Consider the following 54,791-nt stretch of genomic DNA (forward strand, 5'->3'; position numbering starts at 1 on the left):
TACACGAGTACAACCATCACAGGCCCCACACCGCCACCGGCAAACGCCCACCCATCAGCCGCTTAACCAACCTCCCTGGGCAGTACATCTAGCTCAGGAAGTCGAGCAGCGCTGCGTTGACCGGCTCCGGGCGCTCCAGCGGCAGCAGGTGGGCGGCGTCCGGCACGTCGGGCAGTCGTACCGCGCCGGGGACCTCGGCGGCGATCCGGTCGGCGAGCCGACTGATGTCCGGCACGTCGGCCGCGCCGGCGGTGACCAGGACGGGGATCTTCAGCTCACCGAGACGACCGATCGCCGGTGGCGACAGCTCTCCCACCTCGACCGCGCCGAGCGCCAGCTCCGCGGCGAGGGCACGCTGGTCCATCTCCTGCGCGAACGCGACCAGCTCCGGGTCGACGTCCTCCGGCTGGCGTCGCGGGCCGACCACCCAGAACCGGACCTCACCGGCCGCACCGGCGACGAAGTCGTCCGGGTCGACCTCGCCGACCAGGTCGTCCCAGAGGTCGTTCGCCTCGTCGGACCACTCGTTCCCGGAGACTGCCGTGTCGAACAGCGCGAGCGCGCTCACCCGGTCGGGGTGGGCCAGCGCGGTGTCGATGGCGACCGCCCCACCGAAAGAGCAGCCGACCAGGGCGGCCCGGGGCAGGTCGAGCGCGTCCAGCAGCCCGGCCACGTCGTCGTGGTGCGTGAACGGGGCCGGGGGGAGCTCGGAGTCTCCGTAGCCGCGCAGGTCCGGAACGATCACCCGGTGCCGGGCGGCGAGCGCGGGCACCTGCCCCCGCCACATCCGCCGGTCGGCGATTCCGGCGTGCAGCAGGACGACGGGCGAACCGGTGCCGGCCTCGTCGTACGCGATGCTTGCTCCATTGACTGTGATCTTGTCCACGGACGGACCGTACGGATCGGTTGAGCGGCGCGCAAACGCGATCCTGAGACGTTGCTAACTATGGTTAGCGTTTTGCTTGCAACAGCTAGCGCGGGCGGTTAGCGTCGCTGCCATGGCCACACCCAAGGACCTTCCCGACGTCGGCGGGTTCATCCGCGATCTTCGGCGCAACGCCAAGATCTCGCTACGGCAGCTCGCCGAGCAGGCGGGGGTCAGCAACCCGTACCTCAGCCAGATCGAGCGCGGCCTGCGCAAGCCCAGCGCCGAGGTGCTCCAGCAACTGGCGAGCGCGCTACGGGTGTCCACGCCGGCGATGTACCTGCGCGCCGGTCTGCTCGACGACAAGGAAGGTCACGGGGTGCTCGCCGCCATCGCCGTGGACGCCGACCTGACGATGGCGCAGAAGCAGTCGCTCAGTCAGATCTACGAGACGTTCCGCCGGGAGAACACCCGGCTGGCCGAGGCCCAGGCCGAAGCCGAGACGGCGCAGGCTGACCAGCCCGCCGGCCAGCCCACCGACCAGCCCGCCAGCCAGGCTGCGGACCTGGCCAATGTGGCCGCCACCGGCCCCACCACCGTCGGCGGCACCCCGACCGAGGCCGTGCTCGAGTCGGTCGCCGTCACCGAGGCGGGCACCGCCCCCGCCCCGGGCAGCACCAGCATCCCCCAGAAGAAGAAGGCCGCCGAGGCGGCCGAAGAGGAGACGTCATGAGCGAGCCGAAGACCAACCGCATCCCCGCCCCGATCTACGCCGCAGCCGGCGCCGGTGAGCTGGCCATCGAGCAGTTGCGCAAGCTGCCGGCCGTGGTCGGCGTCCTCAGCACCCGGGTCGTCGCCGACCTGGGCGGCCGGGCCGTGCTGACCGGCTTCGAGCTGAAGCAGAAGGCCACCGAGACGCTGCGCACCGCCAACGAGACCGCCGACCTGGCGAAGCTGCGCGAGGCCGCCGACATCGACAAGCTGCGCGCCGCCGCGACCCGCAACGCCGCCCTGGTGGTCGCGGGCGCCCAGGTCGCCCAGGAGCGTGCGTTCGCGGCGTACGGCGCGCTGGTCGCCCGGGGCGAGCGGGTCGTCGGTGCCGGCGTGCTGGAGGCCGCCGAGACGGTCAACGCCGACATCGAGGCCACCGAGGCCGTGACGCCGGCCGCCACCCCCACGGCTGCCGCCACCCCCACCGCTGCGGCCTCCACCGACGCGCCGACCCCGGCCGACGTGGCGGAGATCGCCGAGGCCAAGCCGGCCGCCGTCAAGAAGGCCGCCCGCGCGCCGAAGGCCGCCAAGCCGGTCGAGGCCCCGTCGGCGAAGCTTCCCCGGGCCACCAAGCGGACCCGTCCGGCAGCCGAGTAGTTCACCGTGGCCGCGACCCCGGTGGCGTCCTTGTCGGACGTAGCCGGGGTCGTGGACATAAACTGGCCGGCATGGCCAACGCCGCGCCGATCTTCGCCTTCGCCGTCCGTGAAGTGATCCAGCTGATCCTGCTCGTCTTCGCGCTGATCGTTCAGGGCGTCGCCCTGGTGCACGCGATCACGCAGCGCTCCGACGCCTTCCCCGCCATCGGGACGCTGCCCAAGGGCGGCTGGATCGCCATCCTGGCGGTCTGCCTCGTGCTCACCCTGCTCGGCTTCGGTCCGATCAGCCTGTTCGGGCTGGTCGGCATCGCCGCCGGTCTGATCTACCTGCTCGATGTCCGAATCGGCCTCCGCGAACTCGGTGACGGCAAAGGGTTCTGGTGAGAGGTTTTCGCTGGCCGCCCCCACCCGACAGCGGGCCCCGCACCTGGGGTCCCGGGCCGGGTGGGCCGCGGACCGGCCGGCCGGCGCTGCCGGAGCCGGAGACCGAGCTGATCACCACCCCGCACGGCGTACGGCTGGAACGGCTGGTCACCGGCACCGGTGATCCGGTCACCGTGTTCGCACACGGGTTGGGCAACGGCATCGCCACCACCCGACCGTTCGGCAGTGGGGTGAACGGTCGCAAGGTGTTCTTCCAGTTCCGTGGGCACGGCCGTTCCGAAGCCCCGGACGGGCCGTGGGACTATCTGGACCTGGCCCGGGATCTGCGGGCAATCGCCGACCTTGGCGGCGCCAGCCGGGCGTTCGGCGCGAGTCTCGGCGCGGGTGCCCTCTGCCGACTCCTCGTGGAGAGCCCGGAGCGCTTCGACAAGCTGGTCTTCTTCCTGCCGGCGGTCCTCGACGAGCCACGCGGGCCGGCCGCCCGGGAGCGCATCACCGACCTGCTGGAGGCGGTGGAGAGCGGCGACGCGTCGGCGGTCGCCGACATCGTCACGCTGGAGTTGCCCCCGGCGGTGCGTAACACCCCGGCCGGCTGGGCCTACCTGCGACAACGGCTCGACCAACTGCTCCGCGACGGTCTCGCCGACGGTCTGGCCACGCTCACCGACCAGACACCGCTGCGCCAGATCGGTGACCTGACGGCGGTCACCGCACCGGCGCTGGTGATCGGTTGCGCGGGCGACGACCTGCACCCGGTCGAGGTCGCCGAGCGGCTCGCCGTGGCGCTTCCCCAGGCCACCCTGCACGTGTACGACCGGCCCGGCGTGCTCTGGTCGGAACGCGCCGATCTGCGGGACCGCATCTCCGGCTTCCTGAACGAGTAACCTGCCCTGTCATGGGCGTCACACAGCACGGCCGGACGCACCGGCTGGACCTTGCCGACCCGACCCTGCGCGAATGGACGTGCACGGTCCTGCACTCCGATGCCGAGCAGGGCATCGTGTTGGACCGTTCGGCGTTCTACCCGGGTGGTGGTGGCCAACCACCCGACCACGGTGTGTTGCTCTGGCAGGGCGTGCAGACCCGGATCGTCGGCACCCGCAAGGGCGACGACCCCTACCTGATTCCCGCCGAAGGTGATCCGCTGCCGCCGGTCGGCACCGAGGTCGTCGGCGCGGTGGAGGACGAGCGCCGCACCCGGCTGATGCGTACCCACTCCGGGCTGCACGTGCTCTGTGGTGTGGTGTTCCGCGACTTCGGCGCGCTCGTGACCGGCAACTCGATGGAACCGGGCGAGGCCCGGATGGACTTCAACCTCCCCGAGGTGCCCCCGGACTTCAAGAGTCGCATCGAGGAGCTGGTCAACGCCGAGGTGGCCGCCGACCGCTCGGTCGCCACCCGGGTGCTGCCGCGCACCGAGGCGCTGGCCCTGCCGGACATCATCCGTACCCAGTCCAACCTCATCCCGCCGGATGAGCAGGAGGTCCGGATCGTCGACATCGTCGGGCTGGACGTGCAGGCCGACGGCGGCACCCACGTCGCCTCCACCGCCCAGATCGGCAAGGTCCAGGTCGTGAAGGTGGAGAGCAAGGGCCGGGCCAACCGCCGGGTCCGGGTCCGACTGGTCGACTAGATCGAGTACCGAATTCGGACGTCGGTTGTCAGGTATCCCTGACAACGTCGCAGGCATGACACAACCGCTAACCGGAAAGATCGCGCTCGTCGCCGGTGCCACCCGTGGCGCCGGGCGGCAGATCGCCGTTCAGCTCGGCGCGGCCGGGGCCACTGTTTACGCCACCGGTCGCAGCTCCCGGGCCGGCCGCTCCGAGATGGATCGACCGGAGACCATCGAGGAGACCGCCGAGCTGATCACCGCGGCCGGCGGCACCGGCATCGCCGTCCAGGTCGACCACCTGGTGCCCGATCAGGTCCGCGACCTGGTCGCCCGGATCGACGCCGAGCACGGCCAACTCGACGTGCTGGTGAACGACATCTGGGGCGGCGACCCACTGGTCACCTGGGACAAGCCGGTCTGGGAGCAACCGCTCGACGCCGGCTTCCGTACCCTGCGACTGGCCGTCGACACGCACATCATCACCAGCCACTTCGCCCTGCCGCTGCTGATCCGCAAGCCCGGTGGCCTGGTGGTGGAGATGGGCGACGGCACCAAGGCGTACAACGACGAGAACTACCGGCTGTCGGTCTTCTACGACCTGGCGAAGGTCTCGGTCAACCGGCTCGCCTTCAGTCAGGCGCACGAACTGAAGCCGCACGGCTGCACGGCCGTGGCACTGACCCCCGGCTGGATCCGTTCCGAGGCGATGCTGGAGCACTTCGGCGTGACCGAGGAGAACTGGCGCGACGGGGCCGCCACCGACCCGAACTTCCTCATCTCGGAGACCCCGGCCTTCGTCGGCCGGGCGGTGGCCGCGCTCGCCGCCGACGAGGAGAAGGCCCGCTGGAACGGCAGGTCCGTCGACGCCGGCAGCCTGTCCAAGGTGTACGGCTTCACCGACCTCGACGGCAGCCAACCCGAGGGTTTCCGCTACATCACCGAGGTGGTCGACGCGGGCAAGCCGGCGGACGTGACCGGCTACCGGTAGAGCGCGGCGAGCCGCTCGGCGCTCTCGGCGAACAACCGCCGCAGCTCAGGTGGGTCGATGACCTCGACCTCGGGACCGAGGCCCAGCAGTTGGTGGTACGCCACCGGGACCGACTCGACGGGCAGCCGCGTTACGACCCACCCCTGCCCGTCGGGCTCGTCGGCGGCGGCGACCAGTTCGTCGTACACGTTGGGGGCATCGACCAGGTGCCGGAGCTGGCGCAGGCCGGCGGGGCTCAGCCGGACGGCGACCTCGGCCCGCAGCATGGTCCGCAGGAACGACCCGGCCTGCTCGCGCCAGTGCCCGGCCAGGTCGAAGCCCTCGTCGCGGTCGAAGTGTTCGTCGCCCACCTCGACCCCGGTGACCCGGTCCACCCGGTAGGTGCGCACATCGTCGCCGACGCGGCCGACCAGATACCAGACCCCGCTCTTGAGCACCAGGCCGTACGGCTGGACCTGGCGGGTCACCTCCTGGTCGCCGCGTCGGTAGCGCAGCTCCACCACAGTGTCGCCCCAGACCGCCCGGGCCAGCTCGGGCAGCCAGGGCGGTGGCGTGCTCTGCCGGAACCAGCCCGGTACGTCCAGGTGGAACCGCTGCCCGGCCCGGGCCGGCGCGTCGCGCAGTGCGGGTGGCAGCGCGGCGAGCACCTTCAGCTCGGCAGACGCGACGGCGTCGGCGAGCCCCATCTCGCCGGCCGGTCCGGGCAGCCCGGCGAGGAAGAGCGCCTCCGCCTCGTCCCGGGTCAGCCCGGTCAGCCGGGTGCGGTACCCGCCGAGCAGGCGGTAGCCGCCGGCCCGCCCTCGGTCGGCGTAGACCGGCACGCCCGCCGCGGAGAGCGCCAGAACGTCCCGATAGACGGTCCGCTCGGAGACCTCCAACTCCCGTGCCAGCTCGCCCGCTGTCATTGACCCGCGCGACTGCAACAGCAACAGCAACGAGATCAGTCGGGACGCGCGCATCCGCCCATCCTGCCCGGTGCCGCTCACCGCCCGCCGGGCGTCAGCAACCCCCGGTCGTACGCGGTGGCCACCGCGGCAGCCCGGTCGTTGACCCCGAGCTTGGCGTACAGGTGCAGCAGGTGCGTCTTGACGGTGGCCTCGCTGATGAACAGGCGGTTCGCCGCCTCCCGGTTGGAGGCGCCCCGGGCCACCAGGGTGAGCACCTCAAGCTCCCGTTGACTGAGCGGTTCCTCGGCGGGAGCGCGCAGCCGACCCATCAGCCGGCCGGCGACGCTCGGCGCCAGCACCGACTCGCCCCGGGCCGCCGCCCGGACCGCCCGAACGAGATCCTCCCGAGGTGTGTCCTTGAGCAGGTAACCGGTCGCACCTGCCTCGATCGCCGGCAGCACGTCCGCGTCCGTGTCGTAGGTGGTGAGCACCAGCACCCGGGCGGTGCTGCCGGTGCGAGCCAGCCTGCCGATGGCTGTCACCCCGTCCATTCCGGGCATCCGTAGATCCATCAGCACCACGTCCGGCTGCAGCGACGCGACCAGGGCCAACGCCTCCGAGCCGTCCGCCGCCTCGCCCACCACCTGGAAATCGGGGTCACCGGTGAACATCCCCCGCAGGCCGTCCCGCACCACCGGGTGATCGTCGACGATCAGCAGCCGAATCGGGGCGGTCAACCGGCACCTCCGGGTAGCGCGGGAACGGACGCCGAGATGGCGGTGCCGCTGCCCGGCTCGGATTCGACTGCCAACTCGCCACCGACCCTTGTCACCCGTTGCCGCATGGCGGTCAACCCGTACCCGCCGCCCGGCTCACGGGGCGCCGGCTGGTCGGCGACGTCGAAACCCGCTCCGTCGTCACGGACGTCGAGCGTGACCACGTCCGCCATGTACGACAGGGTCAGCCCGACCCGCGACGCGGCGGCGTGCCGGGCCACGTTTGACAGCGCCTCCTGGGCGGCCCGCAGCAGGGTCACCTCCACCTCCGGGTGCAGCGGGCGGGGCGTGCCGGTGGTGGCCACGTCGGCCCGTACCCCGTTCAGGGCCGACCAACGACCGCCCAGCTCGACGAGGGCGTCCGGTAGCCGGGCCGTCTCCAACGGTTCCGGGCGGACCGCCTGCACCGAGCGGCGGGCCTCGGTGAGGCTCTCCCGAGCCAGGGCGAGCGCGTTGTCGACGTGCCGGCGCCAGTCGGCCGACCGGTCGCGGCTCTGCTCGGCCGCCTCCAGTTGAGTGATGATGCCGGTCAATCCCTGCGCCAGGGTGTCGTGGATCTCCCGCGCCATTCGTTGCCGTTCGTCCAGCACGCCGGCCTCCCGGGCCTGGGTGAGCAGTTGGGCGTGCAGCCCGGCGTTCTCATTCACCGTCTCGGTGAGCTGGCGGTTGGTCTCACCGAGTTCCGCCACCAACCGCTTGCGCCTGGCGTCCTCCTGTTCGGCGATCACCGCGAACCAGCTCGCCGAGCCGGCCACCACCAGGTTGAACAGCACCAGCAACAGCCAGAGCGGCAGGTGCGACGCCACGACCGACAGACCACCGCCCTGCGACGTGGCGACCAGGGTGGCCGTGGTGACCACGCCCGCGACGCGCCAGCGCCCGGGCAGCACCGGAAAGGCGTGGATGTAGCCGATCCAGGCGAAGAAGCCGTACCACGGACTGGCGGCCACCAGGGCGGCGGCGAACGTGAGCAGCCCGGCGTAGTAGACCGCCATCGGTCTGCGCCGGCTCTGCCAGCCGGGGTGCAGGGTGACGAACCAGGCGACCCAGCCTCCGGCCGCCACGGCGACGGCGAGGGTGGGCAGCGCCCCGGGCTGGTCAGGTGCCGGTGCCACGAGGGCCAGCAGGGTGCCCAGAGTCAGCCCGCCGAAGGGGAAGACGCGGTAGAGGATTGCCTCGTGCTCTCGCCATCTGGTCAGACGGTCGTGCCCACCGCTGCTGGTCATCGCATCTCCGCTCACTCCCAGCGGAACAGTTTCGCCGCGCCGGCGCCGGCCGCCACGGCGATCACCGCCATTATTCCCAGGTGCAGCGGCTGTGGCGCAGTGCCGGTCCAGGCGTCGAGGAGTGCCTGGACCCCGGGCGGCGTGTAGTCGCCGATCCGCGCCACGACGTCGGGGAGCAGGAACCGGGGGAGGTAGACCCCGCCGAAGAACATGGTGAGCAGGAACAGTGGGACGGCCAGGGCCTGTGCCGCCTTCGTGGTTTTGGCCACGGCGGCGACCAGCAGGCCGAGCGCCAGCAGCGCCGCCGTGCCGAGGACGAACGCCAGGGTGAAGCCGAACGGGTGCCGGGGGAGTGGCACCTCGAACGCCAACCGGCCGACGACGATGAGCAGCAACGCGCTGGCCAGGATCGCGGCCAGGGCCACCACCAGTTGGGCGGCGAGCAGAGCGCCCGGGTGCGCCGGAGTGGTCGCCAGCCGACGCAGCACGCCGCGTTCCCGGTAGGTGGCCAACGCCATGGGCATCGTGTTCACCCCCACCATGGCCAGGGTGACCACCAACAGCGACGGGGCGAAGTAATTGACGAAGTTCTGCCCGTCGAAGTTCGGATCCGGCTCCCGGAGCGAGGGAATCAACCCGAGCACCACCAGGATCAGTGTGGGCAGCCCGACTATGGTGAGCAGCGTCGGTAGGTCCCGCAGGTAGAGCCGCGCCTCGACCTTCAGGATCTGGCGGAAGGCGTGCATTGTGCTTCCTCTCAGTTGGCGGGCCGGTGCCCGGTCAGCTCGACGAAGGCGTCGTCGAGGGTGGACTGCTCCAGCCGCAGGTCTGCCGCGACGATCTGGTGACGGGCGAGCACCGACGTGACGGCGTGCAGCAGCTCGCCGGTTCCGGTCACCACCACCTGGCTGCCGGTTCGCTGCACGGCGGACACCTCGGGCAGGTCGGTGAGGAGCCGGTCGTCGACCGGAGCTGAGGGCCGGAACCGGATCCGCTGCTCCGGAGCCACCGTCGACACCAGGCCCGCCGGGGTGTCCAGGGCGACCACCCGACCCCGGTCGATCACCGCGACCCGGTCGCAGAGCCGCTCGGCCTCCTCCATGAAGTGGGTGACCAGCACGATCGTCACCCCGCTGTCGCGGACCTGTTCGATGAGGCCCCAGGTGTCCCGGCGGGCCTGCGGGTCCAGCCCGGTGGTCAGCTCGTCGAGGATGGCGATCTCCGGGTTGCCGACCAGGGCCAGCGCGATGGAGAGCCGCTGCTTCTGGCCGCCGGAGAGCTTCTTGTACGCGGTGTTCCGCTTGTCGCCGAGGCCCAGCTTGTCGATCAGCTCGGCCGGGTCGGCCGGGTTGCGGTAGAACGAGGCGTACAGCTCCAGCGCCTCGGCCACCCGCAACCGGTCCGGCAGTTGGCTTTCCTGGAGTTGCACCCCGACCCGCTGGCGTAGCTGGGCCGCGTCCCGGCGGGGGTCGAGCCCGAGGACAGACACCCCGCCCCCGTCGGGGACACGCAGCCCGGCCACACACTCCACGGTGGTGGTCTTGCCGGCGCCGTTCGGGCCGAGAACGCCGAAGATCTCCCCGGCCTCCACGGCGAGCGACACGTCGTCCACCGCCACCAGGTCGCCGTACCGCTTCTTCAGGTGGGTCACCTCGATGACCGGCATCGTGTCGCCTTTCGCCGCCGCTGACTTCGTACCCCTCAAGGGTGGTCGGGGTGGCCCGCCGGCGAATCGACCGGTCAGCGACGAACCTCGGCGTCCCCGGTGGACCGCTGCCGTCCGTCAACCGGTTGATGTGCACGCGGCCGCTCGCTGCTAGCGCTCCGCCCGGCGGATCCGATCACCGCTGGTTAGGCTGCTCGATCGTGGATGCCAGCAGAATCGCCAGCCCGGTGACCGGGGTCGTCGGACGCTTCCTCGCCGGGGCGGGGCTGCTCCTGCGTGGGTTGGGCCTCTACGTCCGCAGCCCGGGGCTGATGCTGCTCGGCATCGTGCCGGCGTTGATCTCCGGCGTGCTCTTCCTGGCCGCGTTCGCCACACTGGTGTACTTCGTGGACGATCTCGCCGCGCTGGTCACCCCGTTCGCCGACGACTGGTCGAGCACCGGACGCAGCCTGGTTCGGGTGATCGCCGGGTTGGCCTTCCTGGGGGTCGGCGGCCTGCTTGGTGTGCTCACGTTCACCGCCGTCACCCTGGTCATCGGCGACCCGTTCTACGAAAAGATTTCCGAGCAGGTCGAGCAGCGGTACGGGGGCACGCCGGGCGCTGTGGACGTGCCCTTCTGGTCGTCGCTGCGCCGTAGCCTCGCCGACTCGGTACGCCTGCTGGCGCTCACGGCGTTGGTCGGCATCCCGCTCTTCGTCGCCGGCTTCATCCCGGTGGTCGGCCAGACCGTCGTCCCGGTCATCGGGGCGGCCGTGGGCGGGTGGTTCCTCGCCGTGGAGTTGGTAGGTGCACCGTTCTACCGACGGGGGATGCGGCTGCCGCAGCGCCGGACGATCCTCAAGGCCGACCGACCCACCGCGCTCGGCTTCGGAGTGGCCGTCTTCCTGTGCTTCCTGATCCCGCTCGGCGCGGTGTTGATCATGCCGGCGGCGGTCGCGGGCGCCACCCTGCTGGCCCGCCGATCGCTCGGTCAATCCATCGAGAAGGACTGACATGGAGATCACCCTGGTCGAGGGCGACATCACCGCCCAGCGGGTCGACGCCATAGTGAACGCCGCGAACTCGTCCCTGCTCGGCGGCGGTGGTGTCGACGGGGCCATCCACCGGCGCGGCGGGCCGGCGATCCTGGCCGAGTGCCGGGCGCTGCGGGCGTCCCACTACGGCGGAGGGCTGCCCACCGGCCAGGCGGTGGCGACGACGGCCGGGGAGCTGCCGGCCCGCTGGGTGATCCACACCGTCGGACCGGTCTGGTCCGGCACTGAGGACCGCTCGGCGCTGTTGCGCGACTGCTACGCCAACAGCCTGCGGGTGGCCGACGGACTGGGCGCGGCCGTTGTGGCCTTCCCGCTGATCTCCGCCGGCATCTACGGCTGGCCGGTCGACGACGCGGTCCGCCAGGCCCTGACGGTGCTGCGCCCGGCCACGCCCGCCACCGTCACCGAGGCCCGCCTGGTGCTGTTCGGGGCGGACACCTACGCCACCGCCCGTCAGGTGTTCGCGGCCGGCTGACCGTCCCGATGTCAGCCCCGCATTCCTCCTGTGCCTCGGTCAAGTGTTGAAAAGTAGGTTCCAGGGGGCACGCAAACCTACTTTTCAACACTTGATCACCGCAGGTCCGTCGTGATGCGGGGCGGTGCGGCTACGACCCGAAGATCGGGTCGGGTCGATGGCCACTGATGAACACGTCCGCTCAAGGTTGAGTGTCGATCAGGTCAGGTCGGTCAGGCAGGACCACTCGGCTGCCACCGGGCGGTAGCCAAGCCGGGTGTTGATCGCGAGCATCGGCCCGTTCGCCTCGTCGTTCGAGGTGTACGCGACGCGCACGCCGTTCGCGGCGGCCCGGTGCAGCGCTGCCGTCTTGGCGAGCCGGGCGAGGCCCCGCCCCCGGTACGCCGGGAGACTGCCGGTGAAGTCCGACCACATCCGGTCCCCGTCCCGCTTCACCAGGCTGAAGGCGGCCACCTCCCCGTCGACTTCGACAGCGGTGCTGGACTCCTTGTCCAGGCCCAGGTTGTCCCAGACGTCGTACTGCCAGCTCTCGTAGCTGATCGAGTCGACCGGTACGTCGCCAGGCTCGTCCAGCGCTGCCGCAACGTCCGCCGCGTAGAGGCGTTGCGGGTCCAGTTCCGCGATCTGGCGCAGTCGAACGCCCGGAGGCAGCTCCGGCAGCCCGGGTGCCGGGTTCAGTTCGAGCGCCGAGAAGCGCAGCTCACGACTGGGCTCGTAGCCGTGCCGGCGGGCGAACGGCAGCGCCTCCGGTTGAGCGAAGGCGCGGAGCCGGCGGACCCCCAGCGGGGCAAGGTGACCTGTCGCGGTCGTCAGCAGCGCGGTGCCGATGCCGCGCCGCCGGTGCTCCGGGTGCACGTGCAGGAGGGAGATGTCACCGAAGTCCGCCGTCGAGGTCGACGCGTTGCGTTGCGCCGTCACCCAACCGACGACCTGGGCATCGACCTCGGCCACGAAGGCGACCCAGTCCCGGCCCGGTACCGGATCGGCGATCATCTTCCGGGTCGACTCGACGCCGCGCACCTGGTACGGGAAGACGATCGCCCGCAGCGCCACCACGCCCGGAGCATCGTCCGGCTGCGCAACACGAATGCGCACGTCAGGCCCCCATCCGTACGGCCGCGAGGACGGCCTCGACCTCGACGAGTTGGTGGGAGCAGCTGAGCAGTGCGACAGGATCCGGCATGTCGGCGAGGCTAACCAAGATCGTCTGCCCGGACGACGCATTAACCGCGTGCTCCCGCACCGGCCACCGACCAGCAGGTCAGGCGGAGGCGCGGCGGATCAGCTCGGTGGGCAGCATGATCGCCTGCTCGATGGTCTCCCCGGCGGCCAGCCGGAGCAGTTGGCGGGTCATCCGGCGGCCGAGCTCCACGATCGGCTGCCGGACGGTGGTCAGCGGCGGCTCGGTGTAGGCAGCTGTCTCGATGTCGTCGAAGCCGACCACCGCCACGTCGTCGGGCACCCGCCGACCTGCCTCGCGCAGCGTCCGCAGGGCGGCGTGCGCCATCAGGTCGGAGGCGGCGAAGACGCCGTCCAGGTCGGGGTGCTCGGTGAGCAGGTGCCGCATCGCCGCCGACCCGGATTCCCTGGTGAAGTCACCGATAGCGACCATCTCGGGCAGCCCCGCGTCGGCGACAGTGCTGCGGTAGCCGCTGAGCCGTTCGATCCCGGCGACCATGTCCTGTGGCCCGGCGATGGTCGCGATCCGTCGACGACCGCTGTCGATCATGTGCCGGACGGCCGCGGTCACCCCGGCCACGTGGTCGACGTCGACGTACGGGACGGGCACGTCGCCGAGCGGCCGACCGCTGACCACCACCGGGATGCCGAGTCGGGCCAGCGTGCCGGGCAGCGGGTCGGCACCGTGCAGCGACGCGAAGAGCACGCCGTCGACGTGCCGGCCGGTGGTGTACCGCTCGACCCGGTGGTGCCCGGCCGGCGAGCCGGCGAGCATCAGCACCAGTTGCTTGTCAGCCGCCTCCAACTCCTGGCTGACGCCCCGGATGATGCCGGGGAAGACCTGGTCGTCGGAGAAAACCCGGGTGGCCGCCTCCGGCATGACCAGGGCGATCGAGTCGGTGCGCTGGGTGACCAGGCTGCGGGCCGCCAGGTTGGGGACGTACCCCAACTCGGCGACCGCCCGGGTGACCGCCTCGCGGATCGGCTCGGCGACGGTGGTGGAGCCGTTGACCACCCGGGAAACGGTGGCGCGGGACACTCCGGCCCGCGCTGCCACCGCTTCGAGCGTCGGCCGCTGCGCCGTCGTCATCGCGCTTTCCCCCCCGCTCGTCACAGCCCGTTCCGGGAGATCACCTCCTGGTACCACCGGGCGCTGGCCTTCGGTGTGCGCCGCTGGGTCAGGTAGTCGACGTGCACGATCCCGAACCGCTTGCGGTAACCCTCCGCCCACTCGAAGTTGTCCAGGAATGACCATACGAGATAACCGCGCAGGTCCACGCCCCGGGAGATCGCCTCGTGCGCCGCGCGGAGGTGCCCGTCGAGGTAGGCGATGCGATCGGCGTCGATCACCTGCGTCGGGCCGTCGGGCGAGTCGGCGCCGGGCTTGTCGGGGAACGCCGCACCGTTCTCGGTGATCAGCAGCGGCACACCGGGGTAGTCGGCGGCGATCCGCTCCAGCAGCCGGGTGAGCCCGGCCGGCTCGATCATCCAACCCATGTCGGTGAGCGGCCCGGCCGGTGGCAGGAAGTGCACAGCACCCTCGGTGCCCGGGTACGCGCCGTTGCCGCCGCCGTCGGGCCGACCGGCCACGTAGGTCGGGGCGTAGTAGTTGATGCCGAGCAGGTCGATCGGGGCGGCGATCACCTTCTCGTCGCCCTCGCGGATGAACGTCGGCTCGACGATCCGGGCCACGTGCTCGCGAACGTCGTCCGGGTAGCCGCCGGCCAGCAGCGGGTCGAGGAAGATCCGGTTGTGCAGGCCGTCGACCAGGCGGACCGCTGCGGCGTCGGCCGCGCTCTGCGGGTCTGCCGGGCGTACGTCGGCCGGGTTGACGGTGACGCCCACGCTGCGCGCGCCGGCCGCCCGCAACGCCCGCGCCGCCAGGCCGTGCCCCAACAGCAGATGGTGTACGGCGGTGAAGGCCGCCGCCGGATCCTGCTCCCCGGGAGCGTGCACGCCGTTGGCGTAACCGAGGTAGGCCGAGCACCACGGCTCGTTCAGCGTGGTCCACACGTCGATCCGGTCGCCGAGGCGGGCGTACACCGCAGTGGCGTAGGTGGCGAAGTGCTCGGCGGTGTCCCGGTTGGTCCAGCCACCCCGGTCGCCCAGGGCCTGCGGCAGGTCCCAGTGGTAGAGGGTGACGATCGGGTCGATTCCCCGGTCGAGCAGCGTGTCGGTGAGCCGGTCGTAGAAGTCCAGTCCACGGGGGTTGGCAGGGCCGGTGCCGTCGGGCTGGATCCGCGGCCACGCCACCGAGAACCGGTACGCCCGCAGGCCCAGCTCGGCCATCAGCGCCACGTCGTCCGCGTACCGGTGGTAGTGGTCGCAGGCGACGTCGCCGGTGTGACCCTGGTACACCTTGCCCGGCGTACGGCTGAAGGTGTCCCAGATGGACGGACCGCGACCGTCGTCGCGTGCCGCACCCTCGATCTGGTACGCGGCGGTGGCCGTCCCCCAGAGGAAGTGTTCGGGAAACCGGATCTCGTTGCCGGGCCGGTTGGTTGACTCGCTCCGCTCGTTCACGCCTTGACCGCACCTTCCATGATTCCGCCGATGATCTGCCGGCCGAACAACACGAAGACCAGTAGCAGGGGCAGCGTCGCGATGGCCGTTCCGGTGAACACCTGCGACATGTCCTGGTAATACCCGTCCGACAGTGCGCGTAGGGACAGTTGCACTGTTGGATTCGTCGGGTCGTTCAGTACAGCGTACGGCCAGAGGAAGTCGTTCCAGGTGGTCATGAAGGTGAGCAGACCGAGGACGGCGGCGGCGGGACGCAGGGCGGGCACCACGACATGCCACCAGATCCGGGCGGTGCCGCAGCCGTCCATGCGGGCGGCCTCGATCAGTTCGTCGCTGATGGCCTGGCCGGCGTACTGCCTCATCATGAACACCCCGAACCCGGTGACCAGCACCGGGACGATGACCGCGGGCAGCCGGTCGTTCCAGTGCAGCTTGCTCATGAGCAGGTAGAGCGGGATCACGCCGAGCTGCGTCGGCACCATCATGGTCGCGATGATCACCAGCAGCATGGCGTTACGGCCGCGGAACCTGAGCTTGGCGAAGGCGAACCCGGCCAGGCTGGAGAAGAACACCACGGAGACGGTCACAGTAGTGGCGACGACCGCCGAGTTGATCAGGCCGGTCATGAAGTACGCGTCGGTGTTGTCGAACAGGCGGGCGATGTTCGCGCCCAGGTTGCCGCCGGGGGTGACCGGGGGTGGCAGTTGGCCCATCGCGTCGTTGCTGCGGCTGGCGACGACGAACATCCACCAGATCGGAAAGACCGACAGGCCGGCGGCGACGACCAGGGCGAGGTAGGTGAGCGGGCTGGCCCGCCAGAGTCGGCTCATCGCGCCGCTCCCTTCTGCGATCGGTCCCCGCCACCGAGGCGGCGCAGGATGAGCACGTTGACCGCCGCGACGATCGCGATGAGCGCGAAGAGCAGCCAGGCCACTGCCGACCCGTACCCGAAGTTGTAGTGCGGGGCGAACGCGTTCTCGAACATGTACATGGTCAGCGTCTGCGACTCGCGCAGCGGCCCGCCGCGGATCGGGTTGGTGCCGGAGTTGAACATCCGGGGCTCGGTGAAGAGTTGCAGGCCGCCGATGGTGGCGATGATGGTGCAGAAGATGATCGTCGGCTTGAGCATCGGCACGGTGACCGACCAGAACTGCCGGGCCCGGCTGGCGCCGTCGATCGCCGCCGCCTCGTACAGGTCGCGGGGGATGGCCTGCATCGCGGCCAGCAGGATCAGCGCGTTGTAGCCGGTCCACCGCCAGTCGACCATGGCGGAGATGGCCACCCAGGACGCCAGCCGGTTGGACTTCCACTCGATCGCGTCCAGCCCGACCAGGTCGAGCAACCAGTTGATCATGCCGAACTCGCGGCCGAAGAGCACCCCGAAGACGATCGCCACCGCGGCCGTGGACGTGACGTTGGGGACGAGCACCGCCATCCGCCAACCGGTACGCGCCCGCAGGCCGCGGTTGAGCAGGTTGGCCAGCCAGAGCGCGGCAAGCAGTTGCGGGACGGTCGAGATCACGAAGATCCCCAGCGTGTTGACCAGCGCGTGCCAGAAGTCGGTGTCGGCCAGCAGCCGGGTGTAGTTCTCCGCCCCGACAAAGGGGTGGTCGACTCCGAGCAGGTCCCAGTCGTGCAGCGAGACCCAGAAGGTGTACGCCAGCGGGTACGCCCCGAAGACGCCGAAGATCAGGAAGAACGGGGCGATGTAGAGGTACGGCGAGAACCGGGTGTCGAGCCGGCTGAGCCGACCTGACGGGCGCTGGGGTGCCGGTGCGACCGGCGGGCGGGCGTCGAGCTGGACGGTCATGCCCGGAAACTCCTTTCCGCCGTGCGGGCGGGACTCCTGTCGTCGGAGCCCGCCCGCACGCTGGTTGGGCTACTTGGCGGCGGCCTTCTTCGCGTTGGTCACCGCGTCGGTCCAGCCCTGCGCGGGGCTGCGCTGACCCAGATCCACGGTCCGTACGGCGTTCTCCACCTCGGTCCGTACGGCCTGGTTCTTCGGGCCCATGTAGACCGGCTTCAGGCTCTTCGCGCCGGTGCCGAAGATGGCGCCAACCGGTGCCCCCGAGAAGTACGCGTTGGTCGCGCCGCTGATCGCCGGGTCGTCGAGCGCCTGCGGCGAGGACGGCAGCGGGCCCTTGGCCTTGAACGCCCCGATCTGCCCCTTGGCGCTGGTCAGGAACTTGGCCAGCTTGATCGCCTCGGCCTGGTGCTTGCTCTGCTTGGGTACCGCGAGGTGCGACCCACCCCAGTTGCCACCGTTGCCGGGCACCCGGGCGATGTCCCACTTGCCCTGGGCGCCAGTGCCGGCGTTGGCCTCGATGACGCCGGTCATCCAGGCGGGGCAGGCGATGGTGGCGAACTTCGACTGCTTGAAGGCGGAAACCCACTCTTCCGACCAGGAGCCGTACTTTCCGGAGAGGCCCGAGTCGATGATGTCCATTGTGGTGTCGTAGGCCTGTCGCACGGCCGGGTTGCTGTCGACGACCAGCTTCTCGCTGGTGTCGTAGTAGCTGTAGCCGCTGCTGTTGCCCGCGGTCTGCAGCAGGATGGTGTTGAAGGTGTTCGTCGCGCCGTCGAGGAACGACGCCCCGGTCTTGGCCGCGACGAACTTCTCACCGGTGGCGATGTAGTCCGGCCAGGTCGGCCACAGCTTGGAGACCTCGTCCCGCTCGGTGGGCAGGCCGGCCTTCTGGAAGAGGTCCTTGCGGTAGCACATGGCGATTCCGCCCACGTCGGTACCGAGGCCGATGAGCTGCTTGCCGTCGGCGGTCAGGCCGGCGTTCCACTTCCACTCCAGGAAGTTGCCCTTGAGCTCGGCGGCACCGTGATCCAGCAGGTTGACGAAGTTCGCCGGATTGGCCTTGTACTCGACAAGAAGACCCTCCTCGATGGCCACCACGTCGCCGGCGCCCCGGCCGGCGGCGAGCCACTGGGTGAGCTTCGGCGAGTACTCGTCGAGGTTGGTGCCGGTGCCGCGCTCGACGACCTTCACGCCGGGGTTCGCGGTCATGTACTCCTGGTAGAGCTGCTCGTAGCCGAACTGGCCGAAGACGTCGACGGTTAGGGTGATCGATCCGTCGCCGGGCTCGTCGCCGCCGCCGCAGCCAGCGGTGACGAGCAGGGCGGTGGCGGCGGCGAGGGCCACCGCGGCGAGGCGGCGGCGCGGGAAGACAGCCATGGTTTATCGACCTCTCTCAAGGCAGGCGGGTGGTGGCAGATGGCTAAGAGAGCGCTCTCACGACACTGTGGTGTGTCGCCAACCGACTGTCAAGAGAGCGCTCTCTCAGCGTTGTGGTCCCGTGATGAACGCTCACCGCCAGTGCGGCACCCGGCAGGCGAGGGCAACCCCCGACATCGACAAAGGGCGCCACCCCCAATGGGGTGACGCCCTCGTTCGTGGTGGGTCGCTCAGCCGGTGCGCAGACCGTCCAACAGCCCGCGGTCACCGACGACGTCCAGCGTCTCGAAGCTCACCCGCCCCCAGAGCGCCAGCAGCAGGTCGCTCGCGGTGCCGCTGACCTGGGCTCGGGCGTGGTGATCATCGTGGTCGAAGATGGTCGCGGTGTCGAGCAGCGCCACCCCCTCGCCGCGCAACCGCAGATACCACTCCTGGTCCGCATCGGTCGCGCGGAGCTGCACCACCCCGTGCCAGTCACCCGGCACCTGCCGCCGGCCCGCCGGCAGCCAGGTGTCCAGCACCTCACTCACCCCGTCGGCCGCTAGCTTCGCCTCCACCGGGTCGCCGGCGCCGATGGCGAGCTGGGCATCCCAGCGGTGCACAGCCGTCTCGTGCGCCGTCCGTCGCGGCCAGAAACCGGCCTTCTTCGGCTGCGGGGCCCAGTTCCACGCCGGTGCCTCGGGGTCAAGCCCGTCGAAGAGGGTCATCACCCGGTCGTAACCCTGCTGCCACAGCTGAAGCGCGTTCACGCCCGGGTCGGGCTCGGCCTTCTCCCACCGGGGCGGTTGGCTGGTCTGGCCGGAACCAGCGAACGACGACACCCAGTGGTAGAAGCCGGCCAGGTGCAGTGTGAGGTCGTTGACCGTCCAGCCCGGACAGGACAGCACCGGTGTCTCCGGCGGCGCCTCGGCCACCGCTGCCGCGAAAGCCGGACCCTCCGTCCGGAGCGCCCCGATCCAGAAATCCTTGCTGCCCTGCAGTCTGCTCATCGCCATCCTCCCGGGGGTGCCGGGCGACCAGTGGGTGCCACGGCTACTTGTCAGCCTAAGGTGAAGGGCGTGCCAGACGCCTCCGCCCAGCCGACAACCGACGCCGATCGTGCCATCCCCGGTCCACTCGCCGGCTACACCACCCTGCGAACGGGTGGACCGGCCGAGCGGATCGTGGCCGCCGGCAGCGCCGACGAGCTCGTCCACGCGGTACGCGCCGCGACGGAGCCGGTCCTGATCCTGGCCGGGGGCAGCAACGTGGTGATCGGCGACGCCGGCTTCCCCGGCACCGTCGTGCTGGTGCGCTCCCGTGGCATGCGGGTCATCGCCGAGGACGCCACCTCGGTCACCGTACGAGTCGACGCCGGCGAGCCGTGGGACGACTTCGTCGCCGCCACTGTCGCCAACGGCTGGGCCGGGCTGGAATGCCTGTCCGGCATCCCCGGCTCGACCGGTGCCACCCCGATCCAGAACGTCGGCGCGTACGGCCAGGAGGTCGCCGAGACGATCACCGGCGTCGAGGTGTACGACCGGGTCGAGGGCACCCGCCAGGTCATCCCCGCAGCCCAGTGCGGCTTCGCCTACCGGGGCAGCATCTTCAAGTACGTGGACCGCTGGGTGGTGCTCTCGGTCGACTTCCGACTCACCGGGTCCCCGCTCTCCGGGCCGGTGCGCTACGCCGAGCTGGCCCGAACCCTCGGTGTCGAGGTGGGCGAGCAGGTGCCGCTGGCCGACGCCCGCACGGTGGTGCTGCGGCTGCGGGCGGGCAAGGGAATGGTGCTCGACGCCAACGACCCGGACACTCGCTCGGTCGGCTCCTTCTTCACCAACCCGGTGCTCGACCGCGCGACGTACGAACAGCTCCTGGAACGCTCCACCGAGCTGGGCGACCCGCCAGCCTGGCCCGGGGCGGACGGCCTGGTCAAGGTGAGCGCCGCCTGGCTGATCGACAAGGCCGGCTTCACCAAGGGCCATCCTGGCGAGGGTGGAGTGGCCATCTCCAGCAAGCACACCCTGGCCTTGACGAACCGCAGCGGCACCGCCCACACCAGCGACCTGCTCACCCTGGCCCGCACCATCCGCGACCAGGTCCACGCCCGCTTCGGCGTGACCCTGCACCCCGAACCAGTCCTCATCAACTGCACCCTCTAACCCACCTCACCACCCCCGGCGTGCCACGGCCGTACCCCGGCCTCGCCTCACCTCGCCCCGCCTCACCTCACCCCGCGCGTCCCCGCCAGCCCGGTCCGCCCGGCCCCGGCCCCGGTCCGCCCGGTCCCAGCCCTGCCCACCCAGGCCCCGGCACCGCCCGGCGATCTTGCAGTTGCTGCTGGGACATAGTGGCTCTAAGGGAACGAATCGTCGACCGAAAGTGCAAGATCGGCGTGTGGCGTGTGGCGTGCGTGCCCTGTGCCGCGGCGACACCCCCACGCGCCCCGCCCCGCCCGCCCGACCGCCGACCGCTTGACCGCCTGACCGCGTCGATCATGGAGTTGTGGTGGGGGACATTTGCCTTCTAAATGGTAAAAGCACCCACCACAACTCCATGATCGCCGGGCGCCGGGCGCCGGGCGAGGCGAGGGGCGGGGCGGAGCGGGGCGAGGGGCGAGGGGCGAGGGGCGGTTAGGGGAGGGGCCAGGGGAGGGTTAGTTCGCCTCGGCGCCAGCGGGTGGGGTTGTCGAGGATGGGCCAGCCGGTTTCGCGGAGGCGGGTCACCGCGTGCAGCCAACGTTGGCGGGGGCCGAAGGTGGCGTACGGGGCGGCGGCCTGCCAGGCGTCGTCCAGGGCGCGGATCAGCGCGTGCACCGGCTCACCGGGAACGTTGCGGTGGATCAGCGCCTTGGGGAGCCGCTCGGCCAGCTCGGCAGGGCTGCCCAGCGTGGTGAGCTTCGCGGCCAGGGTCAGCGTCCGCGGGCCGTCGGCGTCGATCAGCAGCCAACTGGCGAGCCGTCCCAACTCGTCACACGTGCCCTCGACGAGCGCTCCGCCGGGGGCGAGCGCGGCGGTCATCGTCTGCCAGGCTTCGGCGACCTCGCTCTCGTCGTACTGTCGCAGCACGTTGAACGCGCGGACCAGCACCGGCCGGAGCCCGGCCAACTCGAACCCACCCCGGGCGAATGTCAGCCCGGGTGGGTCGGCGGCCGGCGCCGCGGCCGCCACCCGGGCCGCGTCGATCTCCAACCCGACCAGCCGTACGTCCGGGCGGATCCCGGCCGCGAGTCGAGCGCGCAATTCCACAGCGGTCACCGGGGTGGCGCCGTAGCCGAGGTCGACCACCAGGGGGTCGTCCGCCGTCAACAACCGGTCGGCGCAGGTGGCGACGATCCAGTTGTCGACCCGACGGAGCCGGTTCGGGTTCGTCGTGCCGCGCGTGACCACGCCGACCGGCCGGCGCCGCGCCGCAGGGCTCATGTCGACCTCAAGGCCAATCTCCGTTCGCGACTGCGGGGCGCGCAGACCCGGCTCACCGTTCGCGAACCGGGCTCACGCCTCGCGCAGCTCTGCTAGATCCGGTGCACCTTGTGCTGGGCGGCCTGTGCCCGAGGCCGGACCACCAGCCGGTCGATGTTGACGTGTTCGGGACGCGTGGCGCACCAGGCGATGCAGTCGGCGACGTCCTCGGCGACCAGCGGCCCCGGCACCCCGGCGTAGACGGCTGCGGCCCGTTCCGCGTCGCCCTCGAAGCGGACCAGCCCGAACTCGTCGGTCTTCACCATGCCCGGGTCGATCTCGATGACCCGTAGCGGCCGGCCGCACAGCTCCAGGCGGAGCGTGCCGGCGATGGCGGTCTGCGCGTGCTTCGCGGCGGTGTAGCCGCCCCCGCCCTCGTACACGGTCAGGCCGGCGGTGGAGGAGACCACCACGATGGTGCCGGAGCCGGAGGCTTCCAGCGCAGGCAGCAGCGCCTGGGTGACCCGCAGGGTGCCGAGGACGTTCACGTCGTACATCCACTGCCAGTCGGCGACCGAGCCGGACTCCACCGGGTCCAGCCCGCGCGCTCCGCCGGCGTTGTTGACCAGCAGGGTGACCGGCCCGGGTGCCTTCCCGGCAGCCTCGGCCAGCCGGGCCACCGACTCGTCCGAGGTGACGTCGCAGGTCACGGCGGTGGCCTGCCCGCCGGCGGCGGTGATGTCGGCGACCAGCTCGGTGAGCCGTTCGGCGCGGCGGGCGGCGGCGAGCACGTGGAAGCCCTCGGCGGCGAGCCGGCGGGCGGTGGCCGCGCCGATCCCGCTGGACGCTCCGGTGACGATGGCGACTGAGGTCATCCCGACATTGTCACAGCGGGCGTACGACCCGTTCCGACCGGGCGTGCGGCAGTCATGGGCGCGTGTTCGGTGATGAGGTCCGTCACGCCGAGGGGCCGCGCCGGGGAATTTCCGAAGCCCGATGGGGAAGATGACGTCCGGCGTACAGGTTGACCGAGAAGCGCCGGTCGTGCGAGACGGCATCAACCGTGAAGAAGGAGCGGATGTGGCGGAAATGCACACCGGTGTCGGGCGTCAGCGAGGTGCCCAACCGTGGCCCCGGCCTCGCCGCATCGCGACCCTGTCGGTACACACCTCCCCCCTGCATCAGCCCGGCACGGGTGATGCCGGGGGGATGAACGTCTACATCCTCGAAGTCGCCCGGCGTCTCGCCGAGGCCAACGTGGAGGTGGAGATCTTCACCCGGGCCACCTCCGGTGACCTCCCCCCGGTGGTCGAGATGGCGCCCGGCGTGCAGGTTCGACACATCACCTCCGGCCCCCTGGAGGGCCTCACGAAGGAGGAGCTGCCCGGCCAGCTCTGCGCCTTCACCGCCGGGGTGCTGCGTGCCGAGGCGTCCCGTCCGCCCGGCCACTACGACCTGATCCACTCCCACTACTGGCTCTCCGGCCAGGTCGGTTGGCTGGCCAAGGAGCGCTGGGGGGTGCCGCTGGTGCACACCGCGCACACCCTCGCGAAGGTCAAGAACGCCCAGCTCGCGGCCGGGGACCGGCCGGAGCCCAAGGCCCGGGTCATCGGCGAGGAACAGGTCGTCGCCGAGGCAGATCGGCTGGTCGCCAACACCCGGGTCGAGGCCAGCGACCTGCTCGACCGGTACGACGCCGACCCGACCCGGGTGTCCGTCGTGCAGCCGGGTGTCGACCTGGCCCGGTTCCGGCCCGCGCCGGGTGACAGGTCCGCGGCCGCCCGCCAGGGCCGTCGCCGGCTGGGGCTTCCAGTCGACGGGTACGTGGTTGCCTTCGTCGGTCGGATCCAGCCGCTCAAGGCCCCCGACGTGCTGATCCGCGCGATCGCCGCGCTGCGGGAGCGCGATCCGGCGCTGGCCGATCAGGTGACGGTCGTGATCTGCGGCGGACCCAGCGGCAGTGGGCTGGATCGGCCAACCGCCCTGATCGAGTTGGCCGCCAAGCTCGGCGTCAGCGACGGGGTGCGGTTCCTGCCGCCGCTCACCGGGGACGACCTTCCGGCCCTGTACCGGGCGGCGGACCTGGTCGCGGTGCCGTCGCACAACGAATCGTTCGGGCTGGTCGCCCTGGAGGCGCAGGCCTGCGGTACGCCCGTGCTGGCCGCCGCCGTCGGAGGACTGGTCACCGCCGTGCGGGACCAGGTCAGTGGCGTACTGATCGACGGTCACGACCCGGTCGACTGGGCCCGTGCGATGGGCAGCCTGCTGCCGAACCGGGCGCTCCGGTCGGTGCTGGCCCGAGGTGCCGAGCAGCACGCCCGGCACTTCTCCTGGGAGCGCACGGTCGCCGGTCTGCTCGGCGTCTACGGCGAGGCGATCGCCGGGCACCGCGCCCGGTTCGCCGCCGACCTGGCGGGTGACCCGGCGCTCTCCTGCTCCTGGTGACCCCCGGGGCCCGGTTGTCACCGGGTGCATGAGCCGGGTCGGTCGTAGAGTGGGTCCGGTGAGCCCGAAGAGCGATCTTGCGACCCTGATCGAGTCGGTCTGCGCCGAGCGGGACCTGGCCTGGGAGTCGACCGGCCCCGGCTCGTACGCGGTGACGCTGCCGGGCACCCACAAACTCAAGACGATCTGCAACCTGATCGTCGGCGAGCACGCGCTGCGGATCGAGGCGTTCGTGATGCGCCAGCCGGACGAGCGCCGCGAGGAGCTGTGGGCCTGGCTGTTGCAGCGCAACGCCCGGATGTACGGCGTCTCCTTCTCCACCGACGCGGTCGGCGACGTGTACCTGACCGGTCGGGTCAACCCGGCCGGCGTGGACGCCGACGAGTTGGACCGGCTGTTCGGCGCGGTCCTCACCTACGCCGACGAGTCGTTCGACACGATGCTGGAGATCGGCTTCGGCAGTTCGATCCGGCGTGAGTACGAGTGGCGGGTGAAGCGGGGCGAGTCGACAGCCAACCTCGCCGCCTTCGCCCACCTCTTCGAGCCCTCCGCCGCCGCCCCCGACCCAACCTGACCCCCCGTCCCCGTCCCCGCCCCCACCCCAGCACCCCACCCCGCCCGCGGCACCCCCTCGCCGATCATGGAGTTGTGGTGGGTGACAAAGTCCGCGCATCACACCAAACCAGGCACCACAACTCCATGATCGACCAGGTTCAGCCGCGATCTTGCACTTGCTGTCCCGGCGTAGCGGGCATTGCTCGCTTTTCCGCGACCGAAAACGCAAGATCGGCGCGGGCAAGGCGCTACGGCGAGTTGGCGGTGGTTCGGAGTGCTCCTGACGGGTATGCCGCTCCGCGCGGTGCGGCAAGGGACCCCCGCGCGCCGATGACGGAGTGCCAAGGAGCGGAGCGTCCCATGGCTCAGCGGAACAGCTCAGGTCGCGGCGCGACTGCGACCAGGACGAAGCGACAGGCCGGCAATCAGACGCCGGGTACGCCCGGAGTCTCCGAGTCGGAGATTTCCCGGATGCGGGTGGACGACATCCGTGGGCAGCTGCGCAAACGCGGCGTCTCCGGGATCTCCGCTCTGCGCAAGCCGGAGCTGGTGAAACAGTTGGTGCGTTCGATGCGGGCCGGCGCGGGTCGGAGCAGCACGGGCCCGTCGGGCCGGGCCGCCGGCACCAGGGCGTCGGCGGGTCGGGCCGCCGCCACCAGAAAGTCGGCGGCCAGGCCGACGTCGAGCCGCGCGAAGGCCGCGCCGGCGAACAAGAGCGCGCCCGCGAAGCGGGCCGCCGCTACGAAGGCGACAGCCGGGCGGAAGTCGACGGCGGCGGCGAAGAGGGCACCTGCGAAGAAGGCGACGGCCGCGAAGAGGACCACAGCGGCGACGTCGACGGCCGCCCGCAAGAGCACGGCCGCGAGCAGGACCACGGCTGCGAGCAGGACCACCGCCGCCCGGAAGACCGCTGCGGCGCGGAAGAGCACGGCGGCCCGCAAGACAGCGACGGCGCGTACGGCGCCCGCGCGGAAGGCGCCGGCGAAGACGGCACCGGCGCGGCCGGCAGCGAAGCGCGCGACGCCGGCCAAGAGCGCGGCGGCGAAGCGTACGACAGCGAAGCGCACCGCACCGGCCAAGAGCGCACCGGCCAAGAGCGCGGCGGCCAAGCGCACGTTGACGCCGTCTGCCGGTGGTGGGACGGCGGCCGGCGGGATCCGGACCGGACGGGGTACGGGGCGGTCGGTCCGTAGTTCGCAGGTGATCTCGTCGATCACGGACCGGCCGGAGCGGCCGGGACGGAGTTTGATCACGGCGAACCACGAGGTGATCCAGCGGTGGGCCCGGGAACGCGGGGCCAAGCCGGCGACCATCGCCGGCACCGAGCGGGATGGCCGTGCGGGTGTGTTGACCTTCAACATTCCCGGATACCGGGAAAGCAGCCGGATTCGCGAGATCACCTGGGATGAGTGGTTCTACACGTTTGACCTGCGGCGACTGAACCTGATTTATCAGGAACAGTTGCGGAACGGCCGTCAGAGCAGCTTCTTCCGGACCGAGTCACCCGATCGGGAAGACGGTTGAGGTGTTTGCGGGAATGGCCGACGGGTACCCGGCTGTTGCCAACGGACGAGGCCGGAGCAGCGGATACTCGCCAGTTGTGACCGGCGAGACAGCCGTTCTGGGTTGAATCCAGAATCCGGGCGAACTAGCTTTATTGCACCGCGCCACGTTTGGAAACGTTCGGGGGAGCGGCGGATCGATCAGATCCGCGCACCAGACGAGGCGCGAGGGGACGGGTGGAACAACCGTTGGGGGACGGTTTCCCACCTGTTTGGACCGGCGGCGTGAGCGGGCGATGCTTACGGGGGTGAGTGTTGCCCGCCGCCGCCGGCCCCGCCTTCGAGCGCCCACCACGACCTCAGGGACGTGGTGGGCGCTTTGCGTCGGTCATCCGATCGGTACGCGGTCCGCGTCGGTTGTCGGCTTTGGGTCGACAACCCGGCGCAGCGCGGCGACGTGCCGCTCCCGGGGTGGTCCGGCGAGCAGGTGTCCGAGCGCGGCCAGCAGACCCAGCCCGCCCACGATCAGCCAGTGCCGGTCGCCGAGGTGCTGGAGGCTCACCCCGCCGAGGGTGGGCGCGACGAACGCCGCAGCGGGGAAGGTCAGGTAGAAGACCGACTGGTAGCGGGCTCGCAGCTGCGGTGGCGCCAGGTCCGCGTTGATCTGCGCGTTGGGCGGGGCGGCGAGCATCGAGCCGACCGTCCAGACCACTGCGGCACCCAGGTAGATGGCCAGTTCGTCGGCGATGGCGAGCGCCCCGAAACCGAGCGCGAGCAGTGCCGTGGAGGCGGCCAGCACGACGTCCTTGCGGTGCCTGTCGATCAGCCGGGGCACGAACAACTGCCCGACCACGATCAGCGTGCCGCCGAGCGCCACCACCAGCCCGTACGCCGATGGGCCCAGGCCGTCCGCGCGCATGGCCAGCGGCATGATGGTCGACGTCTGCATGGTGAGTACGGCCAGCACGAAGGTGAGCCCGACGAAGACCAGGAAGGTGCGGTCGGTGAGCGCGGTGTGCAGTCCGGGCCGACGGGCCCGGACGGATTTCGGTGCCGCGCTGGTGGTGGGCGTGGGGCCGGCCGCTGGCCGGGCCAGCCGCAGGGTTTCGGGCACCTTCCAGGCGATCACGGCGGCGGCGGTCAGTGTGGCGCTCGCGTCGACAAGGAAGAGCGCGGTGAAGCTCGCCTCGGCCAGCACCCCGGCGAGCAGCGAGGCGACCGCCATGCCCAGGTTGAACGCCCAGAACTGAAGGTTGAACGCGCGCGAGCGGCGTTCGGCGGGCACCACGTCGACGATCGCCGCCACGAACGCCGGGCTGGGCATCGAGTGGACCACGCCGATCAGCGCGGAGAGCACGGCGATCAGCAGCAGGGGTCGGGTGAAGGCCAGCGCCACCATCAGGCCGACAGTGGCCAGGTGCGCGGCGAGCAGGGTCGCCCGGCGGCCCCACCGGTCGGCGAGCACCCCGCCGAGCAGTACGCCGGCCGCCCCGCCGGCCCCGTACGCGCCGACCACGGTGCCGGCCAGCGCCTCGCTCGCGCCGCGTACGTCGGTGAGGTAGAGCGAGAGGAAGAGCATGGCGAACGCGCCGGCCCGGTTGATCAGCAGGCCGGCCCAGAGGTACCAGAAGGTGGCGGGTAGTCCGCCTGCGGTGTCGTGCCACCAGCGCCGCAGGGCGTGCACCCGACCTCCCGACAGTTCAGGTTGTTAACTATTCAACCTGCACAGTAGGAAATCCGGCACCGCCGCGCCACTTGTTATGCCTCGGCGGGCTGTGCCGCGCGGGAGACGGTCGTCGGTGCCAGTGCCTCGCCGGAGTGGCGCAGCGCTGCCGCACGCCGTTCCCGGGCCGGCCCGGACACCAGGTGGGCCACCGCGGTCAGCAGGCCGAGCGCGGCGCAGCCGTACCAGAGGGTGTCGTTTCCGGCGTGCTCGCGCACCAGGCCACCGAGGATCGGCGCGCTGGCCCCGGCGATCTGCCACGAGAGGGAGAACACACCCTGGTAGCGCCCGCGCAGCTCGGCCGGGGAGAGCTCGGCGATCAGCGTGGAGTTGGAGGGCGAGTTCAGCATCTCGCCGACCGTCCAGATCAGCACTGTCAGCCCGTAGAACCAGGGGGTGCCGGCGAACGCGGTCAGTCCGAACCCCACCCCCATCACCACTGACGCCAGCGCGAGCACGTGTGAGCGGCTCCGACCCCGGATCAGTCGGGGCACGAAGAGCTGGCCGACCACGATGAGGATGCCGTTGAGCGCGATCACCGAGCCGTAGGTGGCGGGGCTCAGACCGTCGTCGCCCATCGCGATCGGCAGCATCGAGATGTGCTGGAGGAACACCAGCGCGGCGAACAGGTTGAGTGCCACGAAGCCGAGGTAGACCCGGTCGGTGAGGATGGTGCGCAGGGCGCCGCGCGGAGCCGCCGCTGCCGTGACGGCGGTGGCGGGACCGGCCTGTCGGGTCTCCGGCACCTTGCTGAAGATGATCAACGCGGTGATCAGCATGGTGGCGGCGTCGACCACGAACAGCAGCAGGTAGTCGGCCTGGGCGGCGAGGCCGGCGAGGACGGCGGCGCAGGCGAAGCCGAGGTTGATCGCCCAGTAGTTGAGCGAGAAGGCGCGCAGCCGGTCCTTCGCCGGCACCACGTCGATCATCATCGCCCCGAACGCGGGCCGGGCCGCCTCGGCGAACATGCCGAGCAGCAGCGCGCCCAGCGCCACCGCCCAGAGATCCCGTGCCAGCCCGAGCCCGAGCATCATGGCCGCCGCGCCCACGTGGGCGGTGAGCAGCGTCGGCCGGCGGCCCCACCGGTCGGCGAGGGTGCCGCCGGCGGTGGTGCCGAACGCCCCGCCGACACCCCAGAGGCCGATCACCAGGCCGGCCTGCGAGGCCGAGAAGCCACGTTCCTGGGTCAGGTAGATGGCGAGGAAGACGAGGACGAACGAGCCGAGTCGGTTGATCAGGGTGCCCGACCACAGGTACCAGAAAGTGGTCGGTAGGCCGCGGGTGGTGTCCCGGAACCAACTCCGCATCGTCCGCATATGGCGCCCCGCTTGCAAGTAATGACCGATCTGACTGGCGTGCCTTACAACCCTAGTGGCGGCCGGATTCGCTGGTCATCAGCTTTTTTACGTGGTGGTCGTCACGACGGCTGCCCGCGTGTCCGCCGGGCGGTTGAGGCAGGATGATCCGCATGACTGCGAGCGAAGGGCCCACCGTCGGGACGCTGGTCCTGCTGCGCCACGGTGAGAGCGATTGGAATGCCAAGAACCTCTTCACCGGCTGGGTGGACGTCGACCTGACCGCGAAGGGCGAGGGCGAGGCGCGGCGCGGCGGCGAGTTGATGCGCGAGCACAGCCTGCTGCCGGACGTCGTGCACACCAGCCTGATGCGTCGGGCGATCCGCACCGCCGAGCTGGCGCTCAACGCCGCCGACCGGCACTGGATCGCCGTGCGCCGGTCGTGGCGGCTCAACGAGCGGCACTACGGCGCCCTGCAGGGCAAGGACAAGAAGCAGACCCTCGACGAGTACGGCGAGGAGCAGTTCATGCTCTGGCGCCGGTCGTACGACACGCCACCGCCGCCCATCGACGACAACGACGAGTGGTCGCAGGTGGGTGACCCGCGCTACGCGCTGCTGCCGACCGAGCTGATGCCGCGCACCGAGTGCCTCAAGGACGTCGTCGACCGGATGCTGCCCTACTGGTACGACTCGATCGTGCCGGACATCCTGGCCGGCCGGACGGTGCTGGTGGCCGCGCACGGCAACTCGCTGCGCGCCCTGGTCAAGCACCTCGATCAGATCTCCGACGAGGCGATCGCCAAGCTGAACATCCCGACGGGCATCCCGCTGCGCTACGACCTCGACCCGCAGCTGCGTCCGCTCACCCTGGGCGGCACCTACCTCGACCCGACCGCCGCGAAGGCAGCCGCCGCGGCGGTGGCCAACCAGGGGCGCTGAGCCACCAGAAGCTGAGCCACCAGAGAAGGGGGCCCCTCGTCATCGCGGACAGCGATGGTGAGGGGCCCTCTGCCTGCCGGTCAGTTACCGCTGGGGGCGCTCTCCCCGGTGATCAGGTAGATCACGTGCTCGCCGGCGTTCACCGCGTGGTCGGCGAAGCGCTCGTAGAAGCGGCCCAGCAGGGTGGCGTCGATCGCCGTCTCCACCCCGTACGGCCAGTCGTCGCCGAGCAGCACGGCGAACAGGTTCTTGTGCAGCTCGTCCATGGCGTCGTCGTCGCGGTCCAGCTCGCCGGCGAGGTCGGCGTCGGGCTTTGCCAGCACCGAACCGATCTTGACGGCCATCCGGTCGGCGATCTCGGACATCTCGGTGAAGACCGTCCGCAGCTCGGCCGGGACGGCGGGAGAGGGGTGCCGGCGCAGCGCGGTCTTCGCCACGTGCTCGGCGAGGTCGCCCATCCGCTCCAGATCAGCGGCCACGTGCAGCGCGGTGATCATCGCCCGGAGGTCGGAGGCGACCGGCGCCTGTCGGGCGAGCAGGTCACAGACCCGCTCCTCGACGTGCCGGTAGAGGTCGTCGATCTCGGCGTCCCGCTCGATGACCGTCTCGGCGGCCTGCCGGTCGGCGGTGAGCAGGGCCCGGGTGGCCTGGCGCATGGCGGCGCGGACGCCCTCCGCCATGTCCACCAGCAGTTGGCTGACGATCTGGAGGTCGGCCCGGAACTCGTCGCGCATCATCACGTCCTGTGGTCGGTCGCCGCCGACGGGTGCCGGCGCAGGGGGTTGAGCAGGTGCGACGCCAACGGTAGGGCGCTCGGACGGATCCCGGATGAACCACGGTGAACGACGCCAGACGTGGGGGTGAACACTTCCGTAAGTGAGGGTAGTTCGTCCCGTTCTGTGTGGTAGCCAGGTTAACAATGACCCTACGATCGCCGGGTGGAGTGGACGGTGGCGGTCGTGGTGGCCGTGGCGTTGGTGGCCGGGATGGCCGCCGGCTTGCTGCTGCCCCGGTTCCTGCCGAGGCGGGACGGTCGCTCCACGTCGACGGGGAGCGTCAGCTTCCGCTGGAACAGGGGGAGGCCCGCGATAGTCGACGAGCAGCAGGCCGGGCTCGGTCGTCGGACGATCGACTCCCTCCGGGCCGGTGTCGTGGTTCTGGACAACGACGATGTCCCCGTTCTGATCAACCCGGCTGCCCGCGCGATGGGGCTGCTGCGTACCGGCAGCACACCCGGCTCCATCGCCGCGCACCCGCTGATCCGTACCCTCGCCGGTCAGGTGCGGCGCACCGGCGTACGACGCGAGATCGAGCTGGACCTGCCCCGAGGTCGCGACAGCGCGGGGGAGAACCCGCTCGGCGTGCACCTGCGGGCAATGGGTCTCGGCAACGGGTTCATCGCGGTCGAGGCGGTCGACGTGACCGAGTCGCACCGGTTGACCCGGGTACGACGCGACTTCGTGGCGAACGTGAGCCACGAGCTGAAGACCCCGATCGGTGCCCTGCAACTGCTCGCCGAGGCGTTGCTGGACGCGACCGAGCCGGCCGACGCCGCAGCGCCCGACCTCTCCGAGGACCTGGTGGCCGCCCGTCGGTTCGCCGAACGGATCCAGCACGAGTCGACCCGGCTGGGTCGGCTGGTGCAGGAGTTGCTGGAACTGACCCGGTTGCAGGGGGCTGAGCCGCAGCCGCCACCGGAGCCAGTCGCGCTGGACTGGGTGATCGCCGAGGTGGTCGACCGGACCCGCACCACGGCCTCCGCCCGGGGTGTCGCGGTGACCGTGGACGGGCAACGTGGCCTGACCGCGTACGGCAGCGACTCCCAACTCGCCACGGCGGTGGCGAACCTGGTGGAGAACGCCATCAACTACTCGGGCGAGGACACCACGGTGCGGGTGACCCTGCGGGGCGACGACGAGCACGTCGAGGTCGCCGTCGCCGACCAGGGCATCGGTATCGCCCCCACCGACGTGGACCGGATCTTCGAGCGGTTCTACCGGGCCGACCAGGCCCGCTCGCGTGCCACCGGCGGCACCGGGCTCGGCCTGGCGATCGTGAAACACATTGCGAGCAACCATGGCGGACGGGTCGAGGTGTCGAGCACTCTTGGTGGTGGATCGACGTTCACCCTCCGGCTGCCCGCCAGTCCACCGGATGACCTCCTGGCGACACTGCCGCCGGTTGGGATCGAGTCCGGTCCGACTGGTCTACGGCAGGTCTGACAGCAGATGGAAAGGAAATCCCCGTTGAGCCGCGTTCTCGTGGTCGAGGACGAGGAGTCGTTCTCCGACGCCTTGTCGTACATGCTCCGTAAGGAGGGCTTTGAGGTTTCGGTCGCCGCGACCGGCACCGACGCCCTCACCGAGTTCGACCGGACCGGCGCCGACATCGTGCTGCTCGACCTGATGTTGCCCGAGATGTCGGGGACCGAGGTCTGCCGGCAACTGCGGCAGCGCTCCGCCGTGCCGATCATCATGGTCACCGCTCGGGACAGCGAGATCGACAAGGTGGTCGGGCTGGAGATCGGCGCCGACGACTACGTCACGAAGCCGTACTCTCCGCGGGAACTTGTCGCCCGGATCCGGGCGGTGCTGCGCCGGCAGAGCCCGGAGGTGGCCGAGGCGGGTGCGCCGACGCTCGCCGCCGGCCCGGTGCGGATGGACATCGAGCGGCACGTGGTGACAGTCGACGGCGGGGCCGTGCAGCTGCCGCTGAAGGAATTCGAGCTGCTGGAGCTGCTGCTGCGCAACGCGGGCCGGGTGCTCACCCGGGGCCAGCTCATCGACCGGGTCTGGGGCGCCGACTACGTGGGTGACACCAAGACGCTCGACGTGCACGTCAAGCGGCTGCGCTCCAAGATCGAACCGGAGCCGTCCGCGCCGCGCTTCATCGTCACGGTGCGGGGTCTGGGCTACAAGTTCGAGCCGTGATCGGCGTACGCGAAGGGGGTCTGCGCTCGACGCAGGCCCCCGTCGGGCTGTTTCCGCTCGGTCAGCGGACGACCTTGATGTTGAAGTTGGCGGTGTCGAGTCGACCGTAGAGCCGCAACCAGAGCGGCAGCAGCATCTCGGTGCCCCGCGCGGTGGAGAGGTCGCCGAGGTCGATCACGTCGGTGTGGCCGAAGCTGACGAGCGGTCCGGTGACGATCCGCTTGGCCTCCGCGTCGTCGCCGGAGACGAAGACACTGTGCGCACCTTCGGCGAGCTGATGCGCGTGCACCATCAGCTCGGCGGTCACCGTGTTGAGGGACTTGACCACCCTGCTGGTGACCCAACTCCGCCGTGCGGGCGGCGATGGCTCGACCGACCGAGCCGGTGCCGAGAACTGCGATGCGCATGTCGATCGATCCTCCGTCGGGACATCGGATCGGCTCATGCCGATCGCAAGCAGGCGAACAGACAGGCCTGTCTACTGCAGCCCTCTGCCGAGTCGCAGAGGTGTCGGCGTGCAGCCCTCACTGGACGCCCGGAGGGGCGGCAGTGCGGTTGGCAGTCCTTTGGAGCTGATGCCACTAACGAGTCATCCGCCGTCGCCGGCCGGTGTCTTCCGCTGATGTCACAAGCGATTCAGCTCCAAAGCGCCCCGGACCAATGTCCCGCCCCTCGTCCGCGAGGCCGTCGCGAGGCCGTCGTGCCATAGTCGCGCGGCCCTCGCGGGGTCGCCGAAGCCGAGGGCACTGCCTCCGGACGGTCGAGCACAAGACAGTGGTCCGTGCCTGGGTGACCGAGCTGGCCCGCCGGGCCGGCGCGGCCGACCCGGAACTGCTCGCCCAGCAGCTCACCCTGCTGCTGGACGGCGGGCTCGTCGCCGGTGTGCTGGACGGCGACCCCCTGATCGCCGACGCGGCCCAACGCAGCGCTCGCACGCTTGTCGACGCCGCCCTGCGCTGAGCGACGACCGCCGGGGCAGCGGGAATGCTGCCAAGATCCCTAGAGTTGGTCGGCCGGGTGCGGGGCGATCATGCCCTGCTTCGTCCTGGTCGCGCACAGCTCGGCCAGCCGCTCGTACGCGGCAGCGCCGATCAGCGCGGTCAACTCCGGGGCGTACGACAGGTACATCGGCTCGGTGCCGACGTGCGCGTCCGTCGAGGAGGTGCACCACCAGTCCAGGTCGTGCCCGCCGGCTCCCCAGCCTCGCCGGTCGAACTCGGACAGGGTGGAGACCAGCACCTTGCTGTCGTCCGGTCGCTTCACCCAGTCCTGATCGCGGCGGATCGGCAGTTGCCAGCAGACGTCCGGCTTGTATTCCAACGGGTGCACCCCGTCGCGCAGCGCCTGGGCGTGCAGGGCGCAACCGCCACCGCCGGCGAAGTCGGCGTCGTTGAGGAACACGCACGGAGCGTCGGGGCTCTGGGTGGCGGTGCGGCGGGCCGGGTTCTTGCCGTCGATGGTGTCCTCGTCGGTCCAGTTCTTGAACCCGCGCCGGAAGTGCTGCCAGGTCGACGGGGTGAGCCGCCGGACGGCGTTGCGAACCCGCTTCTCGTCGTCCGAGTCGGTGAAGAACGCGCCGTGCGAGCAACACCCGTCGGCGGCCCGGCCGGCGATGATGCCGTGGCAGCCCTTGCCGAAGATGCAGGTCCAGCGGGAGAGCAGCCAGGTCAGGTCGGCCCGGATCAGGTGCGTCTCGTCGGCCGGATCGGTGAACTCGATCCATTCCCGAGGGAAGTCCAGGGGCACCTCGCGGCTGCGCGGGTCACCCGGGTCGTCCACCAGCACACGGAGCTCCATCGTCACTCGGCCCAGCGTACGCGCGGTGACGTCCGCAGGCCGGTGAGCCGCGCAAACGTGTTGCGCCTACTGTCTTCACCATGCGACTGGGTGTCCTCGACGTCGGATCCAACACGGTGCATCTCCTCGTGGTGGACGCGCACCACGGCGCGCACCCGTGGCCTGCGCACTCCGAGAAGGTGGTGCTCCGGCTGGCCGAGCAGATCGGCCCCGACGGCGAGCTGACCGAGGCGGGCGCCGACGGCCTGGTCAAGGCCGTGGGCATGGCCAAGGCGGCGGCTGCCGGGCTGGAGGCCGACGACCTGATCGCTTTCGCCACGTCCGCGGTGCGCGACGCCACGAACGCGGCCGAGGTGCTGGCCCGGGTCCGGGACGAGACCGGCGTACGCCTGGCGGTGCTCTCCGGGGCGGACGAGGCGCGTTCGACGTTCCTGGCCGTCCGGCGGTGGTTCGGCTGGTCGGCCGGCCGGTTGCTGGTGCTCGACATCGGTGGCGGCTCGTTGGAGATCGCCGCCGGCATCGACGAGGACCCGGACGTCGCGGTCTCCCTGCCGCTCGGTGCCGGCCGGCTGACCCGCGAGCGGCTGCGGGTCGACCCGGCCAGCGCGGCCCCGCCGTCGGCGGAGGCCGTCGAGAAGCTCCGGGAGTACGTGGACAGCCGGCTGGACAAGGTCGTCGACCAGGTCACCCAGGTCGGCTGGGACCGGACGGTGGCCACCTCGAAGACGTTCCGCACGCTGGCTCGACTCGCCGGGGCCGCCCCGTCCGGTGCCGGGCTGTGGGCGCGACGCAGCCTCACCCGGGCCGGTCTGCGGCAGGTGATCGGTTTCATCCGGCACATCCCACCGGCGCAGTTGATGGAGTTGGAGGGGGTCAGCACGGGTCGGGCCCACCAGTTGCTGGCCGGTGCCGTGGTCGCCGAGGCGGTGATGCGCCGCCTGGATCTGGACTCGCTGGACATCTGCCCGTGGGCGCTGCGGGAGGGCGTCATCCTCCGTCGACTCGATCAACTGGAGCCGATCTGATCCGGCGGCCGTTTTCGGCCGTTTTGCCGGCGCTCGTCACGATGCCCCCGGCGCTGCCGGGCTACGCTGGCTGATGTGACTTCCCGCGTTCCCGTGCTCCTGTCCAGCTCGTCGGTCTTTCCCGAGCCGACCGCGGCGGCGTTCCAACTGGCCGCGGCGCTCGGCTACGACGGCGTCGAGGTGATGGTCTGGACCGACGTGGTCAGCCAGGACGCGGGTGCGCTGCGCGGTCTCTCCGCGCACTACGACGTGCCGGTGCTCTCGGTGCACGCGCCCTGCCTGCTGGTCACCCAGCGGGTGTGGAGCCCGGACCCGTGGGAGCGCCTGCGCAAGGCCGCCGAGCTGGCCGAGACGCTGGGCGCGCCGACCGTCGTGGTGCACCCACCGTTCACCTGGCAGCGCGACTACGCGCGCAACTTCGCCGAGGGTCTGGCCACCGTAGCGGACCGGTTCAGCGGGCTGCGCTTCGCTGTGGAGAACATGTACCCGGTGCGGATGGCGGGCCGGCAGTTCGTCCCGTACGTGCCCGGTTGGGACCCGACCGACGCCGGCTACCCGTCGTACACCCTGGATCTGTCGCACTGCGCGGCCTCGCACAGCGACCCCCTGGAGATGGCCGACCGGATGGGCGCCGGGCTGGCGCACGTGCACCTCGGTGACGGCACCGGCGAGGGCCGCGACGAGCACCTGGTGCCCGGGCGTGGCACCCAGCCCTGCGGGGAGCTGCTCTCCTCGCTGGCGGGCCGGGGTTTCACCGGGGCGGTGGCTGTGGAGGTCGCCACCCGGGGCGCGAAGAGCCGCGCGGTGCGCGAGGCGGACCTGCGCGCCGCGCTGGAGTTCGCCCGCCAGCACCTGACCGCGCCGTCACCTGTCGACGCCTGACCCGCCCGCCCACGATCGGGCGGTGTCGGTCAGCTGACCGGTGAGAGGGAGTCGGTGGCGGAGGTCTGCTGCGGGGCGACGGTCACCTGCTCGCCGACCGCCGCCCGCTTACGGGCCCGGTGCGCGGCGACGTGTGAGCGGGTGGCGCAGCGCTCCGAGCAGAACCGCCGGCAGCAGTTGGACGACGTGTCCAGGTAGACGTTGCCGCACCGCTCGTCGGCGCAGACCCCGAACCGGGCGCTGCCGTACTCGCAGAGCCAGACCGACAGGCCCCAGGCCGCGCCGGCCAGGTATTCGGCGCTGACCGAGGCACCCCGGCTGGTCACGTGCATGTGCCAGTCGCTGGAGTCGTGCCCGGAGATGCGCGGCTGCACCGGGAACGCCTCGAGCAGCGCGTTCAGCTCGGTGACCGCCTGGGCGTCCCGCCCCGAGGTGCCGTACTCGAAGACGTCGCGCAACCGTTTCTGCGCCCGGCGGAAGATGGCGACGTCCCGGTCGGCGACCTCGTCGCGCATCCAGCCGTTCTCGTCGGGAAAGAGGGCCCGCAGGTCGTCGAGGTCGTCCAGGCGGGCGTTGACTAGGTCAACACCGGTCCGGGCGTACGCGTCGAAGTTCACACCCCCAACGGTAGACGACTCAGCGGGTGCGCGGCGCGTCGATGTAGTGCGGCAGGAACCGCGCGTAGCCGTCAGTGATCAGACTGGCGCTCTCCCGCACGCCCACGCCTGCCGACTCGCCGTCGACGATCCAGCTGCCCAGCACCATCCGGTTGCCGGCGAACTGCGGCAACGCCCGGAACTCCTGGTAACACCAGCCCTCGTCGCCGTAGATCCCCGGGTTGGTGATCTCCTCATCGGCGGTGACGATGCGTACCGAACCGCCTTCGCGGCCGAGCAGCGGCTTGGCGACGTACTCCGGCATGCCGCGCGGCGAGTCGAGGTACGCCGGGAGCAGGAGCTCGTGGCCGGGGTACAGCTCCCAGAGGACAGCGAGCAGTGCCTTGTTGGAGAGCAGCAGTTTCCAGGCCGGCTCGATCCAGGTGGTCGGGGTGCCCGGGGCCAGGGCCGCCGGCCCGTACGGCTCGGCCAGCATCCACTCCCACGGGTAGAGCTTGAAGCAGGTGGTCACCGGGCGGTCGTCGGCGTCGACGAAGCGTCGGCCGTCCCAGCCGATCTCCTGGATGGGTTGGAGCTCGACGCTCAGACCGGCCTGCCGGGCGGTCTCGGCGAGGTAGCCGGCGGTCATGTGGTCCTCGCCGGACTCCTCCTCGTTCGACCAGAGCACGTGCACCAGGGGGTCGTGCAACCCTGCCCCGATCTTGGCCCAGGCGCCGACCAGTCGCTCGTGCAGGCTGTTCCACTGGTCCAGCTCCGGCCGGGTCTGCTCCAACCAGTACCACTGGATGATGCTCGCCTCGACAAGCGCGGTGGGGGTGTCCGCGTTGTACTCCAACATCTTCGGAGGCCAGGTGCCGTCGTACGCGAGGTCGAAGCGCCCGTACAGGGTCGGTGGCGCTTCCCGCAGCGACCGGGCCACCGCCTCGGCCGCCCACTCCGGGATGCCGAACTCGGCGTACCGGCGCTGCGTCACCACGTGCTCGGCGGCGGCCACCGACATCCGGTGCAGCTCCTCGGTGGCCTCCTCCAGCCGCAGCACCTCGTCCAGGTCGAACGCGTACGCGGCGGTCTCGTCCCAGTACGACATGATCCCGCCGTCGGGCAGCTCGGTGTCGACGTAGACCAGACCCTGCGACCGGATGGTGGCGTCCCAGTCGGGGCGCGGCGTGACCGTCTCGCGGCGCACGTCAGCCGCCGCAGGCGGCGAGGTGGGTGCCGAATCCACCGCGTTCGGGCAGGGCGGCGGTGGTCGGCTCCGGGGCGGAGCGACCGGCGGCCGGGTCGCTGACCCGCATCGCGAGCGCGACGGTGCCGCCGCCGCCGACCGGCCCGAGGGCGCAGTCGTCGTCATCGTCGTCGTCCGAGGTCATGTTGCAGCCAGAGAGAGCGAGCGCGAGAGCGGTGAGCGCGCCGAGCTGCACGGAGGCCGAGCGGAGTCGGCGGCGGGGGCGTTGGTCCACGGCATCGTTGTAGCCGATCAACGCCACCGCCGCCGCCCCGCCCCCGGGCCGAGGTGGCCCGGCCGCCCCTCGGCGGGGCCCCTCACAGGGGCGTTACGCTCGGCTCATGCTCCGTTCCGTCATCCTCGCCGCCTCCCGGTCATCCCAGGTCGAGCGGCTCGTCGCGACTGCCCCGTACACCCGGGACGTCGTCCGCCGGTTCGTCGCCGGCGCCGCCACCGACGACGCGTTGCGCGCGACCCGCGGGCTCGTCGACGACGGCCTCGCGGTCACCCTCGACCACCTCGGTGAGGACACCGTCCGCCCCGAGCAGGCCACCGCCACCCGGGACGAATACCTGAAACTGCTGAAGATGCTCGGCGCCGCTGGGCTCACCCCGGCCGCCGAGGTGAGCGTGAAGCTCTCCGCCCTCGGCCAGATGTTCGACGAGCAGTTGGCGTACGACAACGCGCGGGCGATCTGCGCGGCGGCCGACGCGGCGGGCACCACTGTCACCCTGGACATGGAGGACCACACCACCACCGACTCGACGTTGGAGGTGCTGAGCCGGCTGCGCAAGGACTTCCCGTCGACCGGCGCGGTGCTCCAGGCGTACCTGCGGCGGACCGAGTCGGACTGCCGGGAGCTGTCCTCGGCCGGGTCGCGGGTGCGGTTGTGCAAGGGCGCCTACAAGGAGCCGGAGTCGGTGGCGTACCAGTCGGCCCGTGAGGTGGACAAGTCGTACGTGCGCTGCATGAACATCCTGATGTCCGGCGACGGTTACCCGATGCTGGCCACCCACGACCCGCGGATGATCGCCATCGGTGAGGACCGGGCCCGGTGGTTCGACCGGGGTCCCGAGCGCTTCGAGTTCCAGATGCTCTACGGCATCCGCCCCGAGGAGCAGGCCCGGTTGGCCGGCGAGGGCTACACGGTGCGCACCTACGTCCCGTACGGCGACGAGTGGTACGGCTACCTGATGCGCCGGCTCGCCGAGCGCCCCGCCAACCTGGTCTTCTTCGGCCGTGCCCTGATCTCCAAGAAGTAGTTCCTCCGGTTCGGCGAAACGGGCCGGCGGCGACCCCTCGGGTTGCTGCCGGCCCGTTTCCGGTAACCGGCTTGCCAACGTTGGCTAAGTAGCTTAGCTTTAAAGCTATGACAACTAGCCAGGTGCGGCGGGACGGTGGACACATCGCGTACGAGGTGCAGGGCGAGGGGCCGTTGGTGGTCCTCGCGCACGGCATGGGCGAGAACAGGGCGAGCTTCCGGCACCTCGTGCCGCTGCTGGTGGCCGCCGGTCACCGGGTCGCCTCGGTCGACGTCCGGGGGCACGGCGAGTCCAGCGCCGGCTGGCCCACGTACGCCCCGGCGGAGGTCGGCGCGGACCTGCTGGCCGTGGTCCGCGACCTCGACGCCGGCCCGGCCGTGCTGGTCGGCAGCTCGTCCGCCGCGGCGGCGGTGGTCTTCGCCGCCACCGACGCACCCGAACTGGTCACCGGCATCGTGCAGATCGGCGCGTTCGTCGGTCAGCCGAAGCTCAACCCGCTGCTGCGGATGGCGATGTGGTCGGTGCTGCACAATGCTCGACTGTTCGGGATGTTCCACAACACCCTCTTCCCGGTGCACCGGCCCGTCGACGACGCCGCGTACCGCCGCTCGATGGTGGCCAACCTGCGCGAGCCCGGTCGGATGGCCGCTACGCGCGGCGTGATCGCACCGGCCGAGCCGCACTGGACCGCCCGTGCCCCGCAGGTGCGGCAACCGGTGCTGGTGCTGATGGGCTCCAAGGACCCGGACTTCCCCGACCCGGGAGCCGAGGCGCGGGCCGCCCGGCGGCTCTTCGGCACCGCCGAAGCTCGGATGATCGAGGAGTCCGGCCACTACCCGCACGCCGACCGGCCGCAACGCACCGCCGAGGAGCTGCTCGGCTTCCTGGCGGTGTGCGCCGGTGCCTAGGGTCGGCCTCAACCAGCAGACCGTCGTACGGGAGGCGGCCCGGCTCGCCGACGAGGTCGGCTTCCCGCAGCTCACCCTCGCCGCGCTCGCCAGCCGGCTCGGGGTGGCGCTGCCCAGCCTCTACAAGCACGTACGGGGGGCGGACGCGTTGACCCAGAAACTGGCCGCCCTGGCGACCGCCGAACTGGCCACCGAAATGACCACCGCCGCGGTCGGCCGCTCCGGTGGCGACGCGCTCCGGGCCATAGCGGACGCCTACCGTGGCTACGCCCTCCGGCACCCCGGCCGCTACCCGACCACCCAGCGGGTGCCGGACCCGGCCGACCCGGAACACGTCGAGGCCGGCGAACGCGCCGTCGGTGCCGTCTTCGCGGTGCTGCGCGGGTACGGGCTCACCGGGGACGACGCGGTGGACGCGACCCGCGTGCTGCGCAGCGCCCTGCACGGTTTCGTGACCCTGGAGGCCGCGGGGGGCTTCGGTCTGCCCCGTGACGTCGACCGCTCGTACCACCAGTTGGTCGCGAGCATGGACATCTCGTTCCGCTCCTGGCCGCGTACCGGCGGGTGAACGAGCCACCGGGCCGATCGGCCCGGGGCGGCCTCGCCGCGTCCAGGTAGTGGTCGTACCCTTCGGCGGGTGACTGACGAGGTGCAGCAGCCAGCACCGCGGCGGCTCTGGCCGCTGTGGACGGTGCTCGTGGTGGTCGTCCTGCTGCTGGGCTGCGGCCTGCCGGCGGCGCTCGTCGTCGGAGTGATCCGGGAGACAGGCTCGCGCGCCACCGTCAGCCGGGTCGGCGCCTCGGCGGCCGACGACCCGGCCACCGCCGTGGCCCGAGGGCTGTCCGACCGGATCACCGCCCAGCTCCACCGGCAGTCAGCGGCACTCCTGGGCGGCGACCGCGCCGGGTTCCTCGCCGTCGCCGATCCCGCCGCCCACAACGACCTGCGCCGACGCTTCGCCGCACTGCGCGAGCTCAAGGTGACCGGCTGGCGGGCGGAGCCGAGTGGCCTGCCCGTGCCGATCATCGGCAAGCCCGGCGAGTGGCGGCTGCTGGTGCGCTTCCAGTACTGCTTCGTCACGCCGAAGTGCCGGCCCAGCCCGGTGCTGATCGGCACCCGGTGGCGGGAGAACGGCGACCAGCCCCGGATGGTCGCCATGGAGGAATCCAAGTCGGTGGAGACCGGCACCCGACCGTGGGAGATCAGCAACCTGGCGGTCGCCATCGGCGCGCGGACCATCGTCGCCACCACCCCGGTCCTGCGCGGCAAGCTGCCCGGCCTGCTCGCGCAGGCCGAGGCGGCGGCGAAGGTCGCCGACGGGTACGCGGTGACCGGCTCACCTCCGGACCGGTACCGGATCTTCTACGCCGGGCGCACCGAGTGGCAACGCTGGTACGGCGGGGAACGTCCGGAATGGACAGGCGGTTACGCGGTGACGGTGGGCGGCGGCCACCACGAGGTGGTGCTCAACGCCGAAGGGCTCACCAACAGCGGCACCGACGACCTGCTGCGGCACGAGCTGACCCACGCGGCGTCGCTGCCGGAGCGCGGCTACCCGGGCAAGCTCACCTGGTGGTTGGTCGAGGGCCTGGCCGAGTTCGCCGGTGCCGGCGGCCAGGCGGTCGACCGGTACGAGGGGATCGCCGACGTGCGCAAGATGGTCCGGGGCGGCTGGGACGGCAAGTTGGAGGGCGTCAACCCCGCCGACGACGCGTCCGCCGAACGGGTCGCCGCCAGCTACGGCATCGGCTACCTGGCCGTTCGGCACCTCGTCGACAGGTACGGGCCGCTGCGGCTGCTCACCTTCTTCAAGACCGTGGTGCACGACGGCAGGACCATCGACGCGGCTTCCGAGAAGGCGTTCGGTGAGCAGTGGTCGACGCTGCACGACGAGTGCGTGGCGTACGTCCGCGCCACCGCCGCCTGACGCAGCTCGCAGGCGGTGCGGCGGTGCGCCGTACCATCGATGGGTGCGCCGTTCCCAGTCGTCACGGCCCGCCAGCACCATGCGGCCCCGCCTGCTCATCGCCCTGACCGCCGTCGTCGTCCTCACCGCCACCACCGCCGCCTCCTGCGGCGACGAAGGCCCCGATCTCGCGCTGGCGTCGGCCACCCGGAACCCGGTCACCGAGGTGATCGACGCACCCGCCACTGTCACCGCCCGAGCCGCCGCCACCCTCACCGCTCCCGCCGACGGCACCCTCTCCAGCCTGCGCGTCCAACCCGGACAGCGGGTCAAGCGCGGTCAGGTGCTGGCGGTGGTCGACTCGCCGAGCGCGCAACAGCGCCTCCGTCAGGCCAAGGAGGCGCTGGCCGCCGCGAAGCGCGCCGGCCGAGGCGTCGGCGCGGGCAGCCTGACCAGCAGCCGGCGTGGCACCGACAAGGCCGCCGACGAGGCGTTCGACGCGGCCCGCACGGCGGCCGAGAAGATCGCCGACCCGCAACTGCGCGACGCGCTGCTCACCCAGGTGACGTCCGCGCAACGCCAGTACGCTGCCGCCGCGCGTAGCGCCGACCAGGCGGTCCGCTCCGTGCAGCGGGGGATCAACGGGTTGAGTTCCGCCGTCGGCGCTCTCTCGGCGGCGCAACGGCTCCAGGCCCAGCAGGCGTACGACCTGGCGAAGGCGACGGTCGACGCGCTGACCCTGCGCGCCCCGATCGCCGGGGTGGTGCAGCCCGGCGGCACCCGGGCCGGGGGAGGAGCGAATGCCGGTCTGGCCGGGCTCCTGGAACAGGCCGGTGGCGCCGGCCTCGACCCGTCCGTGCTTGCCCCCAGCCAGGGTGGGCCGCCCCCCGGCGTGGACGACGCCGTCGCGGTCGGTGGTCAGGTCACCGCCGGCACCCCGGTGCTGACCGTTGTCGACACCGGGCAGTTGGGTCTGCTCGCCGAGGTGGACGAGACCGACGTGCTGCTGGTCAAGGCCGGCGTGCCGGCCACCGTCGAGTTGGACGCCGTCGCCGGCGCCAGCTACGACGCGGTCGTCCGATCGGTCGACGTGCTGCCCACCAACTCCGCGCAGGGCGGCGTCACCTACCGGGTCCGCCTGGCGCTGGGCGCCGGAAAGCTGGCCGAGGACGAGCCCGCTCCGATGCCCCGCCCCGGCATGAACGCGATCGTGCACCTGCGCGTACGCGAGGCCGCCGACGCGGTGACGGTCCCCGCGTCGGCGGTGTTCTCCGCCGACGGACGGGACGCGGTCTGGGTGGTCCGTGACGGCAAGGCGGGCCGGGCGTCGGTGACCGTTGGCGTCCAGGGGGCCGACCTGGTGCAGATCCTCAACGGCGTGCAGCCCGGCGACCGGATCGTGGTGCGCGGCGCCGACCAGGTCCGCGACGGCCAGGAAGTCCGGTGAGCGAACCCGCCGTCGCGGATCCGCGCGGCGATCCGCCGGCAGAGGAGCGCGTTCCGGCCATCGAGGCGGTGGACGTGTCCCGGACGTACCAGCTCGACGGGGTGTCGGTGGAGGCGCTGCGCGGGGTGTCGCTCACCGTGCAGCCGGGGGACTACGTGGCCCTGGTCGGCCCGTCCGGCTCGGGCAAGTCCACCCTCATGCACCTCCTCGGCGGGCTGGACCGGCCCACCGGTGGCCGCCTGGTGATCGGCGGACGCGACGTCAACGCCCTCGCCCCACCGGAGATGGCGACCCTGCGCAACGAGACCATCGGCTTCGTCTTCCAGGCGTTCCACCTGTTGCCGCGTACCTCGGCGGTGGAGAACGTGGCGTTGCCTCTGGTCTACCGGGGAGTCCCGGCCCGGCAGCGGCGGGAGCGGGCGGCGGCGATGCTGGGCAGGGTCGGCCTCGGGCACCGGCTGGACCACCGGCCCAACCAGATGTCCGGCGGTGAGCAGCAGCGGGTGGCGATCGCCAGAGCGTTGGTCACCGAGCCGACGGTGCTGCTGGCCGACGAACCCACGGGCAACCTGGACAGTGCCACCGGCGCCGCCGTGCTGGGGCTGTTGGAACAACTGAACGTGGAGTCGGGGGTGGCGCTGGTGATGGTCACCCACGACCAGGAGGTGGCGGCCCGCGCCCATCGTCGGATCACCATGCGCGACGGGGTGGTGGTGGCGGACAGCGGCGACCCGCGCTCCGCTCATGATCGACCGCCGTCCGTTGATCACGGTCGACCTGCGACACTGGTCCCCGCTCCCAGCGCGGAGCCCCGGTCCGCGTCCGGAAGCGGTCCGGGGCACCCGTCCGGTGGCTCCGGTGGCGCCGCCGGAGCCACCGGGCGCCTTCCGCGCGAGGTCGAGCGGCCCGAGGCCGACCCGGGCGAGGCGCGTGAGAACGCTGCGGGCTCGCGCGGGTTCGAGCGGCCCGGAGGTACGGCGTGAGGGTCGCCGAGGCGTGGCGGGTGGCGCTGGACGCCCTGCGGGCCAACCGGATGCGGAGCGCGCTGACGATGCTCGGGGTGATCATCGGGGTGGCCTCGGTGGTGCTGCTGGTGGCGATCGGCACCGGCACCAAGCAGAAGGTCGAGCAACAGGTCGAGGGCCTCGGCTCCAACCTGCTGCTGGTCGTCCCAGGCCGCATCGAGGTGGGCAACGCGCCAGTCGTCTCGCCGCTGACCCTCAAGGACGTGGACGCCGTCACCCGGGTGGTCGGCGACCCCGATCGGGTGGCGGTCACCGTCGCCTCGGGGGCGACCGCGCGGGCCGGCGCCCGTTCCGACTTCACCACCGTGCAGGGCGTCCTGGAGACGACCCCGGCCGTGTTCACCCGCTCGCTGGCGCGCGGACGTTACCTCACCGGCACCGACGTGGACACCAGCCGCCGGGTGGCGGTGCTCGGTGACTCGGTCGCCCGTGCGCTCTTCCCCGACCGGGACCCGCTCGGCCAGCAGGTGGCGCTGGCCGGGGTGCGGTTCCGGGTGATCGGTGTGTTCGCGCCCCTCGGGCAGAGCCTCGGCGTCGACCGGGACGACGAGGTGCACGTGCCGGTGACCGCCGCGCAACGACTCTGGGGCACCCAGCGGGTCGACGGCATCGCGGTGAAGGCGCCGGACCGGGAGCGGATCGACGAGCTGGGCGAACGGATCGTCGCCGAGCTGAACCGCCGCCACCCGGACACCGAGTTCAGCGCCGTCACCCAGCAGCAGATCCTCGGCGTACTCGGCGACATCCTCGGCGTCCTCACCGGCGTGCTGGCGGCCATCGCCGGCATCTCGCTGCTCGTCGGCGGCGTCGGCGTCTCCAACATCATGCTGGTCAGCGTCCGGGAGCGGACCCGGGAGATCGGGCTGCGCAAGGCCGTCGGGGCGCGTCCCCGCGACATCGGCGTGCAGTTCCTGCTGGAGGCGGTGCTGCTCACCACGATCGGCGGGTTGACCGGGATGGCGCTGGGCGTGGGCACCGCCCTGCTTGTCGACGCGCTGTCGCCGATCCCGGCGGCGATCACCTGGTGGTCGTTGGCGCTCGCCTTCGGGGTCTCGGCGGTGGTGGGCATCGTCTTCGGGGTGGTTCCCGCGCAGCGCGCCGGCCGTCTCGACCCGGTGGTCGCGCTACGCACCGAATGAGCGGCAAAGGAACAACCGGACGACGGACGCGGACGGGCGGATACCGGGAGCACGGATCGGGTGAACCGGCCACCTGAGCATGATCAGTTGCAGGAAGGGATCGCGCCGGTCACAACCGCCCCGCTACCGTACTGGTAACACGCGCGTCGTCGGCCCGGCCCGGAGCATCCGTCGGGTTGGCACGCGCCGGGCATGGGATGGGTCGGTGAGCCATGGCCGGGTCACAGTCCGACGGACGGCTGTCGGAGGTCAAGTTCCTGACCGTTGCGGAGGTGGCGACGGTCATGCGGGTGTCGAAGATGACCGTCTATCGCCTGGTGCACAGCGGTGAGCTCACCGCCGTCCGGGTCGGTCGGTCATTCCGGGTGCCCGAGCATGCGGTGCACGAATATCTCCGGGGTGCCTTTCAGGAGACCGCCTGAGCCACCGCCTCACCCTCCGCTCGTCGGTTGACCGGCGTCGGTGGGCGTGAGGAGTGAGCTCGCGCGCCCCGCAGTCGTGCGCCAGAGGCGGCCGCGGCGGGGGCGCGTTGGTCCGGCTGACGCCCTGCGGCTACCCTGGAACCCGACCGAGACCCCACCGGTGCGCCCCGCCGCCCAGACTGGTCCGGTCCGTTGTCCGCAAGCGGTCGCCGTCGCCACCTGCGTGGTGTCATCCGGTCCGCCCCGCACGTTGTATCGAAAGGCTGTCGTATGGGCTCGGTGGTCAAGAAGCGCCGTAAGCGCATGGCTAAGAAGAAGCACCGCAAGCTGCTGCGCAAGACCCGCGTCCAGCGTCGCCGTCTCGGCAAGTGATCGCCGCCGGGCTCAGGCCCGGCGTTCGGCGTCACTTGCCAAACTGTCGACCTCCGGAGGCTCAGGTGATCAGGCCGTGGTCGTCCCGGCTCGGTCCATCCTGCCGGCGTAGGTGCGTCAGATGACCCCCGGTGGCACCTCAGGTGCTCCGGGGGTCGTCGTCGTCACCGGAGTGGGTCGTTACCTGGGAGCCCACGTGGCGGCCCGTCTGGCCGCCGACCCGCGCATCGAACGGGTCATCGGGGTCGACGCACCGGACTCCGGCATCGAGTTCACCGACCTGCTGGACCGGGTCGAACGGATCCGCGTCGACAACGGTTCCCTCGGTGGCCTCCTCGCCGACCTGGACGTCGACGCGGTGGTGCACCTCGCGCTCGTCACCTCACCCGACCCGCAGCACGGCGGCCGGTCCGGGATGAAGGACCAGAACGTCATCGGCAGCATGCAGATGCTCGCCGCCTGCCAGCGGGCACCCCGACTGCGCAAGCTCGTGGTCCGCTCGTCGACCGCCGCCTACGGGGTGTCGTTCCGGGACCCCGCGGTCTTCACCGAGGAGACCGAACCCCGCGAGGTGCCGCGCGGCGGTTTCGGCCGCGACATCCTCGACCTTGAGGGGTACGTGCGCGGCTTCCGCCGCCGTCGGTCCGACGTCACCGCCACGGTGCTGCGCTTCGCCCCGTTCATCGGTTCGACCGCAGACACCACGCTGACCCGCTATTTCTCGCAGCCGTTCGTGCCGACCGTCTTCGGCCGTGACCCCCGCCTGCAGTTCCTGCACTTCGACGACGCGTTGGAGGTGCTGCACCGGTCGATCGTGGAGGACCATCCCGGCACCTACAACGTCGCCGGCCCCGGCGTGCTGTCGCTGTCCCAGGCGATCCGGCGCGCCGGTCGGGTCGCCGTGCCGGTGCTGGAGCCGGGTCTCTCCGGGGCTGCCGCGCTGGCCCGCACCATGGGCTTCGGCCGCTACGGCCTGGACCAGGTCGACCTCTTCGTGCACGGCCGGGTGGTCGACACCAGCCGGCTTGAGCAGGAGTACGGCTTCACGCCCCGGTCGACAGCCGAGGCGTTCGAGGACTTCATCCGGGCCCACCACGGCGGCGTGGTGGTCACCCGGGATCAGCTGGCCGCCGCCGAGCAACTCGTCCTGGACGGCATCCGGCAGGTGCGCTCAGCGGTCCGGGAGCGGTCATCATGAGCGGCTTCGAGGAGGGGCGCGACCCGCAGTCGGTCGGGCGTTTCGACGTACCCGAGCGGGTGCCCGCTCCGGACGCGGAGCCGGCGCGGCGCAACGGACATCGACCTGCCGCGCAGGCCGCGCCGACCCCGGCCGCGCCGCCGGCCTCGACCGCACCCCCGACCCCCAGTACACCGCCGGCCCCGGCTCCGGCCGCACCGCCGGCCCCGGCTCCGGCCGCACCGCCGGCCCCAGCTCCGGCCCCGGCCGACGGGGTCGACGGCGGGTTGTCCGGCGGCACCGAGTCGGCGGTGTCGGACCGGCCCGGGGACCACTGGGACCGCAAGGTCGCGAACGGGTTGGCGTTCCTGCGCCGGCGGCTCTCCGGTGACTACGAGGTCGACGAGTTCGGGTTCGACTCGGAGTTGACCGACGCGGTCTTCCACCCGCTGCTGCGGCTGCTCTACCGCGACTGGTTCCGCACCGAGGTCAGTGGGGTGGAGCACGTCCCGGTGGACGGGCCCGCGCTGGTGGTCGGCAACCACTCCGGAACTGTGGCACTGGACGCCCTGATCCTCTCGGCGGCGCTGCACGACAGGCATCCCGCCCACCGCTACCTGCGGCTGCTCGGCGCCGACCTGGTCTTCCGGATGCCGGTGGTCTCCGAGTTGGCCCGCAAGACCGGCGGCACCGTGGCCTGCAACCCGGACGCCGAGCGGCTGCTCAGCGGCGGCGATCTGGTCGGTGTGTTCCCCGAGGGCTTCAAGGGCATTGGCAAGCTCTACGCCGACCGGTACAAGCTGCAACGCTTCGGGCGGGGCGGGTTCGTCTCGGCGGCGCTGCGTACCGGCACCCCGATCGTGCCTGTCGCCATTGTCGGCGGCGAGGAGATCTACCCGATGCTCGCCGACATCAAGCCCCTGGCGCGGCTGCTGAAGCTGCCCTATTTCCCGGTCACGCCGACGTTCCCGCTGCTCGGCCCGCTGGGCATGGTGCCGCTGCCCAGTAAGTGGCTGATCGAGTTCTGCCCGCCGATCCCCACCGCCCACCTGACCGACTCGGCGGACGACCCGCTGGTGGTCTTCAACCTCGCCGACCAGGTGCGGGAGACCATCCAGCAGACCCTGCACACGCTGCTGGAGCGACGCCCCGACCCGTTCGGCCCCTGAACCAGCCGGCGCGACGTGTCGCGTGAGGTCAGCCGGCTCGGCGGCGGCGCTGGAGGGCCAGGCCGGCGGTGACCGCGCCCGCGACCAGCCCGGCGGCCGCCGTCGACGGTACGGCGATCTTCACAGCCCGGCGACCGCTGCGGAAGTCCCGCACCTCCCAGCCGTGCTGGCGGGCCTGCCGCAGCAGGGTGCCGTCCGGGTTGACGGCCACGGCCCGGCCCACCGCGCGGAGCAGCGGCAGGTCGTTCGCCGAATCGCTGTAGGCCGCACAGCGGGACAGGTCGAGCCCTTCCACGGCGGCGAGTTGGGTGACCGCCTCAGCCTTGGCCGGCCCGTGCATCAGGTCACCCACCAACCGTCCGGTGTACGCCCCGTCCAGCACCTCGGCCACAGTGCCGATGGCACCGGTCAGGCCGAGCCGGGCGGCGATCACCCGGCCGATCTCGACGGGGGCGGCGCTGACCAGCCAGACCCGCTGACCGCCGTCCAGGTGACGCTGCGCGAGCTGGTGGGTGCCGGCCCAGATCCGGGGGGCCATCATCTCGTCGAAGATCTCCTCGGCGAGGTGTTCGACCTCGTTGACCCGCCAGCCCTGCACGAAGGCCAGCGCGGCCTCCTTGGCCAGTGACATGTCACCGGCGTGCTCCCGGGCCAGCAGCCGGAAGCGGAGCTGCTGCCAGGCGAATCGGGCCAGGTCGGCGGTCGTCACATAGTTTCGGGAGGCGAGCCCACGGGCGAACCAGTAGATCGACGCGCCCTGCATCATCGTGTTGTCCACGTCGAAGAACGCCGCAGCGCTCGGATCGGGTGCGCTGACCGGGGCCAGGTCGGTCTCGGCCCAGGCTGCGGTGTGCCCCTCGGCGTCGGTGCTGACCGTCACCTTACGGCTGCGCGCCACGCGAATCCCTTCCTCACCGGTACGACGGATGCTCCCCCGCGAGCGTATCCGCCGTAGACGGGCGACCGGCCGGGCACACAGCGAACTGTGGCGCGGCCGGTCGGACGTGCGGTATGGGGACGCGGGTCAGCGGGCCCCGGGGCAGGTGTTCGGGTTCGGCCCGAGGGCGTCGCTGGCGGTCGGTGCCGGCAGGCCGCAGGCGATCGCCGCGCGCAGGTCGTCCGAGCGTTCCCGGATGCTGTCCAGCAACACCAGCGACCGCTGGGTCCGTTCCCGGTCGACCCGGGTGCTCCCGTCGAGCAGACCGCGTACGGCCCGGCGCTGGCTCGACACGAAGGTGTTGAGAGTGTCCAGGCTGCCCGGCTCGGCCCGCTGCACGGCGGCGGAGGTCAGCAGGCGAACTCCCTGCCGGCTGTCGGCGTCCATGTCGTCGAGGACCGCGCTGTAGCCGATCCGGTCGCCGCGCAGCTTGGCGGCTTCGCCGACTCTGGTCCGGGCGAAGTCCAGGAAGAGTTGGCCTCTGCTGATGTCGGAGCTGGCCAGGGCGAGCTGTGCCCGTTCGGTGGAGCGCTTCATGCCGTACAGCGCGTCACCGGGCACCGCGTTCTCGCTGGCGGCGGAGATTCCGGAGACGGCGATGGCCCCGGCGGCGATGCCGACCAGGATCGCGCCCCGGGCTCGGGCCCGCCGTGCGGTGACCGCCGGCAGCAGCCGCCCGCGGGTGGTGGTGGCGGCCGGTTCGCTGACCGCCGCCGGCGTACTGCCCAGCCCTTCCCGCTCGGCGGTTGCGAGCAGCATCGCCCGCAGGCCGGTACGGAAGTCCTGGTCCACCTCGACAGCCGGGGGGTCGACGCTGAGCCGCTGACCCACTGCGACGAGCGGCGCCAGTTGGCCGTCCACCCGGGATCGCACGTGGTGTCGTCGAGCGCCGTTGGCCTCGTCGAGAAGCTGCGCGAAGCGCTCCGCGCGCCGGCGGGAGAAGAGGGTGTTGTCCACCGCAGGCACCTCCTCTCGCTGGTCACGGCCGGTCGGCCGCCGTCGTTGCCAGCGACCGGGCGGCAGTGTGACACCACGGAGGTGAGGTGCCGCCGGCATGCCGGTCGGACCTCGGTGACCCGGGCCTGCCGGGACATCCACCGGTCGCACCCGGAGAAACGCGGCGGACCGGGCACGGGTTACGGGCCTGGCGGGGCGGAAATTACAGAAAGTGATGGTCATCACCGGGCGGGACCGACTTTGAGCTGCGCGGACGTTGATCGACGTCCGTCGGTCCCGCCGTAACAAACTACGGCTGGAAGCCGTCGGGCAGCAGCCGGGCCAGGGCGCGGACGGCGCGGTACTGGAGGGCCTTGATGGCTCCCTCGTTCTTGCCCATCGCGCGGGCCGTCTCGGCGACCGAGAAGCCCTGGAGGAAGCGGAGCACGATGCACTCCTGCTGCTCCGGGTTGAGCTGCTTGACGGCGGTGAGGAGCGCGACGTTGGTGATGTGCTCCACCACTGCCGCCTCCGGGCTGCCCTCCGGGCCCCGGTCCTCCCGGTCGGCGTCGAGCACGTCGCCGGTGGTGACCTCCAGCCGGTACCGGCCCGACTTGAAGTGGTCCGCGACGAGGTTACGGGCGATCGTCACCAGCCAGGCGCCGAGGTCGCGGCCCTGCCAGGTGAAGCTGCCGATCCGCTTGAGCGCGCGCAGGAAGGTGTCCGAGGTGAGGTCCTCGGCGAGTTGCCGGTTGCCGACCCGGAAGTAGACGAACCGGAAAACGGTGTCCACGTAGCGGTCGTAGATCAGACCGAACGCCTCGGACTCACCGGCCTGGGCCCGCTCGATCAGCGTCCAGACCTCGGTCGCCGGGTCGGACGGGTCCGGGCGGCTGGGGAAACCGGTCGGAGTGGTCGCGGTGGTGGCCGGCACCGCCGGGATCACCGCTGTCTCGCCCGCCGCCGGGTCGGTGGTGACCGCCGGTGTGTCGCTTACCCGACGCCCCTGCACAGGCATCGTGGGTCGCGGCGGTACGGCGACCCGGCCGCCGGCCGGCTTCGCGTTTCCGCCGGGCACCGCGGGTCGCGGCGGTGGCTCGTTGTGGTGTGGCCGGCTGCGGATCCGCTGCGCCGCGCCGTCACCCCGCACGACGCCGCCGTGCTGTTCGTCAGACGGGGCACGGGCCGCGGGCCGCTCGTTGACGTGGGAGCGGGCGGGTTGACCGGTCAGGCCGACCGGACGTTCCGCGTATCCGAAGGTGGTCATCGCGTCGCCCCCGTCCCGTCGGTCGCCGGGCGGGCCGGTCTGGGTCTCGTCGGGGCGGACCGGCCGGGTGACCGGTCGGGCAGGACGGTCACGGGAGTTGCCGACGCGCGGCAATTCCCGTGGAGGTGCTGGTCCAATGCGCTCACAGGCACGGGGGCCTCCTCGGGCTGAGGGGTGTCGACTCACGGCAAATGGGGTGAGCCGACCCGAGTGATGATAGGGCCAACGTCACCCGCGCGTGGCAAGTCCGTTACACAAGGCGGAAGTATTTCCCGCTCCGTCGCACCGGTGGCGGACCGGTTGTCCGTCGTGTGCGATTGACTTTCCGTCGGCTGGGTGTTCCAGGATGGATCCCCAGGTCGGAGGCTTTCTGCCCGTTCGGCTGACCCACCGCGCCGGCCGGCCGGACGGTGGCGGCCGAACTGCCCTTGGTCAGCGTCGCACGTCCCATCGACAGGACCTGATCTGATCGCCGGTGGCACACCGGACAGTCCCGTGTATGGGACTGTCGCGGTGTCGTCCTCCGGGCGTGGCGCACCACCATCGGGCGTGGCCCGCCGGGGCCCGCTGTGCCAGACTCGATCACCGTGCAGGACGCCTCGGAAAGCCCCGCGCCGAACCTCGCCGACCGGGTCCGCCGGGCGGCTCTCGACAGCGCCGACCGGCCCGCGCTGCACTGGCGTGAACACACAGTGAGCTGGTCCGAACTGGACAGCGCTGTGGACGCCGCCGCACGCGGCCTGTCCGCCGCCGCGCCACCCACCGACCCCGGCGGTACGCCGCCACGCGTCGCCATCGCGCTGCCCAACACACCGGACTTCGTGATCGCCTGGCTCGGCGCCCTCCGCGCCGGTCTGATCACCGTGCCGGTCAACCCCGGCCTCACCGCCCCGGAGCTACGGCACGTGCTCGCCGACTCCGGCGCGTCGGTGCTCATCGCCACCGACCACGTTCGAGGCCTGGTCGCCGACGTGGCCGCCGAACTGCCCGCGCTCGCCTCGGTGCACGGCACGCCACCGACCGTCGACCCGCCCGGACCGGCACCCCGCCCGCGACGCGGCGGCACCGACCTGGCTGTACTGCTCTACACCTCCGGCACCGAGGGGCGACCCAAGGGAGCGATGCTCTCGCACCAGGCCCTGCTCGCCAACCACGAACAGGTCGACGGGATCGAGCCGCCGGTGGTCGGGCTGACCGACACCGTTCTCCTGGCGTTGCCGCTGTTCCACGCGTACGGGCTCAACTCGGGGCTCGGCGCGGTCGTGCACCACGGCGCGACGGGTGTGCTGCTCGACGAGCCGGGCCCGACGGCGGGGCTGGACGAGGTCGCGCGGCACCGGGTCAGCGTGCTGGTCGGCGTACCGTCGATGTTCCTGACCTGGGCCGGCGCGGCCACGGCCCGCGCGGCGACCGCGTCGGTGCGGGTGGCGGTCTGCGGCGCGGCACCGCTCGAACCCGCTGTCGCGGCGCGCTTCACCGAGGTCACCGGGCATCAGGTCCACATCGGGTACGGCCTCACCGAGACCGCGCCGGTGCTCACCTCCACCCTGGTCGGCGGCGTGGCCAAGCCGGGTTCGATCGGCCGGCCGCTGCCCGGGGTGCGGCTGCGCCTGGTCGGCGCCGATGGGACGGACCTGTGGCGGGACGGGCTGGCCGTCCCCGACGACGACCCCGACGAGCTGGACATCTCCGACGTGGCTCCGGGCACCGACCCGGGGCAGATCGTGGTGTCCGGCCCGAACCTCTTCACCGGCTACTGGCCCGACGGTCGGGGCGGCCCGGACGCCGACGGTTGGTGGGGCACCGGTGACATCGCGTACGCCGACGAGGACGGTGACCTCTTCCTGGTCGACCGGCTCGGCGAGCTGATCCTGGTCAACGGGTTCAACGTCTACCCGCACGAGGTCGAGCTGGTGCTCGCCGGGCACCCCGGGGTGGTCGAGTCGGCGGTACTGGGTGTGCCACACCCGCGGACCGGCGAGACTGTGCGGGCGTACGTGGTGCCGGCGCAGGGCCGACCGGTGACCAGCGAGGAACTGCTCGCCCACTGCGCACGGAACCTGGCCCGGTTCAAGTGCCCGACCGCTGTCGAGTTCGTCGACGCCCTGCCGCACTCGGCGATCGGCAAGGTACGCAAGACCCAACTCCGGTCGGCGCCGCCGACCGACCGCACGGAGGTAACCGATGGCCAGTGACGCCCGACTCGCCCTGATCACCCGACCCGGCTGCCACCTGTGCGACGACGCCAAGGCGGCGCTCGACCGGGTGGTCGCGGTCACCGGCGACAAGTGGGTCGAGTGGGACGTCACCGGCGACGAGGGGCTGGAGCGGGAGT

At 71.5% G+C, this 54,791-nt stretch carries 58 protein-coding genes (1 of these 58 running past the window's edge); 31 read left to right on the forward strand and 27 right to left on the reverse strand.

Features of this window, described 5'->3' with window-relative positions; all coding sequences use genetic code 11:
• Positions 1–88: 88 nt before the first annotated feature.
• Positions 89–886 (reverse strand): alpha/beta fold hydrolase, encoded by a 798-nt coding sequence (locus tag ACLQ3F_RS12435; protein WP_425848744.1) that lies wholly within the window; start codon positions 884–886, stop codon positions 89–91.
• A gap of 112 nt (positions 887–998) precedes the next feature.
• Between ACLQ3F_RS12435 and ACLQ3F_RS12440 the strand changes: the two genes are divergently transcribed.
• From ACLQ3F_RS12440 to ACLQ3F_RS12465, 6 genes are all read left to right on the forward strand, one after another.
• Positions 999–1,598, forward strand: coding sequence for a helix-turn-helix domain-containing protein (locus tag ACLQ3F_RS12440; protein WP_425848747.1), 600 nt, complete (start codon positions 999–1,001; stop codon positions 1,596–1,598).
• Positions 1,595–2,233 carry a hypothetical protein gene (locus tag ACLQ3F_RS12445; RefSeq protein ID WP_425848750.1) on the forward strand — a complete coding sequence of 213 codons (639 nt, stop codon included), beginning with the start codon at positions 1,595–1,597 and terminating at the stop codon, positions 2,231–2,233. Before ACLQ3F_RS12440 ends, ACLQ3F_RS12445 begins: the two co-directional genes overlap by 4 nt.
• A 71-nt stretch (positions 2,234–2,304) precedes the next feature.
• Positions 2,305–2,619, forward strand: a complete 315-nt coding sequence (locus ACLQ3F_RS12450; RefSeq protein WP_334507220.1) for a DUF2516 family protein — start codon at positions 2,305–2,307, stop codon at positions 2,617–2,619.
• Positions 2,616–3,503, forward strand: a complete 888-nt coding sequence (locus ACLQ3F_RS12455) for an alpha/beta fold hydrolase (protein ID WP_355005802.1) — start codon at positions 2,616–2,618, stop codon at positions 3,501–3,503. Before ACLQ3F_RS12450 ends, ACLQ3F_RS12455 begins: the two co-directional genes overlap by 4 nt.
• Before the next feature lie 11 nt (positions 3,504–3,514).
• Positions 3,515–4,252 (forward strand): alanyl-tRNA editing protein, encoded by a 738-nt coding sequence (locus ACLQ3F_RS12460; RefSeq protein WP_124858939.1) that lies wholly within the window; start codon positions 3,515–3,517, stop codon positions 4,250–4,252.
• Between the two features lie 55 nt (positions 4,253–4,307).
• Positions 4,308–5,222: an SDR family oxidoreductase gene (locus tag ACLQ3F_RS12465; protein WP_425848753.1), complete on the forward strand. Its 915-nt coding sequence runs from the start codon at positions 4,308–4,310 to the stop codon at positions 5,220–5,222.
• Here ACLQ3F_RS12465 and ACLQ3F_RS12470 read toward each other — a convergent pair.
• The 5 genes from ACLQ3F_RS12470 to ACLQ3F_RS12490 are packed head-to-tail and all read right to left on the reverse strand — an operon-like array spanning position 5,213 to position 9,777.
• Positions 5,213–6,181, reverse strand: coding sequence for a helix-turn-helix transcriptional regulator (locus tag ACLQ3F_RS12470; protein ID WP_425848754.1), 969 nt, complete (start codon positions 6,179–6,181; stop codon positions 5,213–5,215). The genes ACLQ3F_RS12465 and ACLQ3F_RS12470 overlap by 10 nt on opposite strands.
• A gap of 23 nt (positions 6,182–6,204) precedes the next feature.
• Positions 6,205–6,846, reverse strand: coding sequence for a response regulator (locus ACLQ3F_RS12475; RefSeq protein WP_425848756.1), 642 nt, complete (start codon positions 6,844–6,846; stop codon positions 6,205–6,207).
• Entirely contained in the window at positions 6,843–8,111 is a 1,269-nt protein-coding gene (locus tag ACLQ3F_RS12480; protein WP_425848758.1) for a sensor histidine kinase, read from the reverse strand. Before ACLQ3F_RS12480 ends, ACLQ3F_RS12475 begins: the two co-directional genes overlap by 4 nt.
• An 11-nt stretch (positions 8,112–8,122) precedes the next feature.
• On the reverse strand, positions 8,123–8,857 hold the full coding sequence (locus ACLQ3F_RS12485; RefSeq protein WP_425848760.1) for an ABC transporter permease: 735 nt from the start codon (positions 8,855–8,857) through the stop codon (positions 8,123–8,125).
• Between the two features lie 11 nt (positions 8,858–8,868).
• Entirely contained in the window at positions 8,869–9,777 is a 909-nt protein-coding gene (locus tag ACLQ3F_RS12490; RefSeq protein WP_357202041.1) for an ABC transporter ATP-binding protein, read from the reverse strand.
• Between the two features lie 200 nt (positions 9,778–9,977).
• On the opposite strand from ACLQ3F_RS12490, the gene ACLQ3F_RS12495 reads away from it, so the two are divergent.
• Positions 9,978–10,769 (forward strand): EI24 domain-containing protein, encoded by a 792-nt coding sequence (locus ACLQ3F_RS12495; RefSeq protein WP_425848764.1) that lies wholly within the window; start codon positions 9,978–9,980, stop codon positions 10,767–10,769.
• 1 nt (position 10,770) lies between these two features.
• Entirely contained in the window at positions 10,771–11,286 is a 516-nt protein-coding gene (locus ACLQ3F_RS12500) for an O-acetyl-ADP-ribose deacetylase (protein ID WP_425848766.1), read from the forward strand.
• Between the two features lie 198 nt (positions 11,287–11,484).
• Here ACLQ3F_RS12500 and ACLQ3F_RS12505 read toward each other — a convergent pair whose 3' ends face one another.
• The 7 genes from ACLQ3F_RS12505 to ACLQ3F_RS12535 form a co-directional block, all read right to left on the reverse strand.
• Positions 11,485–12,381 (reverse strand): GNAT family N-acetyltransferase, encoded by an 897-nt coding sequence (locus tag ACLQ3F_RS12505; protein WP_425848768.1) that lies wholly within the window; start codon positions 12,379–12,381, stop codon positions 11,485–11,487.
• Between the two features lie 166 nt (positions 12,382–12,547).
• Entirely contained in the window at positions 12,548–13,555 is a 1,008-nt protein-coding gene (locus ACLQ3F_RS12510; protein WP_357202054.1) for a LacI family DNA-binding transcriptional regulator, read from the reverse strand.
• Between the two features lie 20 nt (positions 13,556–13,575).
• On the reverse strand, positions 13,576–14,988 hold the full coding sequence (locus ACLQ3F_RS12515) for a GH1 family beta-glucosidase (RefSeq protein WP_425848770.1): 1,413 nt from the start codon (positions 14,986–14,988) through the stop codon (positions 13,576–13,578).
• Complete coding sequence (locus tag ACLQ3F_RS12520; RefSeq protein ID WP_357202059.1) at positions 14,985–15,818, reverse strand: carbohydrate ABC transporter permease; 834 nt, start codon at positions 15,816–15,818, stop codon at positions 14,985–14,987. Before ACLQ3F_RS12520 ends, ACLQ3F_RS12515 begins: the two co-directional genes overlap by 4 nt.
• Positions 15,815–16,798 (reverse strand): carbohydrate ABC transporter permease, encoded by a 984-nt coding sequence (locus ACLQ3F_RS12525; RefSeq protein WP_425848773.1) that lies wholly within the window; start codon positions 16,796–16,798, stop codon positions 15,815–15,817. Before ACLQ3F_RS12525 ends, ACLQ3F_RS12520 begins: the two co-directional genes overlap by 4 nt.
• Before the next feature lie 69 nt (positions 16,799–16,867).
• Complete coding sequence (locus ACLQ3F_RS12530) at positions 16,868–18,172, reverse strand: ABC transporter substrate-binding protein (protein WP_425848775.1); 1,305 nt, start codon at positions 18,170–18,172, stop codon at positions 16,868–16,870.
• A 230-nt stretch (positions 18,173–18,402) separates the two neighbouring features.
• A complete protein-coding gene (locus ACLQ3F_RS12535) occupies positions 18,403–19,161 on the reverse strand; it encodes a maleylpyruvate isomerase family mycothiol-dependent enzyme (RefSeq protein ID WP_357197678.1) in 759 nt (252 codons plus the stop codon).
• 114 nt (positions 19,162–19,275) lie between these two features.
• On the opposite strand from ACLQ3F_RS12535, the gene ACLQ3F_RS12540 reads away from it, so the two are divergent.
• The gene (locus tag ACLQ3F_RS12540; protein ID WP_425849281.1) at positions 19,276–20,313 is read left to right on the forward strand and encodes a UDP-N-acetylmuramate dehydrogenase; all 1,038 of its coding nucleotides are present in this window, start codon (positions 19,276–19,278) and stop codon (positions 20,311–20,313) included.
• Positions 20,314–20,784: 471 nt separating this feature from the next.
• Here ACLQ3F_RS12540 and ACLQ3F_RS12545 read toward each other — a convergent pair whose 3' ends face one another.
• From ACLQ3F_RS12545 to ACLQ3F_RS12555, 3 genes are all read right to left on the reverse strand, one after another.
• On the reverse strand, positions 20,785–21,573 hold the full coding sequence (locus ACLQ3F_RS12545; RefSeq protein WP_425848778.1) for a class I SAM-dependent methyltransferase: 789 nt from the start codon (positions 21,571–21,573) through the stop codon (positions 20,785–20,787).
• A gap of 92 nt (positions 21,574–21,665) precedes the next feature.
• Positions 21,666–22,427 carry an SDR family oxidoreductase gene (locus ACLQ3F_RS12550; RefSeq protein WP_425848779.1) on the reverse strand — a complete coding sequence of 254 codons (762 nt, stop codon included), beginning with the start codon at positions 22,425–22,427 and terminating at the stop codon, positions 21,666–21,668.
• An 82-nt stretch (positions 22,428–22,509) separates the two neighbouring features.
• On the reverse strand, positions 22,510–22,677 hold the full coding sequence (locus ACLQ3F_RS12555; RefSeq protein WP_355006098.1) for a hypothetical protein: 168 nt from the start codon (positions 22,675–22,677) through the stop codon (positions 22,510–22,512).
• Between ACLQ3F_RS12555 and mshA the strand changes: the two genes are divergently transcribed.
• The 3 genes from mshA to ACLQ3F_RS12570 all read left to right on the forward strand — a co-directional run bounded on the left by mshA (position 22,633) and on the right by ACLQ3F_RS12570 (position 26,076).
• Positions 22,633–23,997 (forward strand): D-inositol-3-phosphate glycosyltransferase, encoded by a 1,365-nt coding sequence (gene mshA / locus ACLQ3F_RS12560; RefSeq protein ID WP_357197669.1) that lies wholly within the window; start codon positions 22,633–22,635, stop codon positions 23,995–23,997. The two genes, ACLQ3F_RS12555 and mshA, sit on opposite strands and share 45 nt — an antisense overlap.
• A 58-nt stretch (positions 23,998–24,055) precedes the next feature.
• On the forward strand, positions 24,056–24,571 hold the full coding sequence (locus tag ACLQ3F_RS12565; RefSeq protein WP_357197666.1) for a YbjN domain-containing protein: 516 nt from the start codon (positions 24,056–24,058) through the stop codon (positions 24,569–24,571).
• Between the two features lie 452 nt (positions 24,572–25,023).
• Positions 25,024–26,076 carry a hypothetical protein gene (locus ACLQ3F_RS12570; protein ID WP_425849283.1) on the forward strand — a complete coding sequence of 351 codons (1,053 nt, stop codon included), beginning with the start codon at positions 25,024–25,026 and terminating at the stop codon, positions 26,074–26,076.
• 366 nt (positions 26,077–26,442) lie between these two features.
• Here ACLQ3F_RS12570 and ACLQ3F_RS12575 read toward each other — a convergent pair whose 3' ends face one another.
• On the reverse strand, positions 26,443–27,738 hold the full coding sequence (locus tag ACLQ3F_RS12575) for an MFS transporter (protein ID WP_425848783.1): 1,296 nt from the start codon (positions 27,736–27,738) through the stop codon (positions 26,443–26,445).
• 74 nt (positions 27,739–27,812) lie between these two features.
• Entirely contained in the window at positions 27,813–29,093 is a 1,281-nt protein-coding gene (locus ACLQ3F_RS12580) for an MDR family MFS transporter (protein ID WP_425848784.1), read from the reverse strand.
• Positions 29,094–29,245: 152 nt separating this feature from the next.
• Between ACLQ3F_RS12580 and ACLQ3F_RS12585 the strand changes: the two genes are divergently transcribed.
• Positions 29,246–30,013 (forward strand): phosphoglyceromutase, encoded by a 768-nt coding sequence (locus tag ACLQ3F_RS12585; protein WP_355005777.1) that lies wholly within the window; start codon positions 29,246–29,248, stop codon positions 30,011–30,013.
• A gap of 80 nt (positions 30,014–30,093) precedes the next feature.
• On the opposite strand, the gene phoU is transcribed toward ACLQ3F_RS12585, so the two are convergent.
• Positions 30,094–30,747 (reverse strand): phosphate signaling complex protein PhoU, encoded by a 654-nt coding sequence (gene phoU / locus ACLQ3F_RS12590; protein ID WP_238666950.1) that lies wholly within the window; start codon positions 30,745–30,747, stop codon positions 30,094–30,096.
• A 204-nt stretch (positions 30,748–30,951) separates the two neighbouring features.
• On the opposite strand from phoU, the gene ACLQ3F_RS12595 reads away from it, so the two are divergent.
• Both ACLQ3F_RS12595 and ACLQ3F_RS12600 read left to right on the forward strand, forming a co-directional pair.
• Positions 30,952–32,235, forward strand: a complete 1,284-nt coding sequence (locus ACLQ3F_RS12595; RefSeq protein WP_425848786.1) for a sensor histidine kinase — start codon at positions 30,952–30,954, stop codon at positions 32,233–32,235.
• 24 nt (positions 32,236–32,259) lie between these two features.
• On the forward strand, positions 32,260–32,943 hold the full coding sequence (locus tag ACLQ3F_RS12600; RefSeq protein ID WP_030329696.1) for a response regulator transcription factor: 684 nt from the start codon (positions 32,260–32,262) through the stop codon (positions 32,941–32,943).
• Between the two features lie 61 nt (positions 32,944–33,004).
• Here the strand turns inward: ACLQ3F_RS12600 and ACLQ3F_RS12605 are convergent, their stop codons facing one another.
• Entirely contained in the window at positions 33,005–33,271 is a 267-nt protein-coding gene (locus tag ACLQ3F_RS12605) for a hypothetical protein (RefSeq protein ID WP_425848789.1), read from the reverse strand.
• A gap of 446 nt (positions 33,272–33,717) precedes the next feature.
• On the opposite strand from ACLQ3F_RS12605, the gene ACLQ3F_RS12610 reads away from it, so the two are divergent.
• Positions 33,718–33,903, forward strand: a complete 186-nt coding sequence (locus tag ACLQ3F_RS12610; RefSeq protein WP_425848790.1) for a hypothetical protein — start codon at positions 33,718–33,720, stop codon at positions 33,901–33,903.
• Between the two features lie 39 nt (positions 33,904–33,942).
• Here ACLQ3F_RS12610 and ACLQ3F_RS12615 read toward each other — a convergent pair whose 3' ends face one another.
• Positions 33,943–34,740, reverse strand: coding sequence for a hypothetical protein (locus tag ACLQ3F_RS12615; RefSeq protein WP_357197692.1), 798 nt, complete (start codon positions 34,738–34,740; stop codon positions 33,943–33,945).
• 80 nt (positions 34,741–34,820) lie between these two features.
• Between ACLQ3F_RS12615 and ACLQ3F_RS12620 the strand changes: the two genes are divergently transcribed.
• The gene (locus ACLQ3F_RS12620; RefSeq protein WP_425848791.1) at positions 34,821–35,765 is read left to right on the forward strand and encodes a Ppx/GppA phosphatase family protein; all 945 of its coding nucleotides are present in this window, start codon (positions 34,821–34,823) and stop codon (positions 35,763–35,765) included.
• 75 nt (positions 35,766–35,840) lie between these two features.
• Positions 35,841–36,647, forward strand: a complete 807-nt coding sequence (locus tag ACLQ3F_RS12625; protein WP_425848792.1) for a sugar phosphate isomerase/epimerase family protein — start codon at positions 35,841–35,843, stop codon at positions 36,645–36,647.
• 29 nt (positions 36,648–36,676) lie between these two features.
• Here the strand turns inward: ACLQ3F_RS12625 and ACLQ3F_RS12630 are convergent, their stop codons facing one another.
• Genes ACLQ3F_RS12630 through ACLQ3F_RS12640 form a run of 3 tightly spaced genes read right to left on the reverse strand, consistent with a single transcriptional unit; the run spans position 36,677 to position 38,751 of the window.
• The gene (locus ACLQ3F_RS12630; protein ID WP_425848793.1) at positions 36,677–37,264 is read right to left on the reverse strand and encodes a CGNR zinc finger domain-containing protein; all 588 of its coding nucleotides are present in this window, start codon (positions 37,262–37,264) and stop codon (positions 36,677–36,679) included.
• A 19-nt stretch (positions 37,265–37,283) separates the two neighbouring features.
• Positions 37,284–38,450, reverse strand: a complete 1,167-nt coding sequence (locus tag ACLQ3F_RS12635; protein ID WP_357197637.1) for a glutathionylspermidine synthase family protein — start codon at positions 38,448–38,450, stop codon at positions 37,284–37,286.
• Position 38,451: 1 nt separating this feature from the next.
• Complete coding sequence (locus tag ACLQ3F_RS12640) at positions 38,452–38,751, reverse strand: hypothetical protein (protein WP_357197634.1); 300 nt, start codon at positions 38,749–38,751, stop codon at positions 38,452–38,454.
• A gap of 79 nt (positions 38,752–38,830) precedes the next feature.
• Between ACLQ3F_RS12640 and ACLQ3F_RS12645 the strand changes: the two genes are divergently transcribed.
• The 11 genes from ACLQ3F_RS12645 (at position 38,831) to ACLQ3F_RS12695 (ending at position 49,316) form a co-directional block, all read left to right on the forward strand.
• A complete protein-coding gene (locus ACLQ3F_RS12645) occupies positions 38,831–39,751 on the forward strand; it encodes a proline dehydrogenase family protein (protein WP_091402747.1) in 921 nt (306 codons plus the stop codon).
• A gap of 107 nt (positions 39,752–39,858) precedes the next feature.
• Entirely contained in the window at positions 39,859–40,659 is an 801-nt protein-coding gene (locus ACLQ3F_RS12650; protein WP_425848796.1) for an alpha/beta fold hydrolase, read from the forward strand.
• On the forward strand, positions 40,652–41,227 hold the full coding sequence (locus ACLQ3F_RS12655; RefSeq protein WP_425848798.1) for a TetR/AcrR family transcriptional regulator: 576 nt from the start codon (positions 40,652–40,654) through the stop codon (positions 41,225–41,227). The genes ACLQ3F_RS12650 and ACLQ3F_RS12655 overlap by 8 nt, the downstream gene beginning before the upstream one ends.
• A 69-nt stretch (positions 41,228–41,296) precedes the next feature.
• Positions 41,297–42,586, forward strand: a complete 1,290-nt coding sequence (locus tag ACLQ3F_RS12660; RefSeq protein ID WP_425848799.1) for a hypothetical protein — start codon at positions 41,297–41,299, stop codon at positions 42,584–42,586.
• Between the two features lie 79 nt (positions 42,587–42,665).
• Complete coding sequence (locus tag ACLQ3F_RS12665; RefSeq protein WP_425849285.1) at positions 42,666–44,012, forward strand: efflux RND transporter periplasmic adaptor subunit; 1,347 nt, start codon at positions 42,666–42,668, stop codon at positions 44,010–44,012.
• A complete protein-coding gene (locus tag ACLQ3F_RS12670; RefSeq protein ID WP_425848800.1) occupies positions 44,009–44,995 on the forward strand; it encodes an ABC transporter ATP-binding protein in 987 nt (328 codons plus the stop codon). Before ACLQ3F_RS12665 ends, ACLQ3F_RS12670 begins: the two co-directional genes overlap by 4 nt.
• Positions 44,992–46,176, forward strand: a complete 1,185-nt coding sequence (locus ACLQ3F_RS12675) for an ABC transporter permease (RefSeq protein ID WP_357197620.1) — start codon at positions 44,992–44,994, stop codon at positions 46,174–46,176. Before ACLQ3F_RS12670 ends, ACLQ3F_RS12675 begins: the two co-directional genes overlap by 4 nt.
• 212 nt (positions 46,177–46,388) lie before the next feature.
• On the forward strand, positions 46,389–46,598 hold the full coding sequence (locus ACLQ3F_RS12680) for a helix-turn-helix domain-containing protein (protein WP_007465625.1): 210 nt from the start codon (positions 46,389–46,391) through the stop codon (positions 46,596–46,598).
• 270 nt (positions 46,599–46,868) lie between these two features.
• Positions 46,869–46,970 carry a 30S ribosomal protein bS22 gene (locus ACLQ3F_RS12685; RefSeq protein ID WP_007465623.1) on the forward strand — a complete coding sequence of 34 codons (102 nt, stop codon included), beginning with the start codon at positions 46,869–46,871 and terminating at the stop codon, positions 46,968–46,970.
• 121 nt (positions 46,971–47,091) lie between these two features.
• Positions 47,092–48,168 (forward strand): NAD-dependent epimerase/dehydratase family protein, encoded by a 1,077-nt coding sequence (locus ACLQ3F_RS12690; protein ID WP_357231750.1) that lies wholly within the window; start codon positions 47,092–47,094, stop codon positions 48,166–48,168.
• A gap of 266 nt (positions 48,169–48,434) precedes the next feature.
• Positions 48,435–49,316, forward strand: coding sequence for a lysophospholipid acyltransferase family protein (locus ACLQ3F_RS12695; RefSeq protein WP_425849288.1), 882 nt, complete (start codon positions 48,435–48,437; stop codon positions 49,314–49,316).
• 28 nt (positions 49,317–49,344) lie between these two features.
• On the opposite strand, the gene ACLQ3F_RS12700 is transcribed toward ACLQ3F_RS12695, so the two are convergent.
• From ACLQ3F_RS12700 to ACLQ3F_RS12710, 3 genes are all read right to left on the reverse strand, one after another.
• Positions 49,345–50,214 (reverse strand): HAD family hydrolase, encoded by an 870-nt coding sequence (locus ACLQ3F_RS12700; protein ID WP_357257386.1) that lies wholly within the window; start codon positions 50,212–50,214, stop codon positions 49,345–49,347.
• 126 nt (positions 50,215–50,340) lie between these two features.
• Entirely contained in the window at positions 50,341–51,210 is an 870-nt protein-coding gene (locus ACLQ3F_RS12705; RefSeq protein WP_355005758.1) for a DUF5667 domain-containing protein, read from the reverse strand.
• A 289-nt stretch (positions 51,211–51,499) separates the two neighbouring features.
• Positions 51,500–52,456 (reverse strand): ECF subfamily RNA polymerase sigma factor, BldN family, encoded by a 957-nt coding sequence (locus tag ACLQ3F_RS12710; protein ID WP_357197613.1) that lies wholly within the window; start codon positions 52,454–52,456, stop codon positions 51,500–51,502.
• Between the two features lie 587 nt (positions 52,457–53,043).
• On the opposite strand from ACLQ3F_RS12710, the gene ACLQ3F_RS12715 reads away from it, so the two are divergent.
• Entirely contained in the window at positions 53,044–54,651 is a 1,608-nt protein-coding gene (locus ACLQ3F_RS12715) for an AMP-binding protein (protein WP_425848804.1), read from the forward strand.
• Positions 54,641–54,791, forward strand: the 5' portion of a protein-coding gene (locus ACLQ3F_RS12720; RefSeq protein WP_030490173.1) for a glutaredoxin family protein. It continues 104 nt past the right edge of the window; the window shows 151 of its 255 coding nt (coding positions 1–151); the start codon lies at positions 54,641–54,643; the stop codon falls past the right edge of the window. The genes ACLQ3F_RS12715 and ACLQ3F_RS12720 overlap by 11 nt, the downstream gene beginning before the upstream one ends.

Source organism: Micromonospora sp. DT15 (assembly GCF_049841475.1).
Taxonomy (GTDB): Bacteria; Actinomycetota; Actinomycetes; order Mycobacteriales; family Micromonosporaceae; genus Micromonospora.

What these genes read in the sequence shown, in the direction of transcription:
- ACLQ3F_RS12440 (WP_425848747.1), top strand. Translation starts at nt 999, where the DNA reads ATGGCCACACCCAAGGACCTTCCCGACGTCGGCGGGTTCATCCGCGAT.
- ACLQ3F_RS12445 (WP_425848750.1), top strand. Translation starts at nt 1,595, where the DNA reads ATGAGCGAGCCGAAGACCAACCGCATCCCCGCCCCGATCTACGCCGCA.
- ACLQ3F_RS12450 (WP_334507220.1), top strand. Translation starts at nt 2,305, where the DNA reads ATGGCCAACGCCGCGCCGATCTTCGCCTTCGCCGTCCGTGAAGTGATC.
- ACLQ3F_RS12460 (WP_124858939.1), top strand. Translation starts at nt 3,515, where the DNA reads ATGGGCGTCACACAGCACGGCCGGACGCACCGGCTGGACCTTGCCGAC.
- ACLQ3F_RS12465 (WP_425848753.1), top strand. Translation starts at nt 4,308, where the DNA reads ATGACACAACCGCTAACCGGAAAGATCGCGCTCGTCGCCGGTGCCACC.
- ACLQ3F_RS12470 (WP_425848754.1), bottom strand. Translation starts at nt 6,181, where the DNA reads ATGCGCGCGTCCCGACTGATCTCGTTGCTGTTGCTGTTGCAGTCGCGC.
- ACLQ3F_RS12480 (WP_425848758.1), bottom strand. Translation starts at nt 8,111, where the DNA reads ATGACCAGCAGCGGTGGGCACGACCGTCTGACCAGATGGCGAGAGCAC.
- ACLQ3F_RS12485 (WP_425848760.1), bottom strand. Translation starts at nt 8,857, where the DNA reads ATGCACGCCTTCCGCCAGATCCTGAAGGTCGAGGCGCGGCTCTACCTG.
- ACLQ3F_RS12490 (WP_357202041.1), bottom strand. Translation starts at nt 9,777, where the DNA reads ATGCCGGTCATCGAGGTGACCCACCTGAAGAAGCGGTACGGCGACCTG.
- ACLQ3F_RS12500 (WP_425848766.1), top strand. Translation starts at nt 10,771, where the DNA reads ATGGAGATCACCCTGGTCGAGGGCGACATCACCGCCCAGCGGGTCGAC.
- ACLQ3F_RS12510 (WP_357202054.1), bottom strand. Translation starts at nt 13,555, where the DNA reads ATGACGACGGCGCAGCGGCCGACGCTCGAAGCGGTGGCAGCGCGGGCC.
- ACLQ3F_RS12520 (WP_357202059.1), bottom strand. Translation starts at nt 15,818, where the DNA reads ATGAGCCGACTCTGGCGGGCCAGCCCGCTCACCTACCTCGCCCTGGTC.
- ACLQ3F_RS12525 (WP_425848773.1), bottom strand. Translation starts at nt 16,798, where the DNA reads ATGACCGTCCAGCTCGACGCCCGCCCGCCGGTCGCACCGGCACCCCAG.
- ACLQ3F_RS12530 (WP_425848775.1), bottom strand. Translation starts at nt 18,172, where the DNA reads ATGGCTGTCTTCCCGCGCCGCCGCCTCGCCGCGGTGGCCCTCGCCGCC.
- ACLQ3F_RS12535 (WP_357197678.1), bottom strand. Translation starts at nt 19,161, where the DNA reads ATGAGCAGACTGCAGGGCAGCAAGGATTTCTGGATCGGGGCGCTCCGG.
- ACLQ3F_RS12545 (WP_425848778.1), bottom strand. Translation starts at nt 21,573, where the DNA reads ATGAGCCCTGCGGCGCGGCGCCGGCCGGTCGGCGTGGTCACGCGCGGC.
- ACLQ3F_RS12550 (WP_425848779.1), bottom strand. Translation starts at nt 22,427, where the DNA reads ATGACCTCAGTCGCCATCGTCACCGGAGCGTCCAGCGGGATCGGCGCG.
- ACLQ3F_RS12570 (WP_425849283.1), top strand. Translation starts at nt 25,024, where the DNA reads ATGCGGGTGGACGACATCCGTGGGCAGCTGCGCAAACGCGGCGTCTCC.
- ACLQ3F_RS12580 (WP_425848784.1), bottom strand. Translation starts at nt 29,093, where the DNA reads ATGCGGACGATGCGGAGTTGGTTCCGGGACACCACCCGCGGCCTACCG.
- ACLQ3F_RS12585 (WP_355005777.1), top strand. Translation starts at nt 29,246, where the DNA reads ATGACTGCGAGCGAAGGGCCCACCGTCGGGACGCTGGTCCTGCTGCGC.
- phoU (WP_238666950.1), bottom strand. Translation starts at nt 30,747, where the DNA reads ATGCGCGACGAGTTCCGGGCCGACCTCCAGATCGTCAGCCAACTGCTG.
- ACLQ3F_RS12615 (WP_357197692.1), bottom strand. Translation starts at nt 34,740, where the DNA reads ATGGAGCTCCGTGTGCTGGTGGACGACCCGGGTGACCCGCGCAGCCGC.
- ACLQ3F_RS12620 (WP_425848791.1), top strand. Translation starts at nt 34,821, where the DNA reads ATGCGACTGGGTGTCCTCGACGTCGGATCCAACACGGTGCATCTCCTC.
- ACLQ3F_RS12645 (WP_091402747.1), top strand. Translation starts at nt 38,831, where the DNA reads ATGCTCCGTTCCGTCATCCTCGCCGCCTCCCGGTCATCCCAGGTCGAG.
- ACLQ3F_RS12650 (WP_425848796.1), top strand. Translation starts at nt 39,859, where the DNA reads ATGACAACTAGCCAGGTGCGGCGGGACGGTGGACACATCGCGTACGAG.
- ACLQ3F_RS12665 (WP_425849285.1), top strand. Translation starts at nt 42,666, where the DNA reads ATGCGGCCCCGCCTGCTCATCGCCCTGACCGCCGTCGTCGTCCTCACC.
- ACLQ3F_RS12680 (WP_007465625.1), top strand. Translation starts at nt 46,389, where the DNA reads ATGGCCGGGTCACAGTCCGACGGACGGCTGTCGGAGGTCAAGTTCCTG.
- ACLQ3F_RS12685 (WP_007465623.1), top strand. Translation starts at nt 46,869, where the DNA reads ATGGGCTCGGTGGTCAAGAAGCGCCGTAAGCGCATGGCTAAGAAGAAG.
- ACLQ3F_RS12690 (WP_357231750.1), top strand. Translation starts at nt 47,092, where the DNA reads ATGACCCCCGGTGGCACCTCAGGTGCTCCGGGGGTCGTCGTCGTCACC.
- ACLQ3F_RS12710 (WP_357197613.1), bottom strand. Translation starts at nt 52,456, where the DNA reads ATGACCACCTTCGGATACGCGGAACGTCCGGTCGGCCTGACCGGTCAA.